Genomic DNA, 56969 nt, shown 5'->3' on the forward strand with positions numbered 1-56969 from the left:
TGGCCTCTGGGCGCGTCTCGCGCCGCACGCCACGCCCTTGCAGACCATGCGCATCATTGATGCCGGGGGGGTGGACGCCGCACCGCGCCTGTCGCGAAACTTTGACGCGTCTGAGCTGTCAGAGCTGCCCTTTGGCTGGAACCTGCCAAACTGGCTGCTGCGCCGCGAAATGCTGGCGCATATGGAGGGCCTGAAAAACGTGGAGTTTCGGCCCGGCATCGGCACCGATGGCCTGACGACGCGCGACGCGGAGGCACGCGTGCGACTGACCGACGGCAGCCATGTCCGCGCCCGGCTGGTGATTGCAGCAGATGGCCGCACCTCGCCTGTCAGGCGCAGCGCAGGCATCGACGTGCGCACGATCCGGTACGGGCAAAAGGCGCTCGCCTTTGCCGTCACACACCCGATCCCGCACAGCAATGTCTCGACCGAAATTCATCGCAGCGGCGGTCCATTCACGCTGGTTCCGCTGCCCGATCACGAGGGAATGCCATCCTCAGCCGTCGTCTGGATGGAGCGCGGGACCGAGGCGCAGCGTCTTGCCGCGCTGGATACCGCAGATTTCGAGACTGAGGCGAGCGTGCGCAGCTGTCATGTACTGGGCCCGCTGACATTGGCGACGCGGCGCAGTGTCTGGCCGATCATCAGCCAGATTGCAGATCGCTACAGTACGCAGCGCGTCGCGCTGATTGCAGAGGCCGCGCATGTCATGCCGCCCATCGGCGCGCAGGGGCTGAACACCAGTCTTGCCGATCTGCACGCGCTGCTAGAACTGGCCGAGAAATCACCTGACACGCTGGGCGACGCTTTGATGCTGGACGCATACCACCGCGCCCGCCACACCGAAGTTGCCCTGCGTATGAGGGGGATCGACCTGCTGAACCGCGCGTCGATGATGGACGCCCAGCCCTTGCGCGACGCGCGTGCATTTGGGCTGAACGCGCTTCATGCGCTGGCCCCGGTCCGGCGCGGGTTGATGCGGCTGGGGATGGGCCGGACGCGCTGACGCGCCCTACAGCACCTTGTCCAGAACGCTACGCAGGCGGCCCAGCGCACCATCAACATCATATAGCTTGTCCAGGCCAAAGAGGCCCAGCCGGAAGGTGCGGAACTCTGCGCCCTCGCCGACTTGCAACGGCACACCAGCTGCGATCTGCATCCCGGCGGCGGCGAACTTCTTGCCGTTCTGGATATCGGGATCGGACGTATAGCTGACCACCACGCCCGGCGCGCCAAACCCTTCGGCGGCGACCGACGCAACTCCACGCTCTTTCAGCATCTGGCGCGCACCATCGCCCAGCGCCCATTGCGCCTCGCGCAGCCGCTCAAAGCCGTACTCCTTGGTCTCGAGGATTGTATCACGAAAGGCGCGCAGGGCATCCGTGGGCATCGTCGCGTGATAGGCATGGCCGCCATTCTCATAGGCCTGCATGATCTGGTGCCACTTTTTCAGATCCATCGCAAAGCTACTCGAGGTTGTCGTCTCTAGCCGGTCCACTGCACGCTGCGACATCATTACGAGGCCAGTGGAGGGCGACGCAGACCACCCCTTTTGCGGGGCCGATATCAGGACATCGACGCCCGTCGCCTTCATGTCGATCCATGCGCAGCCCGATGCGATGCAATCCAGCACCAAAAGCGCGCCGACCTCGTGCGCCGCATCAGCCATGGCCGTGATGTAGTCGTCGGGCAGGATGATGCCGGCTGACGTTTCCACATGGGGCGCGAATACCACATCCGGCTTGACCTCGCGGATGCGCGCCGTCACCTCATCAATGGGTGCGGGCGCATATGGCGCGGTATCGCCATTGCCGGTCTGGCGGGCCATGCAGACCGTCTGCTCGGACGTAAATTTGCCCGCGTCGAAAATCTGGCTCCAGCGATAGGAAAACCACCCGTTGCGCACGATCAAGGCGTGGGCATCGGTGCCGAACTGGCGCGCGACCGCCTCCATCCCGTAGCTGCCACCACCGGGGATCAGGGCCACGGCGTCGGCGTGATACACCTCTTTCAGCAGACCTGAGATGTCGCGCATCACGGTCTGGAAACTGGCAGACATGTGGTTCAGCGAGCGGTCGGTGAACACCACCGAATATTCCAGCAGGCCATCGGGATCGATATTGTCGAGAAGGGCGGTCATGGGGCGTCTCCTTTGCTATGCGTCATGGCTACCGCGCCGCGCGGGGATATTCCAGTGCCGCGTTAGATAGGGCCGGGTCTGCGTTCCTCGCTAAGGACGACGTTAGCCTCGACATCGCCAACGCCGGGCAAAGTCATGATGCGGCGGCGCAGGACACGCTCAAAATCACTGATATCGCGTGCCACCACTCGCAGGCGGTAATCATAAACACCCAAAATATGCTCGACGCTTTGCACCTCCGGGATGGCGCTGACGGCCCGCTCGAAATCATCGAGGCTAACGCGGCCCTTTGTCGCCAGCTTGACCCCCAGAAAAACGCTTACGCCAAAGCCTAAAAGCTCTCGGTCCAGATCTAGCCGCTGGCCCTTGATCACGCCGGTATCGTGCAGGCGCCTCACCCGCCGCCATGTCGCGGGCTGCGACAGGCCCAGTTTGCGGCCCAGCGCGCTGGCGCTTTGGGTGGCGTCCTGTACCAGTTCGCGCAATATACGGCGGTCCGTCTCGTCCAGCTCGATCATATTGGCAGCCCCTCGTCCGCCTTGATCCGCGCCATATGCATCAGCGCCTCGATATCGGTGATATGCGGCAGCGGCAGGATCGCTGTGCGATAAATGTGCTGATAATGCGCCATATCGCGCGCGATGACATAAAGGCGCAGATCGACCCGGCCCAGAAAGGTCTGGATTTCGATCACCTCCGGCACCTCACGCGCTGCCGCAGTGAATTCGTCAAAGGCGCGCGGCTGGGTCTTATCCAGTTGCGCGCGCAGAGAGACTTCTACTTCGTACCCCAGCGCACGCCAGTCGATCACAGCGCGGTTGCCCAGGATCACGCCCTGAGCCTGCATCCGCTCTAACCGGCGGGCGCAGGTATTGGCCGTGACCCCCGCCAGTTCAGAAAGTTCTGCCTGCCCCAGCGCCGGATCATGCTGGTAGTGCCGTAGAATGCGCCGGTCTGTGTCGTCAAGCATGATTATCCCGCATATATCTTATTATTAGCATGAATACTCAAAATATCAGGCCAATCAACCTGCTTTTGCATTTCCTCTCGGCCGTTATCCGTTAATTTCAGCCTCAATATTTCAATGGAAGGGATCAAATCATGCGCGTTTATTATGATCGCGATTGCGACATCAACCTGATCAAAGACAAAAAGGTGGCCATTCTCGGATACGGAAGCCAAGGCCACGCTCATGCGTTGAACCTGCGCGATTCGGGTGCGAAGAACCTCGTCGTCGCCCTGCGCGAAGGCTCCAAATCGGCCAAGAAGGCCGAGGGCGAAGGCCTGAAGGTTATGGGCATCGCAGAGGCGGCCAAATGGGCCGACCTGATCATGTTCACCATGCCCGACGAGCTTCAGGCAGAGACGTACAAGAAATACGTTCACGACAATATCCGCGACGGCGCGGCTATCGCATTTGCCCACGGCCTAAACGTGCATTTCGGCCTGATTGAGCCGAAAGAAGGCATCGACGTCATCATGATGGCGCCCAAGGGCCCCGGCCACACCGTGCGCGGCGAATACGTCAAAGGCGGCGGCGTTCCTTGCCTCGTGGCTGTCGACACAGACGCATCCGGCAAGGCGCTGGAACTGGGTCTATCCTATTGCTCGGCCATCGGCGGTGGACGCTCGGGCATCATCGAGACGAACTTCCGCGAGGAATGCGAGACGGACCTCTTTGGCGAGCAAGCCGTCCTCTGCGGCGGTGTGGTCGAGCTGATCCGCATGGGATTTGAGACGCTGGTTGAGGCAGGTTATGCGCCCGAAATGGCGTATTTTGAGTGCCTGCACGAGGTCAAGCTGATCGTAGATCTGATCTATGAGGGCGGGATCGCCAACATGAACTACTCGATCTCGAACACGGCCGAATACGGCGAATATGTCAGCGGCCCGCGCGTCCTGCCCTACGAGCAGACGAAAAAAGAGATGAAGGCGATCCTGCACGACATCCAGTCGGGCAAGTTTGTGCGCGACTTCATGACCGAAAATGCAGTCGGCCAGCCCTTCTTTAAGGGGACGCGCCGCATGAACGACGCGCACCAGATCGAAGAAGTCGGTGCCAAGCTGCGCGGCATGATGCCGTGGATTTCCGCAGGCAAGATGGTTGACAAAGAGAAGAACTGATCGCCCACGATTAGGCATAAAATGGGGCATCCGGTCGCCGGGTGCCCCTTTTCACGTAGTCCCCCCCGGGAGCGCCGCGCATGACCACCACGCCCATTGCCCCGATCAATTGGCTGCGCCTTGCCGCGCTAGGCCTTATGTTCGGCGCGGCCTTCATGTTTACGAGGCTCGCGCTCGACGGTGTCGGGCCGCGTCTGGTGGTGGCCTCGCGGCTCAGCCTTGGGGCGCTGCTCTTGCTGGTGATCGCCTATGCGCGCGGGTCCGGGTTGCCGCCCATCCGAGGCAACGGGTCCGGCACGGTCTGGGCCTTCGCCCTTGGCATGGGGCTGTTCACCAATGCGGTGCCGTTCTTCTTGCTCAGTTGGAGCCAGCAATTCGTCGCCTCCGGCTTTGCTGGGGTGTGTATGGCGATCGTGCCGTTGATGATCCTGCCGCTAGCGCATTTTCTGGTGCCCGGCGACAGAATGAACCTGCGGCGGCTTATCGGATTTATCATTGGCACCTGCGGAGTCGTCGTGCTGATCGGCCCTGCCGCATTCTCAGCGTCGGGTGCCGAGTTTGAGCTGACAGCGCGCGTTGCCTGCATCATCGCTGCGCTATCCTATGCTATCGGGGCGATCCTGACGCGGCTCTGCCCGGCCGTGGATATGATCTCGCTCGCGGCGGCGGCGCTGACAATCGGCGCGGTGCTGTTCGTGCCCTACGCCCTGATGGTCGAAGGGATACCAGACAGCGTGCCAACCATCAGCCTCTTGGCGCTACTATACCTTGGCACATTTCCGACGGGTTTGGCCCAGTTGCTGCTCGTGCAGGTCATCCGCAGCGCCGGGCCAGTATTTATGTCCCTGCTGAATTATCAGGTACCGCTGTGGTCGATGCTACTGGGCATCGTGTTTCTGGGCGAGGAACTTCCGACGAACATCTACTGGGCGCTAACGCTGATTTTGATCGGCCTCGTCCTTAGTCAGGCGGGCGCATTACGGCGGCTATTTACGGGCCGCAAGGGGGCGTAGCCTGCCCGCCCGTCGAGGCCTGCCATAGCGCGATAGCTGCGCGCGTCGCGCCCACATCATGCACGCGGACAATCTGCATCCCCTGAGCGATCCCAGCCAGTGCAACAGCGACTGAGCCGGGCATCCGGTCTGCGGCGTCTGGTGTGCCGCCGATCGTGCCGATAAATTTCTTGCGAGAGGCGCCCAGAAGGACGGGGCAACCAAGCCCGTGGAAAATGCTCAGGCGGCTAAGAAGCGTCAGGTTATGCGCCTGCGTTTTGCCAAAGCCGATGCCGGGGTCGACCACGATTTGCGCGCGCGGAATGCCTTGCGCCACCAGCACATCAATGCGGGCGGCGAGGAAGTCATATACGTCCAGCGTCACGTCGGCATAGACGGGGCTATCCTGCATCGTCTGCGGATCGCCCTGTGCGTGCATCACGCAAACCGGCAGACCAGCCTCGGCACAATAGGGCGCCAGGGCGGGGTCATAGGTGAAGCCGGACACGTCATTGACCAGCGCCGCGCCTGCGTTTGCCGCCGCAACGGCGACACCAGCCTTGCGCGTGTCGATTGAGATAGGCACGTGCAGGCCCTCGCGGATAGCGCGGATGACAGGCGCTGTGCGCGCGATCTCGTCCGTCTCCGCCACGGGCAGTGCACCGGGGCGGGTCGATTCGCCGCCAACGTCGATGATATCTGCGCCCTGATCCGCCATCGTGCGGGCCTGCGCCAGTGCGGCGTCCGGCGCAATAAAGCGGCCCCCGTCCGAAAAGCTGTCAGGCGTCACGTTCAGGATGCCCATCAGGCGCGGTGTATCCCATGCGACGCCCGCGATAGGCGCGCGCGGGGTGGTCAGACGCTCCAGCGCATCACCGGGAATATCGCTTGCTGCGACCACTTCGCCTGCGCGTTCGCGCGTGATACGCTCGGCCCGGTCGAACCATGTCCAGCCGCCTGCGAGGGGTAGCGCACTTGCGGGGCGGACGGGATCGGTCTGCGCGATCGGGCGGTAGTAGACATAGCTCATGACTTCACAGCCCCGACTGCGCGATGTCCTGCACCAAAATAGGCACCCGCGCGCCGTTTTCCGGCGGCGCCGCGTCGATCAGCAGTAGGTCGGACGCCTCCATGTGCGCGGAGAACCAAGCGGCCAGCGCGACCGGGTTATCCGGCCCCACTGTTGGACCATCGACAGCGTCCAGCACGATTTTGGACGGCGCCCAGACACTGATGCGACCGTTGCGCATGGCCCAGTCCAGCTCGGTCCGCGTATCAACGACGACGCAGCGGTCATCGCGCCCTGCCAGCACCCACGCGTTCTGCTCAATGGCAAGTAGATCGACACGCCGCTGGGTCATTTTGTGGCCCGTTTGGGGCGGCATCGCCTCTGCACGGCCAACGCACAGAATCACAGGCTCGGCCCGCTTTTCCAACTGGTCCAGCCAGCGAATCAGGTTCGGTGATTTCACCGCCGCATTGCTAAGGAAAACGACGTGCGGATGTGGCGCGGTATCGGCATGCGTGCCCACCACCCGCGTCGCCAGATCATCGACCGAGCGGACGATTTCAACGCCCAGCGCGCCCGGCCCGCGATCCAGCTTTTCGATACGCACGAAGGTCCGCACGGCCTGCGGCTCGGCCAGAATACGCTCGGCCACGTTCTCGGCCAATGTCTCCAGCAGGTTCAGGCGCTCTTCGGCCAGTTCGGCAGCGATCGCTTGCGTTACACGGTCATAGCTGAGGATACGGTCGACATCGTCGTCCAGATTGTCCCCCACCGGGCGCACCTCAACAACAACGTTAAAACATATACGCTGGGTGATGCCGCGCTCGGCCTGAAAGGCGCCAATTTCGACCTCGACGATGTGATCGCGCAGTGAAATCCGGTCCAAAGGGGCACCAGGCGCCGTTGCCGCCGCACGAGCGTCGGGATGGCCGAAGGCCAAGGTCGTCTCGTTACTCATCGCATGGCCCCTGATCGATGCGCCGCGAACACCCGCGTCCGCCGCGCAGTAGCACGGCCACGCGCGGCGCACAAATCCGCAAAGCGGGCTAGCCTCAGTTCTGCGAGAGGCGTGTGGGCTGTTTGTAGAAGTAATGAACCCCGATTGATGCCGTGCGAGGAAAGGCGCGCGCCCAGTTCGGATTGACCGCACGGGTGTGATAATGCGTAGCGCCGTGGGTCAGAGGGCGATTGGCGCCCTGCGCCATGATGCTGGCGATCTTGCTTACACGCTCGAACGCGCGCGGCTCGGCGATGACTTCGGCGCGGCCATCGCAGGTATAGGTGAACTGGCAGCCATAGATCTGGCCGGTGCCCTGATTGATCACACCGCAGATCGAATTAGGATAGCGCGGGCTATCGACGCGGTTCAGGATCACCTCGGCGACGGCGAATTGGCCTTTGACCGTCTCGCCGCGTGCTTCGAAATACAGCGCCTCGGACAGGCAGCGCATATTGGCGTCGCCTTTTGCGGGGGCCTGCGCGTCCAGCCATTCGCGGGTATAGCCCGACGTGACGGCGGGATTCTTCAGATAGCTTGCGACGCGGGTTTGCGACATAGCCGTCAGGCCCCGCCGTTCCTGGCCCATTAGTTTGGCGATGGCGGTATCGGCACTTGCGGGTACGGCGGCAGCCAGCGACAAGACGAGAGAGATCAGACAAGATCTGCGAAACATACATAAACCTGCGAGCAACAAGGGGCGATGCCCCCCAAGATCACGGCGAGGTATAGTTTTTAGGCTCAAGGGTCCAGCCCACGCCGATTTCAGGCGGTTTTACGCCGCTTTTAGACTCTGGGCTAATGAGCAAAATCAATAGAAAAGCGTAGGATATCGCGGGCTTGCCGCATTATTTCACCCGATCTTGTCCCTGACCGCAAGTTGTGCGGCAGCCAGCCGTGCAACCGGCACGCGGAACGGCGAACAGGACACATAGTCGAATCCTACTGCCCGGCAGAAGGCAATCGATTCGGGGTTGCCGCCGTGTTCGCCGCAAATTGATAGGGTCAGGTCCGGATTTGCCGCGCGCGCGCGCTCGGCCCCAATGCTTAGCAGTTCGGCCACGCCGTCCAGATCGAGGGTGTGAAACGGGTCTTCGGGATAGACGCCGAGCTGGACGTATTCCGACATAAATCGACCGGCGTCGTCGCGGCTGAGGCCGTAGGTCATCTGCGTCAGATCGTTCGTACCGAAGCTGAGGAACGACACCTGCGGCGCAATATCGCCAGCGCGCAGCGCGGCGCGCGGCGTCTCGACCATGACGCCAAGGCGATAATCGAACTTTTGCCCCGTTTCGCGGCGCACGGCAGCAGCAACGCTGTCGACGCTGGATTTGACCAATTCGACTTCGCGGCTGGCCGACACCAGCGGGATCATGATCTCGGGGACAATCTCGACACCCTCGCCGGCGACCTTGATCGTCGCCTCAAAGATAGCGCGCACCTGCATCTCGTAGATTTCCGGCAACGTAATGCCCAGCCGGACACCGCGCATCCCAAGCATTGGGTTATATTCGCCCAAGGCCTCGACCCTGCTCGTGACTTGAGACAACGGCAAATCCAGCGCCTCGGCCAACTCGCGGTGGCCTGCGCGGTCGCTTGGCAGGAACTCGTGCAGTGGCGGGTCCAGCAGGCGGATGCAGACGGGCTGCCCCTGCATGATACGGAACAGATCAGCAAAATCATCGCGTTGCATCGGCAACAGCCGCTCTAGCGCGGCGGCGCGGTCTGGGCTGGTACCGGCAAAGATCATCTCGCGCATGACGCGCAGGCGTGCCTCCTCAAAGAACATATGCTCGGTCCGGCACAGACCGATGCCCTGCGCGGAAAAATTTCGCGCCATCTTTGCGTCCATCGGCGTGTCAGCATTGGCGCGCACAGCGATGTCGCGCACATCATCGGCCCATTCCATCAGCACCGCAAAGCTGTCGTCATGCCCTGCGTCCAGCAGCGGCGCCTGACCAAACAATACTTCGCCATTGGTGCCGTCAATGGTGATCTGGTCGCCCTCGCGCAGGATGCGGCCATCGGGCGCGGTCAGCTTGCGATTGACCGTCTGAAACCGGATTGAGGACGCTCCAACGACACAAGGCAGCCCGATACCGCGACCGATGACAGCGGCGTGGCTGGTCATTCCACCACGCTCGGTCAGGACGGCGACGGCGGCGTGCATGCCGCGAATATCCTCGGACGTCGTCTCGCGCCGGACCAGCACCGTCGCCTCGCCGCGGGCGGCGGCGGCCTGCGATGCCTCGGCGGTAAATACAATCTTGCCGGTCGCCGCGCCGGGGCTGGCGGCGATCCCGCGCGCCAGCACGTCGCGCTTGGCCTCGGGATCGACCTGCCGGTGCAGCAGCTCGTTCAGGGCGCGCGGCTCGATCCGCATTAGCGCTTCTTCACGAGTGATGATGCCCTCCTCGGCCAATGCCACGGCGATGCTGACGGCGGCGCGGGCGTTCCGCGCCACGCGCACGCCGTCCAGCAGGTGCAGCTTGCCATTTTCAATGGTAAATTCGGCCTGCATTTCCTCGCGGAGTTTCTCGCGCATTAGCGACAGGTGCGATTTCAGCTGGCCAAACGCCTCAGGCGCCAGTTCCTCCAGCGACGGACCACGCGGATCGCGCTCTAGGTAAAGTGTTCCGGTGCCCCCGCTTAGGGCATCGCGGCCTTGGCTTTGGCTGAGGTAGCGGCCCGTGATTTGGCGCGCGCCTGACTTGCTGTTGACCAGTTGCATAACGCCGCTGCCACATTCGCCGCGCCCCAGCCCGATGGCCATTTCCTGCACCACAAGGCCCAGGCCCGCATCAATCGGCGCGCCCTTGGCCTGCCGCAGGATGCGGGCGGTCGTGCCGTCCCACGCGCGCGCCATACTGCGCAGCACCTCGGCCAGTTGCACGGCGGGGTCTTGGGGAAAGGCCTCTTCTGTCTCTTCCTCATAGACACGTAAGGCAAAGGCCAGCGCGTCGCCCGGTGCATCCGGCATTTCGTCCAGCATGTCCGGGTCCAGCCGCGCGACCTCAATCGCGTAGTTTTCGACGAACCGCAGGTAGAGGCGTGTCGCCGCATCAGGGCCGATGCGGTCTGCCAGCACATCGCGCATGGCGTCCGACATACCGATGTTCAGCACCGCGCGCGGCCCGCCCCAATCGCTATCCTCCGACGAGGGGCGCACGCATAACAGCGCCTCACTATCCAACTGCGCGAGCAGCGCGTGCATATCGGGCATGTCGCCTACCGCAATGGCGTGGACGGTATCGAATGACAGCGCAACCGTCGGCGGCACAGGCAGATCGAGCCGCGCGAGGCGTTGCAGACATTTCGCCCGCCCGCCATGCGTATTGACGTGAATCGGCGCATCTGGCGCAATCAATGTGACGTCTGGATGAATTTGCTGCACTGCGGCACCTTTTCTTTGTCGGTGCAGCATAGGCCCGATGGCCCACATGGCAAGGGAAAGTCCGGATAGGCGCAAGGAGCGCGCGCCGGGCAGCCGCTGGGCCGTAGGATGGCGCTGCTACGGCCCTGCAAGGCGCTTCATTCTGGCTGGCCCGCTCTTTGTGGAAGGCGGCATGCCTACCCCTCGATCCGTGTCAGATCGGCTGCTGCCAGCCCGATCTTACGGATCTGGCCCAGCATATTCAGCCGGTTGCGCCGCACGATCTGGTTCTCGGAATTCACCTGAACCGCGTCAAAGAACGCATCTATAGGCGCCCGCAGACCTGCCAGCGCTGTCATGACGGCGGCGAAATCCTCAGACTTGACAGCTGCGGCCACCTTTGGCTCAGCGTTCGTCAGCGCGGCGAACAATGCACGCTCCTCATCCGTTTCGGCGAATTTGACGTCGGCACCGTAGGAGTATTCGACACCGTCGTTATCCTCGGCTTGACTGAGGATGTTGTTGGCCCGCTTGAAGCCTTGCAACAGGTTGCCGCCATCCTCGGTTTTCAGGAAATCGCTGAGTGCGGTGGCGCGCTTGACCAAGAGGGCGAGGTCGTCATTGCCGGGCATTTCGATGCAGGCGTCGATGACGTCGTGGCGGATGCCTTGGTCGCGGAGATAGACTTTGAGGCGGTCGTGGAAGAAGGAGAGGAGGTCAGCGCCAACTTCCGCGCATCGCAGTCCGATATCGCGTTCATAAGTAGCGATAGTCAATCGCTCTTGAATATCCATCGGGCTATCTTCCATCGTCTCATTGAGACGCTTTTGCGCTGCCTTGCTTGCCGTCAGCGCTTTCTGACAAGCACTGTCGTTGGCTCCTAACCACAACCCGGCCAGTTGTTTTAAGTGGATAGAGACTTCGTTCTCCAGCACCAACCGAATAAGCCCCAGCGCCGCCCGGCGTAGCGCGAACGGATCCTTGCTTCCGGTCGGCTTCTCATCAATCGCCCAGAACCCCGTCAGGATATCCAGCTTGTCCGCCAGTGCCACAGCCACAGATATCGGCGCAGTCGGCACATCATCGGACGGCCCCAGCGGGGAGTAATGCTCCTGCGCCGCCGCTGCGACTTCGGACGGGAACCCAGCGGCGTCCGCATAATACCGCCCCATCAGGCCCTGCAATTCGGGGAATTCATAGACCATTTCCGACGGCAGGTCGGACTTGGCCCAGCGGGCGGCTTGCTCGGCCAGATTGGCGTCGCAGCCAACGACCGGCGCGATCTCGCGCGCCAGTGCGGCGATGCGGTTTACCCGGTCGGCTTGTGAGCCCAGCTTGTTGTGGAACGTGACGTTCTCAAGCGCTTTCTGCCATTCCTGCCCGCCAGCCTTGGCGATGCGCAGGTCATTCTCCCAGAAAAACTTGGCGTCAGACAAACGCGCGAACAGCACCTTTTGGTTGCCGGCCAGAATGGTCACGCCCTGATCGGCCGTCTCGCGGTTGGCGACGGTGATAAAGCGTTCGATCCGGCCAGTCTTGGAACTGCGGACCGAGAAGAACTTTTGATGCTCGCGCATTGAGGTTTGTAGCACCTCGGGCGGCAGGCCCAAAAACGCGTCGTCAATGGTGCCCATCAAGACGACCGGCCATTCGACCAGCCCCGCCACCTCGGCCAAGAGGCTCGCGTCCTCGGCCACTTCCAGCCCGGCGGCAAACGCCTGATTGGTCGCGTCTTGCCAGATCGCCTCGGACCGCTCGCGCGCGTCGAGAACGACGTGGCGTTTCTTTAGCTTGGCGGTGTAGTCGTCAAAGCCTGTGACAGAAAACCGCCCCGGTGCCATAAATCGGTGGCCCTCGGTGGTGTTGCCAGCCACGATCCCGTCCACGTCCAGATCTACGACACGCGCCTCGCCCGCTTCATCCGTCAGGATGCAGAGGATCGAATGCAACGGCCGCACCCAGCGCAGCGTGCCATTGCCCCAGCGCATGGATTTCGGCCAGGGGAAGCCGCGAATGACGCCTTCCAGCACCTCGGCGATGATAGCATCTGCGTCGCGTCCCGGCTTGGTGATGGTGGCATAGTAGACCTGCCCTTTTTTCTCGTCCCGGACCTCCAGATCGTCGCGGCTAACACCCGCGCCGCGCAGGAACCCCTCTATCGCCTTGTCGGGCGCGTCGGTTCGCGGGCCCTTGCGCTCTTCGCGGGTCGTGGGCGAGGATGCGGTCAGCCCCTCCAGCGCCAGCGTCAGGCGGCGCGGGGTCGAGAAGGCGGCGGCGCCCGCGTAGGTCAGGCCGGCCTCGACAAGGCCATCCGTCACGCGCGATTTCAGGTCGTCCGCCGCGCGGGTCTGCATCCGGGCTGGGATTTCCTCAGAGAAAAGTTCGATCAGAAGATCGGGCATGGGTCAGTATCCTTCGGGCGGTGCGGGGCAATCGGCGGGGGCGGGATTTCCGTCAAAGACGATTTCGCCGCAGCGGTTGATCTGGTCCCACGCCCAGCCGCGACCGTCCTCGTGAATAGCAACCATGCGGTCGATGCCGTATTCGATATTTGCAGTCCCGAGGAACGCCAGCGCGCTGCCGTCCTCCATCGCGGCGCCGATATCCTTGGCGTCGAAGCAGTTGAACCAGCCGGGCGCGGTCAGCGGCACAGCCTCATCGTCCAGCACATAAGTCTCGGTCAGCATGGCCTGGCTGCTGGTGGTGTGAAAGCAGGCGCGATAGCGAATGGGCGAGCTATTGGCATCAATGGCGCGGAATTCATCGTACAAGATAGGCTCCGGCGCGCCGGTGATCAGCGACGTAATCTGTACGTCCGTCTTGCCATTCGGCGTGACCTCATCATAGTAGGCATAGACCTGCTGATAATACATCAAGGCGCCGCCACCGATGGCGCAGGTAAGCAATAGCACTGTCAGAAACTTTCCCATTATGCCGCCCGCCCCCCAGCGGTGGTTTGAACAAACGCATCAGCGCATTGCTTGGCCAGCGCGCGGACGCGGCCGATATAGGCCTGCCGCTCGGTCACGGAGATGACGCCGCGTGCGTCCAGCAAGTTAAAGATGTGGCTGGCCTTTATGCATTGGTCATAGGCCGGGTGGGCCATGACGATGCGCTTGCCAGTTTTCGGATCATCCTCAGGCGCATCCAGAATGGCGCGGCATTCGGCCTCAGCCTCCTCAAAGTGGCGCAAGAGGATGTCGGTATTGGCGATGTCGAAATTCCAGCGCGAATACTCCTCCTCGGTTTGGCGAAATACATCGCCATAGCTAAGCGGGATGGTCGCATCGGGATCGTTGTAAGACATGTCCATGACGTGATCGACGCCAAGGACATACATCGCCAAACGCTCCAGCCCGTAGGTCAATTCGCCCGATACGGGTGTGCAATCGTGGCCGCCGACCTGCTGGAAATATGTGAACTGGCTGACTTCCATACCGTCGCACCAGACCTCCCATCCCAGACCCCAAGCGCCAAGCGTCGGCGATTCCCAATCATCCTCGACAAAGCGGATGTCATGCAGTTGCATGTCGATGCCGATCGCCTCAAGCGATCCCAGATAGAGCGCCTGAAGATCGGGCGGGCTGGGTTTGATCAGCACCTGATACTGGTAATAATGCTGCAAGCGGTTGGGGTTTTCGCCATAGCGCCCGTCAGTCGGGCGGCGTGAGGGCTGCACATAGGCCGCGGCCCACGGGCGCGCCCCAAGGCTGCGTAGGGTGGTGGCGGGATGGAACGTGCCGGCCCCGACCTCCATATCGTAGGGCTGCATGATGGCGCAGCCTTTCATGGCCCAATAGCTCTGCAATCTCAGGATAATCTCCTGAAAGCTGCGCGGTTTCCCTGTCGTCGCGGTCATGCTGGGCCCCTCATCGATATCAAGGGCGGGTGCCCCAGAAATCACGCCTTCTACCTACGGCGGGGCGGTCATAGCGTCAATCAGGCCAGCAGGGGTATTTTGCGGCAAAGCGGTCTCTGCCATCAAAGGCGGTGTTGCGGCATATTTTAGATGCATATCAGCAGTTTTTTGTTAGAACGCCCTGAACGCGGCGGAATTTACGACTATTGCAAAGGTGACGGATAGAATGACACGGACATTTCTGGCGGCGACCTTCGCCTTGTTGGTCGGCGTCGCCATCGCCTTTGCACAGCAATCCACCGCGCAGGCGCCCACCGGGGCACAGGATCTGGTCTGGGTCCAGATTGAGGCGCAGCCAAACCTTGCCGCCATCAACGAGGCGCTGCGCAGACGCAGCGGGCAATTGCAGGACGTAAACGGCTTTGATCTGGGCGGGTCAGGTTGGTATGTCGTGGCGCTGGGGCCTTATACTGCTGAAAATGCGGATGAAATCCTGCGGCAGTTGCGCCGCGACGGACGCATACCGAACGACAGCTATATTGCCGCCAGCAGCGAATATGCCCGCCAGATATGGCCCGTTGGTGCGAATCTGCTGGCCAGCGGCGCGGCCGTGCCAGCAACGGGCGGCGCGGCGGCGCTGGCCTTGGACGAGACGGCAGAGCCGGTGCAAGAGCCAGAAGTCGCAGCCATAACCCCTGAGCCGGTACCCGAACCTGAGCCAGCGCCCGAAGCCGCGGACGAGACCCCACGCGAGGCTCGCACCAGCGAGCGTTTACTGACCGCAGACGAGCGGGCGCAATTGCAGATCGCGCTGGCATGGGCCGGGCATTATGATGGCCGCATCGACGCTGCATTTGGCGCCGGTACGCGCAATTCGATGGCCAGCTGGCAACGCGCGAATGGTCGCGAGCCGACGGGAATTCTGACGACGATGCAGCGCGCCGATCTGCTAGCGCAATACAATGCTGTATTGGACGGCATGGGCATGAAACTCGTCTCCGAGCCGAAAATGGGTATCGAAATGCAGGTCCCGCTGGGCGTCATGAAATTCGCGCGGTACGAGCCGCCCTTCGCGCATTTTGACAGCATCGGCGACATCCCGGCGCGCGTTCTGATGATCAGCCAGGAGGGCACGCAAGACACGCTCTTTGGTCTTTACGACATTATGCAGACGCTGGAAATCGTGCCAAAGGACGGCCCGCGCGAGCGTGGCAATGACAGCTTTACCCTCACTGGTCAGAATGCGCGCATGATCTCGCACACTGAGGCGCGCCTGGAGAATGACAAAATCAAGGGGTTTACGCTGATCTGGCCGACTGGCGACGAGGAGCGGCGCACGCGTATCTTGGGTGTGATGCAGGATAGCTTTGCCCGCACGGATGGCGTCTTGGACCCTGCTGCCGGCGCCAATGACGCCCAAAGCATCGATCTCGTGTCGGGGCTTGCGATCCGTAAACCGCTGTTTTCGCGGTCGGGTTTTTATGTCGATGGGCGCGGGACAGTCGTGACCACATCGGAAATTGTCGGGGCCTGCGGACGCATAACGATCGAGGATGATCGCGATGCAGATATCACCGCCTCAGACGCGGCCCTCGGCGTGGCCGTGCTGCGTCCGAAGGCCGCGATGGCCCCTATCGGAGTGGCCGCGCTGGCCGGTACCGCGCCCCGCCTGCAATCAGAGGTGACTGTCGCGGGCTATTCCTATGGCGGCGTGCTGGGCGCGCCGTCGCTGATCTTTGGCAAGGTGTCGGATGTTCGCGGGCTGGACGGGCAGGAAAACGTCGCGCGCCTGGCGCTAAGCGCGCTGGAGGGCGACGTTGGCGGCCCGGTGATGGATGCGAGCGGCGCCGTACTGGGAATGCTGCTGCCGCGTATGCAGGGCGGGCGCGTTTTGCCCGGTGACGTCGCGTTTGCCGCCGATGCCGCGGCGCTGTCACGCGTGCTGATTGAGGCAGGCGCAACACCTGTCACCGCAGCGTCCGGTGCCGCGCTTGCCCCGGCGCAGATGGCCGAGCGCGCGAACGGCATGACAGTCCTCGTCAGCTGCTGGGAGTGATCGAAAAGCGCCCGCTACAACGGGCATCGGTGTGGTGTGACCTAGGGGACTGAGACGTAGACCGGGCGGCTTTGGCCTGATTCGCGAATGCCTTGCAGACCAAGCCGCCCTTGCCCCCACCTGCACTGCGCCATACCTTCCCCCCAACATTTTCACGATAGGAGCCAGCCATGACCCAACGCCTTCACCTCGTTTTTGGCGGCGAGCTAATCGATCCGGCAAAGAACGTGTTCAAAGACCCGAGCGATTTGCACATCGTCGGCATATTCCCCGACTACAAAAGCGCCCATAACGCCTGGAAGGGCGAGGCGCAGCGGACAGTCGACAATGCGCATATGCGCTACTTCATCGCGCATCTGCACCGCCTGCGCGATGAGGAAACAGCCGCCTCGCCGACCGAAGAGCTGGGCTGAGGCCGCCTGCCGTGACGCGCTCTCTCAGCCTTGCGGCCTATATGGCACTGGCCCGGCGCGGCACGCCTGAGGATAGCTTTGTACCTACAGCGGCGCGGCCAGAGGGCGCGGTGATCTGGGGCCACGCGACGAGCCTTGAGCACGCCGATGCGCTGATTCAGATGGCTCAGCGGCTGGCGGCGCAGCGCGGCGGCGCGCCCGGTGTCACGGGCGGCGGGCTGCACCTGCTGCTGACCACAGGCGAGGGCATAAGGTGGCCCGTTCGCGCGCGCGCAATGACGTATCACCAGCCACTGGGCGCCGACAGCCCGTCGAACGCGGGCGCATTTCTGGCACATTGGCGGCCTGATATCTGCCTGTGGACGGGCGGCGGACTACGGCCGGCGCTGGTCACTTCGGCTGATGCGGCGGGCATTCCGATGATCCTGGTTGATGCAGAGGTGTCGCTGCTGGAGCGGCCCGGTTGGCACTGGCTGCCGGATGTGACGCCGGCGCTGCTGGGGCGGTTCCGCACAGTCATGGCGCGCTCTGAAAAAGCGGCGCAATATCTGCGGCGGCTGGGTGTCGAGGACGCAAAGATCACCGTCGCTGGCCTCTTTCAGGAGGGTGCGATTGCGCTGCCCTATGACGAGGGTCTGCGCGACGAGATGGCCACGTCCCTACGGGGGCGGCCCATCTGGCTGGCCGCGATGGTCCGCCACTCCGAGCTAGCTACGATCCTTGGTGCGCACCGGCAGGCCAGCCGCTTGGCGCATCGGCTGTTCCTGATCCTCGTGCCCGCCGATCTGTCAGAGACGGAGGCATTCCGCACGACTCTCAGGCAAGGCAACTGGCGCCATGCCGTCTGGTCGCATGGCGGGATGCCGGGGGAGGCGACGCAGGTATTGCTGGCCGACACGCGCGGCGAGATGGGCCTGTGGTACCGGCTTGCAACCATTGCGATGATGGGCAGTTCGCTGCTTCCTGGTATGGGCGGCAGTGATCCGAATGAGCCGGCGGCGCATGGGGCGGCCATCGTTTACGGCCCCAATGTCGCGCGATATATGCCCAGCTACAGGCGCTATGCCAGCGCAGGCGGCGCACGAATTGTGCGCGATGCCAGCACCTTGTCTGCGGCGCTGTCGCACCTGATCGCCGCCGATCAGAGTGCCGCCATGGCCCACGCCGCGTGGGAGGTTGCCACCGCCAGTGCAGAGTTGATGGACAAGATACTCGCACTGCTCCACGACATGCTCGACGATCTGGAATGGGCCTGATGCGCGCGCCCGCCTTCTGGTTGCGCCCTGCCTCTGCGCCGGGGCTGCGCGCGCGGCTGCTATCGCCTTTGGGCGCCCTCTATGCGCGGACGACTGCGCGCAGGCTGGCACAGGGCACGCCGACGCGTGCGCCGGTGCCGGTGATTTGCGTGGGCAACCTGAACGCAGGCGGCACGGGCAAGACGCCGACGGTGATTGCGCTGGTCCAGCATTTGATCGCACGAAACCGCGCCGTGCATGTCGTCAGCCGCGGCCATGGCGGGAAGCAGGCCGGACCTCTGCAGGTCGATCCCGCCCTCCATGATGCCGCCGATGTGGGGGACGAGCCGCTGCTCATTTCCGCCTTTGCCCCCACGTGGGTCGCCCTCGACCGCGCCGCTGGCGCACTCGCCGCCGCGCGGGCCGGTGCAGAGGTGATCGTACTGGATGATGGGTTTCAAAACCCATCGCTGCACAAGGATCTGTCCATCATTGTGGTTGATGCCGTGGCTGGCTTCGGCAATGGCCGCTGCCTGCCTGCCGGACCGCTGCGTGAGCCTGTTGACGTCGGCCTCGCCCGCGCCGACCTGCTATTATCCATCGGCAGCACGTCTGCACAGACTAAGTTTAAGGCAGCTTGGGGCGATGCGATACGATTGCCGCACCTCAAGGGCGTGCTGGCGCCTCTGGCCACTGGCATGGACTGGAACGGCACGCGCTGTTTTGCCTTTGCCGGGATAGGCCACCCCGAGAAGTTCTTTGCCACCCTGCGCGGAATGGGTGCTGTGCTGGCGGGGTTCGAGGCGCTGGATGATCACCAACCCTTTACGCCCGCACTACTGGCCCGGCTAGAGGCAGAGGCGCAAAAATTGGGCGCGCAACTGGTGACGACCGAAAAGGACGCCGTGCGGCTGCCGGCAGAATTTCGCGCTAAGGTGCTGACGCTGCCTGTGCGGCTAGAGCTTGGGGACTGGGCTGAACTGGATGCGCGATTGGAAGCGCTAGGCGTTTAGCCCGGCGCTCCAACATCAGTCCGTCCTGCCCAATTTTGGCGAGGCATTATCCAGCGACAAATCTGCATCCGAAAACCGGATAGGCGTCCGCACACCCGGCACGCCATCCGGCGCGATCTGCATGCCGCGCGCAATAACCTGCGGATCGGCATAAACCTCATCCAGCGTGTTGATTTGCCCGGCAGGCACGCCTGCGCCCTCGCACGCAGCCAGCAGCGCTTCCTTTGAGAAGGTTACAGTCCGCGCCGTCAAGAGCGCGCTTAGCTGATCGCGCAGCGCCACGCGGTCGGCGTTGGTCGCATATTCAGGCGCGGTTGCCAGTTCAGGCACGCCCAACGCGCCGCACAGACGCTGGTATTGCGTGTCGTTGCCGACGGCGATTATGATGTAGCCATCCGAGCAATCGAACACCTGATAGGGCGCGAGGTTGGGGTGGAAGTTCCCGATCCGGCCCGGCGCCTCGCCGGTTGACAGGTAGTTCATCGACTGGTTGGCCGTCACCGCCACGGCCACGTCCAAGAGGGCCATGTCGATCTGCTGGCCCTTGCCTGTTGAACTGCGCTGGTGAAGCGCGGCGAGGATCGCGGTGGTCGCATAAACGCCGGTAAAAATATCGGTGATCGCCACGCCTACGCGCTGGGGCTGACCCTCGGGCGCGCCGGTGATCGACATCAGGCCAGACATGCCCTGAATGATATAGTCATAGCCCGCACGGTGCGCATATGGGCCATCCTGCCCGAACCCGGTGATCGAGCAATAAATCAGCTGCGGGAAATCCTGCGACAGGCTGGCGTAGTCCAGCCCGTATTTCGCCAGCCCGCCGACCTTGAAATTCTCGATCACAATGTCGGCGCCGGACAGCAGATCGCGCACCTGCGCCTGCCCTTCGGGGGTGCGAAAATCAATGGCAACGCTGGATTTGCCCCGGTTGCAGCCGTGGAAATAGGCGGCGCTGCGATCCCCATCGCGCTCAATGAACGGTGGGCCCCAGCGGCGGGTATCGTCGCCTTCGGGGCTTTCGACCTTGATGACTTCAGCGCCCAGATCGGCCAGCGTCTGGCCGGCCCAAGGGCCAGCCAGAATGCGCGCCAACTCGACGACCTTGAGGCCTGCGAGGGGCGCCGCGCTCATTCGGCCAGCTTTTCGTCGATGATGGTCTTAAGCTCGGAATAGGCCATGTTGCTATATTGCTTGCCGTTGATCATCAGCGTCGGCGTAGAATTGATGTCGTCGGCATCCTTGTTCTGATTGAACCATGCCAGCAGCGTCTCGGCCTTTTCAGAATCCTCAAGGCAGGCGTTGATCTGATCCTCTTCCAGCCCGGCAACCTTGCCGATACGGCGCAGATTGTTCGAGATGGTCACGGCATCGTCAGCCGCCAGCCATTCCTTTTGCTGCGAATAGAGCATGTCGGAAATGCCGAAAAACCGCACAGGCCCGCCGCAACGCGCAACCATCGACGCCCATAGGCCAACCCGGTCAAAATAGACGTCGCGGTAAATGAAGTGCACCTTTCCGGTGTCGATGTAGTCGCGCTTCAGCTCCTTGAACGTGGTCTGGTGGAACGTCGCACAATGCGGGCAGGTAAATGAGGCGTATTCGGTGATCGTCACCTTCGCATCCTCAGGGCCCATCGTCATTTCGGTGATCGAGGAGGTGTCGACATCGGCGTATTCGGACGTCGAAGCTGTCGCGGCGCCGGTGGTTTCCTGACCGCCTAGCTGCCACCAGACGGCGCCAAGTGCGACGGCCGCAGCGGCGGCACCGATCATTACTCTGCGGTTCATATATGTATTCCTTTTCGGATCAGCGTTTGGATCTGGTTAATACGTTTTGCGCGAGGGCTTCAAGCGCTTCGCGCAGGCCAGCATCGGCCACGGGCGCGGCAATGCGGCGCGCCTCGGCCACCGCTTCGGGGTTTGGCGCGGGCGGCGCGGGTTTGGGCGCGCGGTGCTGAAAGCTGGCCTGCCCGTCGGCAAAACCTGTCGGTGCGGTCTGTGTGATCGTGATGCGGGAAATGGCGTTATAGCCATAAATGCCATTCACCTTGGCACGCAGTTGCTCCTTTTGCATCTCCAGCATAGGGGCCTGCGCACCGGTGGTCAGCAAGGTCAGCGTCGCGCCCATGCCGCCGCGACCGTAGCCCACCTTGACGGGCCGTGCGATGGCTGCAACTTCCTCGCCCACTGTCTCGCTCCATTGGGTCAGCAAACGCGATTCGGCAAAGCCCCGGCTCTCGGATGCCTTGCGGATCCGGTCCTGAAGCAGAGTGCTGGAGCGTGCAAAGCCCTTGGTCGTGGGGCGGCGGGGTGGCATGGATTGACCTCCTGTCGGTGCGGGCCATTCTAAGGCATGGTGCTGGTCTTGCCAGCAGATAAGCCAAAGTGGACATAAAGAATGCGTGAGACGGTAAATGCCGCGGGTCTGCCCCAGCCAACGGCGGTTGATCTGCTGAAATGGTATGACCGCCATGCGCGCGATATGCCGTGGCGCGTTAGCCCGGCAGCACAGGGCGCAGGCGCGCGGCCTGATCCCTATCGTATCTGGCTGTCCGAGGTGATGCTGCAACAGACGACAGTCGCCGCCGTCACCGCCTACTTTCAGCGCTTTATCGCCCGGTGGCCCGCCGTAATAGATCTGGCTAGCGCCGAGGATGCGGATGTGATGGGCGAATGGGCCGGCCTTGGCTACTACGCCCGTGCGCGCAATCTGCTGAAATGCGCCCGCGTGGTGGTGGCCGAACATGACGGCCAGTTCCCGCGCGAGCATGCGGCGCTGCTGAAACTACCCGGCATTGGCCCCTATACAGCCGCCGCAATTTCGGCCATCGCGTTTGACGCACCCGAGGTAGTCGTCGATGGAAATGTAGAGCGCGTGATGGCGCGCCTGCATGACATCCACACCCCCCTGCCCAGCGCCAAGCCCCAGCTGATCGCAGCCGCGACCGCGCTGACGCCCCTGCAGCGCCCCGGTGATTATGCACAGGCAGTCATGGATCTGGGCGCGACCATCTGTACCCCGCGCAACCCCGCATGCGGGATCTGTCCATGGCGCGAGCCGTGCGTGGCGCGGATGGCCGGGACAGCGGCGGAACTGCCGAAAAAGACCCCGAAAAAGGCCAAGCCGATCCGCTTGGGTATCGCATATGTCGTGCAGCGCAGTGACGGCGCGATCTTGTTGGAGCGGCGCGAGGACCGCGGCCTTTTGGGCGGTATGCTGGGCTGGCCCGGCAGTGACTGGGCCGAGGAGGCGCCAGCGCCTGCGCCCCCGCTGGAGGCCGATTGGCAGGGCCTCAGTGAGGAGGCGCGTCATACCTTCACGCATTTTCACCTGCGCCTTGGGATCGAGATTGCCCAGGTCGGCATGGACGCGGCCCCGTCGCGCGGCCAGTTCACGCCGCTAAGCGAATTTCAGCCGGGGCACCTGCCGACAGTCATGCGCAAGGTGTTCGATCTGTCGCGTGGCGTTTTGCGTGGAATGGGCTAGATTGCGCCCGAAACATCGCCGGAGCTGCCTCATGTCCACCGCCGCCAAGATCCGCCGCGCCTTGCCGTTCTGGATGTCGCTGCTGCTGGTCCCGATCGCTATACTGGGCGCGCTGCATGGCGGCTGGACGGTGGTGCTGTTGCCGATCTTTACGTGGTATTTCTTCTCCCTGCTGGATGCGTTCCTTGGCCTGAACCTCGATAATCTGGACCCCGATGGCGCGGGCGACATGACGTGGTATCGCAGCATCACGCTGGTCTGGGCGCCAATACAATTCGCGCTGCTTTTCTGGATGATCTGGTACGTGCCACAGGCCGCGCATCTGGGCGCGGCGGAAAAGATCATGCTGTTCTTTGGTGTGGGCGTCATCACTGGCACTATCGGCATAAATTACGCGCATGAGCTGATGCACCAAAAGCCCAAGGTTGAGCGCTGGATGGGCGATTTGCTGCTGGCGATGGTGCTGTATTCGCATTTCCGGTCCGAGCATTTGCAAGTGCATCACCGCCACGTCGCCACCCCGCGCGACACGGTCACGGCGCGCTATAACGAGGGGTTTCACCGCTTCTTTTTTCGCGTGCTACCGATGTCGCTAAAGTCTGCCTTTCGCGCCGAGGCCGCACAGCAGGCGCGCCGGGGCCATGCGTGGACGCATCTAAGTAATCCCTTTTTTCGCTACTGGGCGCTACAGGCCGCAATGCTGGCGTTGGCGCTGATCCTTGGCGGCTGGTTGGGCCTCGCGCTGTTTTTGTGGCAGGCATTGGTCGCCGTCTGGCAGCTGGAGCTGACCAACTACGTGGAGCATTACGGCCTGACGCGCGAGCATTTGGGCGATGGCAAATACGAGCATGTCAGACCGCGCCACAGCTGGAACGCGGCGCACAAGGCAACCAACTGGCTACTGATCAATCTGCAACGCCATTCGGACCATCACCACAAACCTGACCGCCGGTTTCCCTTGCTGCAAAACTACACCGAAGGCGACGCGCCACAACTGCCCTACGGCTATCCGATCATGACGATAGCTGCGATGGTCCCGCCCCTCTGGCGGCGCGTTATGAACCCGCGTGTGCGCGCGTGGCGCAAGGCGCATTACCCCCAGATCACCGACTGGCAGCCCTATAACAAGGCGCGCAATCCGCCGCCCGCTTGAAGGCTAATGAACAGCGGGCTAGCGTGGCTGAAAATCCTAGCCGGGACCGCCCCTCATGCCAAAAACATCGCAGCTATTCCCGACCCTCTTTTCGCCGCTGAAAATCGGCGGTGTAACGATACAAAACCGCATCCTGTCGACCGGGCATGACACCTCGATGGCGCATGATGGCCATGTGACCGATGCGATGATCGCCTACCACGAGGCGCGTGCGCGCGGCGGTGCGGGCCTGATCGTCAGCCAAGTCGTCGGCGTGCACGAGACGGCGCGCTACACCTCGCATGTTTTGATGGGGACGGACGATAGCTGCTTGCCGGGTCTCAAACGGCTGGCAAGTACCGTCCACGCCCACGGCACCCGCATATTCGCCCAGCTGTTCCATCCGGGCCGCGAGATTATGGAGGTTGCGGACGGCACGGCGCCCGTCGCCTACTCCGCGTCGGCCACCCCCTCCGGCAGGTTCCATGTGATCCCCCGCGCGATGCCCGTTCGCATGATCCACGAAGTTGTCGCGGGCTACGCCGCCGCTGCTGCCCGTATGCAAACGGCAGGGCTAGACGGGGTCGAGATTGTCGCCAGCCATGGCTACTTGCCCGCGCAATTCCTCAGCCCGCAAGTGAACATGCGTGAGGATGATTATGGCGGCAGCGCCGAGAACCGAATGCGGTTCTTGCGCGAGATTTTGGAGGCGGTGCGCGCAGCAACCGGCGATGGCTTTGTCATCGGCCTGCGTATTTCGGGCGATGAGCATACCGAAGGCGGTATGGATGAGGCTGGCAGTCTTGCGGTGATACGCGCACTGGCGCCCAAGCTGGACTACGTGAGCGTTATTGCAGGCACATCCGCCACTTTGAGCGGCGCGATCCATATCGTGCCGCCAATGTTTGAGCAGACCGCATATCTGGCGCCCTTTGCCCATGTAGTGAAGCGCGCGGTCGATATCCCCGTCATGGTCGCAGGCCGCATCAATCAACCGCAGGAGGCCGAAGGCATCGTTGCCTCGGGCCAGGCCGACATGTGCGGTATGACGCGCGCGCTGATCTGCGACCCGATGATGCCGGGCAAGGCAAAGGCGGACAAACCCGACGATATCCGCGCCTGCATCGGCTGCAATCAGGCCTGCATCGGGCATTTCCACAAAGGTGTGCCGATTTCCTGCATCCAGTTCCCCGAATCGGGGCGAGAGCTGCGTTATAGCGCGCTGCGTATGGCAAAGACGCCTAAGTCAGTCATGGTTATCGGTGGTGGCCCGGCGGGCATGAAGGCGGCCGCAACCGCCGCCGCAATGGGCCATCATGTTACCCTCCATGAGGCCGCAGCCCAGTTAGGCGGTCAGGCGCTGCTGGCACAGATGCTGCCGGGGCGCAGCGAATTTGGCGGCATTGTCACGAACCTTTCGGCCGAGATGCGGCGCGCGGGCGTGACAGTGCATCTCAATAGCGCAGTGACTGCGGAGGACGTGGCACAGGTCACCCCTGATGCCGTTATCGTCGCCACTGGCGGCACCGCGCGGATACCGCAAGAGATGGAGTTCAGTGAGGACGCGCATATCGTTACCGCTTGGGATGTGCTGCGCAGCCATGCGAATGTCGGCGGCTCTGTCACCATTGCCGACTGGCGCGCAGATTGGACCGGCCTTGGCGTCGCTGAACTGCTGGCAAGCGCCGGCCGGCGTGTGCGTCTGTGCGTCAATGGCACTCATGCGGGCGAAATGTTGCAAAGCTATGTGCGCGACACAATGGTGGGCCGCGTGCAGAAGCTGGGCGTCGAGATCATTCCTTACGCGCAGCTATATGGCGCCGACGGCGACACCGCTTATTTCATCAACGCCGCCAATGGCGAGGCGATGTTGGTCGAGCAGACCGACACGCTGGTGCTGGCGCAGGGGACCGAGGTGTCGGACGCGCTGCTGTTGGCGCTGGACGGCTATGATGGGCAGGTAATTGGTATAGGTGACTGCATGGCTCCCAGAACGGCAGAAGAGGCAGTGCTGGACGGGCTAAAGGCAGCTTGGGCCTTGTAACCCCAAGCGCGGGCATCACAAAAAGGCGCCCCGCCGATAAATCGACAGGGCGCAGTTAAGGTGGTGCCTAGCGTCAGACCACAGGCACCGGCGGTGTTCATTAACCTTGGAGGAAACTTAGTTAGGGCGGTCTGCCATCTCGGCGCGGATCTGCTGGCGCAGAAGGTCGATCGGCACACGCTTGCCGTCTTTCTTGAAGTGCCAGTAGGTCCAGCCATTGCAGCTGGGCGCGCCTTCCAGATGGGCGCCCACCTGATGGATCGAGCCTTTGATGTCATCGCCGATGAGCGTGCCATCAGCGCGCACCTTGGCCTTGTGGCGCTGGTTCAGAGAATACAGCTCCTCGCCCGGTCGCAGCATGCCGCGCTCGACTAGCTGGCCGAATGGCACGCGCGGCTCGGCACGCTTGGACGTCGACACCTGCAGCGCCTCACGGTCAAATTTGCGCACGCCCTTCAGGCGCTTTTCTGCGACGGTGCGATACGCCTCCTCGCGCTCGATCCCGATATAGTCGCGGCCCAGCATCTTGGCCACGGCGCCAGTGGTGCCGGTGCCAAAGAAGGGGTCCAGAACAACATCGCCGGGATTTGTACTGCCGACGATGACGCGGTGCAGCAGGCTTTGGGGTTTTTGTGTCGGGTGGGCCTTGTTGCCGTCGTCGTTTTTGAGCCGTTCATGCCCCGTACAGATCGGCAGTACCCAATCGCTACGCATCTGAACTCCGTCATTCAGTGCCTTTAACGCCTCGTAATTGAACGTGTATTTCGCACCCTCGGATTTCGACGCCCAGATCATCGTCTCATGCGCATTGGTCAGGCGTTTGCCACGGAAGTTCGGCATCGGGTTCGACTTGCGCCAGACGACGTCGTTGAGGATCCAGTAACCGGCATCCTGAAGCGATGCGCCGACACGGAAAATGTTGTGGTAAGAGCCGATGACCCAGATGGCGCCATTGGGTTTCAGCAGGCGGCGCGCGGCGGCCAGCCATTCCCGCGTGAATTTGTCATAGACGGCAAAACTGTCGAACTGGTCCCACGCGTCATCGACCGCGTCGACCTGGCTGTTATCGGGCCGGTGCAGATCACCCTTGAGCTGCAGGTTATAGGGCGGATCAGCAAAGATCAGATCGACCGAGTTTTCGGGAAGCGAGTTCATCACATCGATGCAATCGCCGCTCAGGATCTGGTTCAAAGGGAGAGTCGGAGCCCCCTCAATCTTTGTCATCTTTGTCATATCATGCCTCTGTCCCGGCGCGTTTTTGCGCTCTGTCTGCTTGTGGACAAAGTTGGGCTAAAGGCGATTCGTGGTCAATTTCTTTTTTGAATCAGCATGTTAGTTATTTATCTTGATACAAGATGTTGTGGACGGGTTTGAACGAACGTCTATGGTGAGGGGTCACGCCCAGATTTTGGAGCGCCTCTTTGTGGCTTTTAGACGGATAGCCTGCGTTCGTCTCCCAGCCATACCCGGGATAGTGTTGCGCCAAATCCCGCATGACACAGTCTCGACATATTTTGGCCATGATTGAGGCCGCCGAAATCGACACTGATAGCGCGTCTCCCTTGATGATCGTGCGGGCCGGAATGGTCAGGCCGCGCGGAATCATATTGCCGTCGATCAGCGCCATGTCTGGGGTGCGGGCCAGACCGGCAACTGCCCGCTCCATCGCCAGATGCGAGGCGCGCAGGATGTTCAAGTCGTCGATCTCCTCCACGCTGGCATGGGCGATGCTGACCTCGGCTACGGCTGCGATAAGGTCATAAAGCAGCGCACGCTTTACCCCGCTCAACTTTTTGGAATCGTTCAATCCTTCGGGAATTCTCGCTGGGTCCAGCACGACGGCGGCGGCAGTTACCGGCCCGGCCAAAGGGCCGCGCCCTACCTCGTCGACACCTGCGATGATGTATGCGCCCGCAACGCGCGCTGCGTTCTCGTATGAATAGTCAGGTCCAGTCATGCCGGGCATGAAGCACGGCTGGCAGGCAAAGAAAAGGGGGCCCACTGATGGGCCCCCTTTCCTTGATGTCGTGCAACGAGGGCCTTAGTACCCAAAAGGCCGCGCGCTATAACCGCGCTGTTGCCCATGGCCATGGCGGCGCTCGACTCGCCGCTGATCGCGAACACCTTGGCGATAGGCGCGCTCTACCGCCGGGCGGCGCTGCTGATACGCGTAGGGCTGCTGGTACGCACGGCGCGGCGCAGCGCGATAGCTCTTTTTGGACCGATATCTGCTTGGGGCGGCGTGGCGTTTGTCTTTGCGGCTGTCGTGGACTGCGGCGCCAATAATCGCGACTCCGGCGATTGCAGCCAGCGCGCGTGCTAGATCACGATCACTTGCCTGCGCCGGGGCGGCGGTCATGCCAGTTACGGCGATTGACGCCGCGACGATGAATGAGATGAATTTGCCAGACATTTTATTGTTTCCTTTCGGGTGTGGCTCCTTGGTGGGTTTAAGATGGCCCCACGCGGCGCAGGCAAACAATATCACCTGAGTGTTATCCGATAACCAAGCCGCTGCGCGACAATGGATATTGAATAGCGGCGCGCGCTTCTCCATCGTGACGCTATGATGAAAATAATCACCCCACTGGCCTTAGTCGCCCTGCTTGCAACGCCCGCGAACGCGGCATGCATCGTTGAATACAAGGCCAAGCGGGACAACCCGCTGGAGCTATTCTATGCCACCGCCATGATCGACGGCGCTTGCACGGTTGCCGCGGCGCGCGCGCAACTACGGCGGCAGCTTGGCGCACAGGGCCTGACCCTGCTCAAGGTACTATCGGTGTCCGAGCAATGAACGGCGACATCATACTTGCCGCCGATGCCCGCCGCTCGGGCAGCCGCGTGGTAGCGCTGGGCGTCGCCTCAATCGTCGCCATATTGGCGCTGGCGGCGGTGCTGCTTTTTGTGACACTTCCCGATGCGGGCGCATTTAACGCAAGGGTCGAGCAGATCTTTGTAGAGAACGACGCGTTGACCAGCGACGGAGACATCAAGCTACTTGAAATCCTCGCCCTGTCTGGCACCGCCTTTAGTGAGACGCTGGTCAGCTACCGGATGGTGATCTTTGTGCTGCTGATTTTTAGTACAGCGCTACTGATCGCCGCGCTCGTCTTTCTTGTGATGCTGACGCTTCTCAATCGACGCATGGCTCAGATAGAGCGGTCCGGCATTCAGGTCAGCTCCCTGTTGATCAGCCGGGCCGAAAAATCGGTCTATCTAAACAATATGGGGTTCAAGCTGACCGATGCAGCGATCGAAACACTCTCGGTGCTGGCCGAGGCGCGAATGGATGGCGACATCCTGACCGGCGCCGAGATAGAGGGTATCGTGTCTGGCCGCGCCGCCGTCGATTGCGATGAAGCGGCCGGCGCCACGCGGATTAAGCGGCTGCGCGATACGCTGGGTAACCAGATGATTAGCGAACTGCTGGTCAAAAACATCGCGCGCCAAGGCTATGTGTTAGCCATCGACAAAGATGTTATCCGCGTGATTTGACTTACCGGTCAAAGGAAGGATTTCGCCTTCGGCGAGGATATTGGAAGCAAGAAGAAAAGCGGGGCCCCCATTCTTTTTGCTGAAAATATCCTGGGGGAGGCGCCCGAAGGGCGGCGGGGGCAAAGCCCCAGTGAATGACACTGATTAGCCTGCCGTCAGCGCTTGATCGCGAAACGCGCGCGTTGTTAGGATGAGGCCAGCTAGATTTTGCATTTTGCTCAGGGCGGCGTCCATATCAGCGGACGCAATACGATGCGCGGCTAACAGGTGACGCGCAGCGAAATCTACCTCGGCCACGCCTTCGGCCCCAGTCATTGCCGCGATTTGGAAGCTGGCGCGCAGCCAGATGCCGTCCATCACCGTGCGGAGTTGGAAGGCGATGCGAGGCGCGTCCGCGCCCGCAAGCGGATGTAGCGCACTCATCAAGTTGCTGCGCATGCGGGCATGCACAACCGTCTGAATACGCTGGCTTTGCCGGTTGTGCGGCACGTCCGAGCAGAGCGAAATCCACGCGTGGCAGATTTCCTGCTGGAACACTGGCGCCGCGAAATTACCGACGACGATGGCATAGAGCCGCTCAAGCGGGGTGTCTGCGTGGCGCAAAAGTTCAGTCACGCAGATGCGCAGGACGCTGTTTGCCTTGCGTTGAACTCCCTCGAAGAGGGCATCTTTGTCCTTGAAATGATGCAGAACAACGCCCTTGGACACGCCGGCGATCTTTGCCACGCGGTCCAGTGTAGTGCCACGGATGCCGTGGCGCACCAGTGCGTCGAACGCCGCCTGCGATAGCTCCGCACGCCTGATATCTCCGATGGATTGCCGTGCCATATGCCTGCCGTGTTGCTGCGCCGCCAGCTTAGCGCGGCAGCGGAGGGGTCACAATATTTACCTTTTGACTATAAAACTGACCGTTGGTAAGTATTTGTCTAACGCGCTCAGGAAAGGGATCATCATGCAGGCCGATTTTGTCATCATCGGATCGGGATCAGCCGGGTCAGCAATGGCGTACCGTCTGTCCGAGGACGGCAAGCACACTGTGCTGGTGCTGGAATATGGCGGTACCGATGCGGGGCCGTTTATTCAGATGCCTGCCGCGCTCAGCTATCCGATGAACATGAAGCGCTATGACTGGGGCTATACCTCTCAGCCTGAGCCGCACCTGAACAACCGCCGCCTTGCCGCGCCGCGCGGCAAGGTGCTGGGCGGGTCGTCGTCAATTAATGGGATGGTCTATGTGCGCGGCCATGCCCGCGATTTCGACCATTGGGAACAGGCGGGCGCTGCTGGCTGGGGCTATGCCGACGTGCTGCCTTACTTCAAGCGGCTGGAGAATTGGACCGATGGTGGCCATGGCGGCGATCCAACCTGGCGCGGCACCGACGGCCCGCTGCATGTGACGCGCGGGCCACGCGTCAATCCGTTGTTCGATGCATTTGTGCAGGCTGGCCGCCAAGCAGGATACGAGACGACAGACGACTACAATGGCGAGAAACAAGAGGGCTTTGGCCCGATGGAGCAGACCGTCCATCGCGGGCGTCGCTGGTCGGCCGCTAACGCCTATCTGCGGCCCGCGCTGAAACGCCCCAACTGCGACATACTGCGCTGTTTTGTCCGGCGCATCATCATCGAGGACGGGCGCGCGACAGGGGTCGAGATTACACGGGGCGGCAAGACCCAGATCGTCCACGCCAATCGCGAGGTGGTGTTGGCCGCGTCCGCTTTCAACTCGCCCAAGATACTGATGCTGTCGGGTGTTGGCCCTGCCGCGCACCTGGCCGAACATAGCATTGACGTAATCGCTGACCGCCCCGGCGTAGGTGGCAATCTACAGGACCATCTGGAGCTATATATACAGCAGGCCTGCACCCAGCCTATCACCCTCTTCAAGCATTGGAACCTGTGGTCCAAGGGCATGATCGGCGCGCAATGGCTGTTTGGCAAATCCGGTCTGGGCGCGTCGAACCAATTCGAGAGCGCTGCGTTCCTGCGCTCGCGGCCCGGCGTGGAATACCCCGACATTCAGTATCATTTCCTGCCAATGGCCGTCCGCTATGACGGACAGGCCGCCGCCGAAGGGCATGGTTTTCAGGCGCATGTCGGTCCGATGCGGTCCGCCTCGCGCGGACGGGTCAGTCTGGCATCCGGCGATCCGATGGCCGCCCCCAAAATCGTATTCAACTACATGTCGCAAGATGCCGATTGGGAGGATTTCCGCCGCTGCATCCGCCTTACGCGCGAAATATTCAGCCAAGCTGCGTTCGACGCCTATCGCGGCAAGGAAATCCAGCCGGGCAAAGACGTGCAGACTTACGACGAACTCGACGCCTTTATCGCAGAGCATGCAGAGAGCGCGTATCACCCCTGCGGCACCTGCAAGATGGGTGCGGCGGATGACCCGGACGCAGTGGTCGACCCGGAGTGCCGGGTGATCGGCGTGGACGGGCTGCGCGTTGCCGACAGCTCAATCTTTCCGCGGATCACGAACGGCAACCTGAACGGGCCAAGTATCATGACGGGCGAAAAGGCAGCGGATATGATCTTGGGCAAGCCACCTCTGCCCGCCTCGAACCAGCGCCCATGGATGCATCCGGGCTGGCGCGAGACGGTAAAGGCCGCAGAGCTAGCTTAGCTGGCGCCGCCTTTGGGCGGGCCAGTGCGGGGCTTACCGGCAGGCTTTGCGCCGGACTTGGCGGCGGGTTTGCCTCCCGGCTTACCAAACGGCTTCCCGCCGGGCTTGCCGAAAGGTTTCGCGCCGGGCTTTCCGGCAGGCTTGCTGCCCGGTTTGCTCGTGTATCCCTCGGCAGCCTTGGCAGCGGTGCGGGCGCGGTTTTTCTTGCTGGACGCCTTGCCGGTAGTCGGCGCACCGCCTTTGGTATAGCTATCGGGCTTGCCCTTGTATTTCGGCTTGGCCGCTGCGTCCGTTACGGCGCCATCACGGGTAAAATCAGGCTTCGGTCCCTTGCGGTGAGGGCTGCCGGCGGTACCTTCCTTGGGCTTCTTATGACGTGGCGCGGGGGCATCGTCATATTGGACCTTGGCGGTGCTTTTGGGTGCGGGCTTGGATGGCTTGGGCGCGCGGTCTTCTGGCGGCAAAATGGCGGGCAAATCGTCCAGCTGGCTGGCGGGCGGCGGGCCTTTCGGCGCGGGCTTCTTCCACTCCGGCTTGGGGCCGGTGCGGGGCTTACCATCGGGTTTGCCGCCCGGTTTGCCGCCGGGGCGCTGGGCCATGGCGGGCGGGGAGGACAGCTCCGCGACCTCTGCGCCATCCTCGACGCGCATTTTATCGCCGATGGACGCCTTGAAGCCTGCGGCGGCGGGCTTGCGCAATTCCACATAGCTCTCAGTATCGCCGATGCGGATCGCACCGATATCGTCGCGCGTGATGCCGCCCGCCTTGCAGAGCATGGGCAGCAGGCGGCGCGGCTCTGCGCCCTTGGCGCGGCCGCCTGATACAGAGAACCACACTGACGGGCCGAACGCGACTCGCGGCGCTGGTTTTTCGCCCGGATCGCCCAGATCCTCGGGCGCGGAGTGTTTGGCGTGGAACATGCGCAAGTAAGCGGCGGCGATCTGCTCGGGCTTGAAATGCTCTAGCAGCTTGGCGACGGGACCGGCCTCGGCGTCGGTGATCGCCTCTGACCATGCCTCGTCGTTCAGCATCCGCTCTTCGTCCTTGGCGGTGACCTCATCGGCCGAGGGGGCCGGGCCCCATTCGGCGCGCAGCTTGGCCCAGTTGAGGATGCGCTCGGCCTTTTTGCGGGCGACAGGCGGTACAACCAACACTGACACACCCTTGCGCCCTGCGCGGCCGGTGCGGCCCGAGCGGTGTAGCAGTGTCTCGTGGCTGCCGGGCAGTTCGGCGTGAACGACCAGATCCAGATTCGGCAGGTCAATGCCGCGCGCGGCGACATCCGTGGCGACGCAGACGCGGGCACGGCCATCGCGCATGGCCTGCAGCGCGTGTGTACGCTCGGACTGCGACAATTCGCCGGATAGGGCCACGACGGCAAAGCCGCGATTTGACAGGCGCGTAGTCAAGCGTGCGACCATTGCGCGCGTATTGCAAAACACGAGTGCGTTGGGCGATTCGTAGTAACGCAGCACATTGATGATGGCGTTCTCGCCGTCGCGGGGCGACACATTCAAGGCGCGGTATTCGATATCAGCGTGCTGGCCCGCCTCGGCGGCCGCGGTGCTGATGCGCACGGCGTCCTTTTGATAGCCCTCAGCAAGTTTGGCGATCGCCGCAGGGACCGTGGCCGAAAAGAGCAGCGTCTGGCGCTCATCCGGTGCCTCGCCGAGAATGAATTCGAGGTCTTCGCGAAAGCCAAGATCAAGCATCTCGTCGGCCTCGTCCAGAACCACGGCCCGAAGGGAGCCAAGGTCGATAGAGCCGCGCATGATGTGATCGCGCAAACGGCCCGGCGTGGCGACGACGATATGTGCGCCGCGCCCCAGCGCCTGACGCTCTGTTCGCATGTCCATGCCCCCAACGCAGGACGCAAGCACAGCGCCCGCGCCGGCGTAGAGCCACGACAGCTCGCGCTTGACCTGCAACGCCAGTTCGCGCGTGGGCGCTATGACCAGGGCCAGCGGTGCGCTTGCATTGCTAAACTTTTCGGCATCGCCCAGCAGCGTCGGCGCAATGGCAAGGCCAAAGCCCAGCGTCTTGCCCGATCCCGTCTGGGCCGACACCAGCATATCGGCGCCGGTCAGGTCAGGGTTCGTCACCGCTTGCTGAACAGGGGTGAGCGTGGTGTATCCACGGGCGGCAATTGCATCGGCGAGAGCTGTTTTCACGGGAGAGTTTTTCTGCTGTGTCAGGGGTGGGCGCACATGGCGGCGCCCCAAGGTGCGCCCTCTATACCCTTGGGGAACAGATGTATAGCGCCGCAGTCCTGCACGGACAGACCAAAGGGCACTGCGCGCGATATTGATCTGTTTTCTTAACGATATATTAGCAACGATCACTTTACTGTTAAAAAATGGGGCGGAACCGATGGCGCCCGGCACCTGTTGGATGCGCAATACGACCATTTTTGCGCCCGGTACTACCCGACCGCGGTCACCGCGCTCATAGACCGGATGAATGAGGTTAGATGATATGGATCCAGTGACAAAAAATCTGAAACGCGCTTATCGCGAGGTTGAGCCGCGCAATTTGCCCGACAAAATGGCAGACCTGCTGCGCAAGTTGCAAGAACAGGATGCTCAGGAGCGTGTTGGCGCAGCTAGCTGACGGCTAATGGGCCGCACATGCTTCCAAGATTTTTGCTGTTTTTACTCCATGCGAGTAGACAGCCAAAGCCTTGGATCAAGGAACTTCTGCAGAACCCCCCGCGTTGCGCTTGATTAGCGATGTATGAGGGACGCAATGGCCGGTACGGCAGTTTCTGGCGATGCGGATGAGGTGGACGGCACGTCTGAAATAACGGTGCTACTGACCGCGTCCGAAGTGTATCCCGTGATGGAGCGCGCCTTTCTGAACGCTAAGAAAGAGATTTCAGCCGGATACCGCGTGTTCGACCTAACGACGAAACTGCGCAGTGATGAAGGGCGTGCGATCGGGGACGACTGGTTCGACTTGATCACATACGTCTTGGCCAAAGGGGTCAAAATTACCTTTGTTCTGGCAGATTTCGACGCGGTTCTGGCACCGGAACTGCACACAGCTTCGTGGACATCCAGGCGCGCATTCGTTGCGGCGCGCGAGGCGGCAGGGCCAATTGCGGATCTGACCGTGACCAATGCTGCCCATTCGGCGCGGACGGGCCTGCTACCCCGCGTGTTTCTCTGGCCCCGCCTGATCAAGGAAATAAATAAGACGGCACGCAAACTGAATGAGATGTCCAGTTCAGCCCGGGCGCGCGCATTGGAATGCAGTCCAATGCTGCGCCCCCTTTTGCGCCGCACGGACGCGGACATTCTCAAAGCGCGCAGGTGGCCAGTACCTCCGCTGATCCCCGGCACGCATCATCAGAAGGTCTGCGTGGTCGACCAGCACACCGCCTTCATAGGGGGGCTGGATCTGGACGAGCGACGCTATGACGACAAACGCCATCAGCGCGTTCGAAACGAGACGTGGCAAGACGTGCAATTGAAGTGTACCGGCCCGATTGCTGGTGATTTGCACAGCCATCTGCAGGAATTTTTGGGTGTCGTTTCAGGAGCGCACCCGCCCGTCGCCGAGGGCCGCCTGCTGCGCACACTTTCGCGCAGACGCAAGCGGGACTGGCCATTTCTGGGGCCAAAACCGCTGGTTCATACAATTGCCGACGATCATCACCGCCTTATCGCGCGTGCACGCGGTCTGATATATTTTGAAACGCAGTATCTGCGCGACACCGATCTGTGCGGGCATCTGGCGCGGGCAGCCCGCGACAATCCGTCTTTGTCGTTGATTATCGTGCTGCCTGCCGCCCCAGAGGAGGTCGCGTTCTTTGGCGCCACCGGATCAGACGTACGCTATGGTGAGTTTTTGCAGGCAAAGTGTGTCGGTATGCTGCGCGATGCGTATGGCGACAGATTTACGATATGTTCGCCCGTGCGGCCCAAGTCGCTAGAGACGAAAGACCGTGACACGCTGTGCGGATCGCCTATCATTTACGTCCATTCAAAGGTGTCCATTTTCGATCGCGACCGTGCCATTGTATCGTCGGCCAACCTAAACGGACGCTCGATGCGCTGGGATACCGAGGCGGGCGTCATGCTGAACATTGAAGCGCAAGTTGACGAATTGCGCGAGCGCATCTTCCACCATTGGCTGGGTGACGATGCGGGGCCGGAATTCTTTGCCGCCGAGAGTGCTGCCGCCGTCTGGGCGGAGCGCGCGCGGCACAATGCCGAAATTGCGCCAGAGGATCGTAAGGGATTTTTGGTGCCCTACGACGTGCGACCCGCCAAGGCCTTTGGCCGCCGCCTGCCTGGCATTCCAGAGGCGATGGTTTGAAACCGGATTGAGAAACGCAACAACGCGGACATGACCGAACCTTTAGCTTGCGGTGGCGAACAACGGACGGACATAGTAGGTGGTCACTGCGGATCGCCTGTAGTCCCGCACAAATCGGGCGGTGGCATTGTTCATTGCTGATTGCGGATCGCCAGCGGTGTGGCCGGAATGATCGTTATCGCCATCCGCGCAGCGCGGGATATGTCTGTCAGAGCCAGGCAAGATCGCGATGCGGAACGGATTGCCCCGGCGGCGCGTTTGATAGGTGCGGCGCATTCTGCCTCGCTAAGTAATGGAAAAAGGGGCCCGACATCGACATTATCCGCATCATAGCCGCGATCTTATTGCCGCCTTTAGGCGTCTTTCTTCAGGTCGGACTAGGCAAGCATTTCTGGATCAACATCCTGCTAACAATCTTGGGCTACATTCCTGGCATCATACATGCCGTATACATTATCGGATCAAAGGGCCCAGGACGTGCGGCGTCCTGACGAGCTTGCGGGCGACACCAGCCCGGACGGGCCGCAACGGCGATCCGGCACCAAGATCTCGCAGGACTTGGACCGTATCGACCGGATGGCTCAGCTTATGGACGCCCAATTCAGACTGCCTGTCGTCGGCACGCGCATCGGGTTGGATGGGATAGTTGGGCTGGTTCCCGGCATTGGCGATCTATTGATGTTTGGTCCAGCCGTATGGATGATCACCAAAGGCTGGCAGCATGGCGCACGCAAGCGGACGATCCTGCGAATGATGGCCAACAGCGGCACGGACTTTGTTCTAGGGGCCGTTCCGCTGGTTGGCGATCTATTCGATATCGGGTTCAAGGCAAATATTCGAAACGCGCGTCTGCTGCGCCGCGACTTGGGCACCAGAGACCGCAGTTAGAGCTGCGTCATCCCATATACAACGGCGATGCAGATCAGAGCCGCGATCACCCATGCAATCCATGCGGTTCCTCCCACGCTGTCATTCGCGCTATCGCGGCGAGGCGTTTCTGCGCTGTTGATATAGCGCTGCGCTGGGTCCTCCGGCGCTTTGTCGGCTGGCAAATCTGAGACGGCGGACGCTCCACCACTTTCAGCGTCCGTCTCCATCGGTGCGGCGGCAGGTTCATCCTCGCGGCGTTCGTGATATGCCTCCAACATCTCGTCGCGCGCGCGGGGGGCAATATCGGGTCCGGCTTCGGTGTGCTTCGGGCCTCGATCTTGGGATTTTTCGTCGGACATATGCGGCTTCCTCTTGCGGTTAGGTTTGCACGACGTCCTGCACGAACGCGTTGAATAGCCAACCCTTTGCCAGCGTTAGTCGTTCCATGGCGCGTCGCCGTGCCGCAGCGCTCACGCGAATGAGATGCAGTTGTGACCAGCGCGCACCTTGCGAGGGCGAAAACCCCCTCCCAATTGACGCACATCCCTCTAACCAAGGAAATTTTAAATCATGAACGCCTATCCCAAACAGACCCGCCATCTGATCGGCGCTGCGACTGCCATCGGTCTTGCGTTGGCGATCCCGATGACTGGCATCGCGCAGCAAGAGCCAGCCGTCGCCGCCGCACCTTCTTCCTTTTCCGAGATTGTGCGTCAGAAGCTGCCGGCCGTTGTCGGCATCATCACCACAATGCCCGCGCAGAACGCGCCGCAGGGCGCAGTGCCGCAACTGCCACCCGGTATGGGCGATCTGTTCGGTGCACCGCGCGGCGCGCCAGTGCTCCAAGGTCCGGTGCAAGCGCTGGGATCGGGATTCATTATCACTGACGACGGCTATGTCGTGACAAACAACCACGTGATTGAGCAGGCCGCCAGTATCGAAGTCGTGCTAGAGGACGAGCGCCGTTTTGACGCCACCCTTATCGGCACCGACCCCGCGACTGATATCGCACTGCTCAAGATCGAGAGCGACGAGGCCCTGCCGCATGTCCAGTGGGGCTCGTCAGACGATCTGGAAATCGGCGACTGGACCATCGCCATCGGCAATCCCTTTGGCCTTGGCGGAACTGTCACGGCTGGCATCCTGTCTGCGCGCTCGCGTAACATCAACGCGGGACCCTATGACGACTTTCTGCAAACGGATGCGGCGATCAACCGGGGCAATTCGGGCGGGCCGCTCTTTAACGTTGCGGGCGATGTTGTGGGCGTAAACACCGCTATCGTATCACCTTCGGGCGGTAGCGTCGGTATCGGCTTTGCCGTGCCTTCGGCTGTGGCGCAGCGCATCGTAGCAGACCTGCGCGAGGATGGCGCGGTGGAGCGTGGCTGGCTGGGCGTCAGCATCCAGCCTGTAACAGATGACATCGCCAGCGCGCTGGGGATGGAGACTGCCGAAGGCACGCTGGTGTCGTCGGTGACACGGGGCAGCCCGGCCGAGAAAGCGGGGCTGGTACCCGGTGACGTGATCATATCGCTGGGCGGCGAGACGGTAGAGGACCCGCGCGATTTGTCGCTGGCGGTTGCTGATCTGGAGGTCGGATCGCCCACGCAACTAACCATCTTGCGCGATGATGCCCAGCAGGTGCTGGACGTGACCATCGGCCTGCATCCAAGCCAGAGCATCACCGAGGCCGAGGATACCGGCGCTGATGACGGCACGCCGCGTCTGGGCGTCTCTATCGCGCCGCTGGACGCCGCACTGCGCGCCCGTCTGGGCCTGCCCGAAGAGCTGAGCGGTATTGCGATCACAGGCGTGGAGCCCGGTAGCGCGGCCAGCACAGCGGGGATGCAACCCGGCGACGTTATCACCGCTGCTGCCGGCGACGAGGTCAGCGATCTGGACGGATTGCGCAGCGCCGTGAAAAGCGCGGCCGATGCGGACGAGCCATTGCTACTGCGGGTCTATCGCGGCGGTAACTATACCTTTGTCGCGGTTAAGCTCGCCGGCGAAGACGAGTAATCCAGCAGCACCGTCCGGCCCCCTATGTGGGCCGGGCGGCATCAATGACGATGTGTGCGCTGCGCACCGCTCGCAGTGATCGCGTCTAGGGCCAGCGTCTGGTCCATATGCCGCATTCGGTGCCGCAGCATCACACGTGCCATACGCGCCAGATCGGCGGCAAACTCGGGCCTGCCCGCTACATCCGTTGCCAGCCCGTCCTGCATCTTCAGCAACATCGGCGGCAGATCGGCGGCAAATTCGACCAGCGTCAGGCCTACTTCGCGCAGAATGGCGAGGTTCGATGCGCAAATATCGGTGCCCAACGCTACCTGCCACGGTGACGGCGCAAGCGGGTTGCCAAAATCCAATTCCGAAAACGAATGAGTGCGCCAATCTGCCGGAACCTCGCCGCGTAGCAGTGGCAAAAGGGAGCGTCCGTCCATCGAATTGGGCGGCACTGCCCCGGCCCATTCCAGGATCGTCGGTGCGATGTCGATGGACTCGGTCCATTGATTAATCTGCACGCCTCGCTGCGCATTGCCGGGGGCCCGCACGATCAAAGGCGTATGAAACGCCGCGTCATGCACATTCATCTTGCCCCACGCGTGGCGATCACCCAGCATCTCGCCATGATCGGCGGTCAGCACAATCAGCGTATCGTCATACTGGTCGCTAGATTTTAGCCAGTCGACCACGCGGCCAACGTGGTGATCGACCTCGGTGGCCAGCCCCAGGTAGACCGCGCGCAGCGCTTGCACAGTGGCGTCGGTGGTAGGCAGCTCGCCAAGGCCGTGCACCATGCTGGCAGGGGTGGCAGCTGCCAGCGACGGGATGAAAAATGGATGCTGTGCCATCTCATCTTCGGGCGTTGCTAACCGTCGCGGAAGGGGCAACGTGGCGGGATCGACCAAGCGGTTATACGGCGCAGGCGCGACCAGCGGGGGGTGCGGGCGGATATAAGTCAGATGCGCGCACCAGCCCTCATGCGTCCGGTCCGCCATGTGGCCAAGAAAGCTATCCGTCAGAAACGCCGTGTCGCTATCAGCAGCGGTATAGATCGCCGGATCGTCGATGCGCGGCGCGCAGCCCGGCTGGGCATTCGGCACGTACAGATCGGCATAGCTCGCAAAATCATAGCCCTTACCGCGCAGGTAACCGCGCCACGGCATCGACCGCTCTAGCCGCATTTCTACCACCTCGTCAAAGCCGGGCATCGGCATCTCGTAGCTGGTCAGCGCCGGATCACCGGACGGGTAGTTGCGCGGGTCGGGCGACGTATCGGTGTAACCAAACAGCAGCGGTAGGTGGCCCGTGCGGCGCAGTTCGGTGGCAAGGTTCGGCGTATCATGCCTGAGAGGCGTGCCATTGCGAACCGACCGATGGTTCATCGCATACTGCCCCGTCAGGATCGACGCCCGCGAAGGCCCGCACGGATTGGCGACAGAAAAGTGCCGCGTGAATGTCACAGCATCATCCATCAGCGCGCGCATGTTCGGCAAGCTGACATGCGCGGCCAGATCACCTATCAGGCAATCGGCGCGCAGCTGATCTATGACTATAAAGAGGATGTTCTGCCGCGCGCCCATAGCCTTATTCGCCTGTGCCTAGATTGGTCGGATCGAAAACACCGCCAAAGCCTGTCTTCGCCTTAGGTGGCGCGGGTTTGGGTGCAGTCCCGCCGCCCAAGTTGTTAGGATTGAAAACGCCGCCAAAGCTGGAATTTCCATTCTCCCCTTGCGGAGCTTGAGCGGGCGCCTCTGGCACCGGTTCGCGCGCTTCTCGGGCGGCGCGCAGGGCCTCAATGGCCTCTCGCGCTTTTAGTTGCTTGGCCGCACGGACGTCTGCCACACATTGCTGCGGGCTATAGGTCATCGCGGTCCCGACAACCGTAATGACGGTGATCGCAACCAGCACCAGCAAGATCGCGGCAGGATTGCCCGACAGGAACCGCGGCAGGTGCAGGCCGGATTTCGGTGTACTGACGGCTGCGAACCCTCCGCCAGCCAGCTGATTGCGTCTGATATTGGCCTCATTCGCTAACGCGGCAAACACAGTCAGCGCCACGATGATGAACGCCAGTGCCGAAATGGCGGGCGTGATGCCATAGCGCACCTTCTGGGCCAGCTCGATTGTCAGGGTTGGATATTCGCCAAATGTAAATGTGGTCGTGTTGTAATTCTCAAACGAGGCGAGGAAGGCCAGCACAGCCGCCGACGCGATTGCGGGCCGCATAAACGGCAACATGATCTTGCGAAACGCCTGCGCGTGGGTCGCGCCCAGATCAAGCGCCGCCTCGGTCAGGGACACGTCGTAGCGTTGCAGCCGCGCGACAAGGACCAGCATACAGTAGGAGGCGATGAACGTAGACTGGCCGATGATCGTGAGGAAAATGCCGTTGGACAAAAAGCCGCCCGGCTCCATTCCCAGCATTCGCGCGACGCGGTCCCAGAACACGAGGGTCGATATGCCCAGCACAACGCCGGGGATCAGGATGGGCGCAATGATGAGCGTATAGAAACTGGTGCGCATCTTGGGCCATATTTGCGTCAGCATCAGCGCCGCAGCGAGTCCCATAGCGACCGATAAGGCCACGGTGCCGACGCCCACAATCAGGCTGTTTTTGATACCGTTTAGGATACGCTCATCGCGGAACAGTGCGCCGAACCACTGAAAGGTCAGACACTCCCATGGGGTCATGCGCGGGAAGGAAGGCGAGTTGAACGCCGTGATCGACATGATGACAAGCGGGCCAAGGAGGTAGGCAAAAAAGAGTGCAAGGTAGAGCCAGAGGGAAATGCGTAGGAAGGACAGCTTCATTTGCCGATGTCCCCCATATTCACCTTAAAGAGGCGCATCGCGGCCATGACCAGAAGGATACAGGTGACCAGAAGGACCACGGCATAGGCCGCGCCTTGCGGCCAGTTACTGTTATCGTTGAACCACTGATAGATGATCTGCGTGAACCACAAACTGCTGGGCCCGCCCAGAATTTGCGGCGCAGCCAGCGCGCCGGCCGACAGCATAAAGACCATGGTGCAGCCGCTGCTGATGCCGGGTTTCGCGTAGGGGATGACAACGCGGCGGTGAATGCGCAGCCATGACGCGCCCATGTCGCGGGCGGCCTCGATCTGGTTTCGATCCAAGCTTTCGATCACGTTGTAGATGGGGAAAATCATCAGCAGGATGTAGGCATAGCCAAGGCCCGCATAGAGCGCGATGTCATTGCGAATGAAATCGTAGGGCGTATCAAAGATGCCAAGACCGACGAGCAGCGTGTTAAGCACCCCAGTCTGACCAAAGATGATGCGCAGGGCGAAGGCGCGCAAAATCTCGTTGATCCAGTAGGGGATGATCAGCATCAGTGCGAAGATCCGAACGTGGTTGCCCCGGCTTTGGCCCAGATAGTAGGCGATGGGATAACACAGGATCAGGTTGAATATCGTGATGCAGATGGCAGCCACGATCGTCCGGAAAAATACGCCTAGATCGACGTAGTTGTAGGCCGCGCTGGCACCCTCAGGGCCAAAAACGAGGTGGCGATAATTCTCCAGCGTATAGACATCGCGCGGACCGCCCATTTCGGGCGGCGGCAAATTGGGCCGGAACGAGAAATCCAGCATCGACAGCTGCGGCAGGATGATCAGTCCGATGGTCCAGAACAGGACAAGGCCCAACATCAGGCCGCCCATCAGGATCCCATTGCGCTTGAAAAATTCGGTCAGGAAGCGTGGCATGCGCGCCCCCTCATTCGGTCGCCATCGGCCCGGCGGGCATGGCGACGGCGTTGCGCATGTCATATTCCAGCGCGATGGTGCGGCCCTGCCGCGACTCGAATGACTGCCCCAGATTTGGGATCGCCACCTTGATTTGCTTGCCGAGGTCGCCCTCCATAAAGATGTTGAAGGCGCTGCCCTCAAACTCCTCGTTCGTGACGCGGGCAGTCACTTGCGTATTGCCGCCAGTCTGGGATTCGGCCAGTGAAAATGCCTCGGGGCGGATGAACAGCATAGCGTCATCTCCGGGCTTTAGCAGGCCCTGATTGGAAGGCGAGACACGCGCGACCAACTCGCCGCTGCGGTTGGTCGCGATCAGCGCCGTGTCGCCCGAGACAGTTTTGACCTTGCCGCGAAAGACGTTGTTCTCCCCAACAAACGACGCGACGAAGGGTGTGGCAGGATCGTTATAGACATCCTTGCCGGTGCCGATCTGGTCGATCACGCCGGCCTTCATGACGGCGATATGATCGGACATGGTCAGCGCCTCGCCCTGATCGTGGGTGATGTAGATAAATGTGATGCCGACGCGCTGCTGGATCTCGCGCAGTTCGGTGCGCATATGCTGGCGCAGCTTCAGGTCCAGCGCCGACAGCGGCTCGTCCAGTAGCAGGACGTCCGGCTCGGCGCATAGCGCGCGGGCGATGGCGACGCGCTGGCGCTGGCCGCCAGATAGCTCAGAGGGCAGTTTGTCGGCCTGATCGGACAGCGCGATCATGTCCAGCAACTCGTCCGCACGCTTGCGGCGGGCCTTGGCACTGGCGCCGGTGATTTCCATCGAAAAGGCGATGTTTTCCCAAACCTTCATCAGCGGAAACAGCGCGAGGTTTTGAAATATCAGCGCTGTCGGCCGCTTGTTCGGGCCGATGCCGCGCATCGAATTGCCCCCGATCAGAATGTCGCCCTCACTGGGGTCCAGAAAGCCGGATACCGCGCGCAATATAGTTGTTTTGCCGCAGCCTGATGGGCCAAGAAAGCTAAAGAATTTGCCCCCCTCGACCGCGACATTGGCATTCCTGACGGCAACGAAATCGTCAAACCGGATCCACAGATCCTTCAGCTCGACGCCAATCCCTCGGCTCATGCAAATTCCCCCTGCCGCGTGTGCCGCGGTCTGATAATTTGGATAGTTAGCGCAAAACGCCCCCCGGCACTGCCGAGGGGCGCCGCAGATTAAGCGCTGACGAAGCGGTTGACGAACTCGGTCCGCACGTCGGCGTACCAAGGTGCCTCGGCTGGCCATGGGTTCAGTTCGGCCAGACTGTTGCCGGGATATGCCTCGGCAAAGTTCTTCTTGTAGGCGTCGCCGGCAAATTCGTCCGCACCCAGAACAGGCGAGTTATAGCCATGATCGTCGATCGCCTTACCTGCCGGTTCCTTGCGGTAGGCGTAGTCAATAAAGGCATAGATCTGATCAACGTTTTCGGCACCAATGGGCAACGACATGCCGTCGACCCATGCCATTGCGCCCTCTTTCGGCGCTTGGTAGGTCACCGGCTCGCCCGCTGTTTTCAGCGCGAGGGGCGGTCCGTCCCATGTCTGGCCGACGATGACGCCCTCGTTTAGCAGGCCGTTTTTCTGGGTATCGGCGTCGTTCCACAGCAGCTTGATGCGACCCTTACGCTCGATGCACCAGTCCGAGATCTGGCTCCAGATCTTGCGCATCGTTTCCTCGTCCTCGTAGGCGGCCCAGACTGATCCCGGCTCCATCTCGCCCGACGCCTCCATATAGAGGCCGGCGCCCAGCATCATGGAGTGGGGGCGGCCCATCGTTTTGCCTGCGTTCGCCTCGGCCCAGATATCGCCATAGCTGGGTGCATCGCCTTCGGGCAGGAACTTGTCGGTGCGGTACGCGACACCTTCGGTGCCCCAGATATGCGGCAGCCAGTGAGAGCCAGTGTCATCAAAGTTCCACGCCGTTTCGCCGATCTGCGACATGGCGGGATTGACCGCGTCCATGTTCACACGGGTCAGATCAAAAGGCTGAAGCAGCTCAAGCGGCCCCCATTGCAGCGAGCGGTTGTTGGTGGGCGACACGATGTCAAAACCCTGACCCTTGGAGGCTTTCATCTTGTTGATGATCTCCTCGTTGGAGCCGATGCCAGTGTAATTCAGCTTGATCCCACTCTCTGCCTCAAAGCCTTCGATGAAGGCTGGCGGCAGGTAGTCGGACCACATCAGGATGTTCAACTCGCCCGACGAGGCGAGCGCAGATTTGCTGTATAGAGGCGCGGCGAGGGCGGCACCGCCCAGCGCGGCACCCCCGCGTAGAACGGAGCGGCGGCTAAGGCCATTGGTGATTTTCATAATTGTCTCCCTGTTTGGTTTTTTAATTCCGCGCAGTCTGCGCGCCATCGGATTCAAAAGCAAATCTTTGCGACACCAGTCACAAAACCTTTAACAAGCAGCTGGCATTGGGGCCGATGAAGGCTGGCGGCGTACGGACCTATTCTAGGCCGCGCGGCGTTGTTTACCAAGCGGTCCTAAAGCGATAGAATTAGGACCTGCGCCACCAGCCAGCCGCAGATGCAGCGCGGCACGCCACGAGGAGATTGACGATGACCGCGCATCCGGTACCGTCCCGCACACCCGGCCGCCCCCGCAAATTTGACGAGAGCGAAGCACTTGCCGCGATTATGAAACTGTTTTGGGAAAAGGGGTACGAGGCAACGGGGCTAAGCGATATTATCGCCGCGACGGGACTGGGAAAAGCCAGCCTTTATGCCACATTCGGAAATAAGCAGGCGATGTATCTGCGGGCGCTGGCAGCATTTGAGGTGCAGATGATCGACGCGGGCGCGCGCACTCTCGGCGATGGTGCTGCACCCGCAATGGACCGGATTGCTGCGTTTCTGGATGCGCCCATCGCGGCACGGCGCGACGCCAATGACTCGGCGGGCTGTTTTTTGTGCAACGCATCGGTCGACCGCGCCACGCTAGACCCCGACACCGCAAAAATTGTACAGCGCTGCTATGCGAAACTGGGCGACGCGCTGGAGCGGGCACTGGCCCAGATCATGCCCCAGGATGAGGCGCAGCGCCGCGCGAAGATGGTGCTGGCAGTTTATGCAGGCCTGCGTGTGATGGCCCGGTCCGGCATGGACATCGCTGCACTGGAGCAGGCGCGCGACGACGCGCTGCGCAGCCTTGGCGCAACCTAAAGGCGCTATTTCTCAAATAAACGCGCGGCGTCGAAAATCGCATCTAGCCGCTCGTACCTGTTCCGCGTCTGGGGCCAGTCGGCCTCTTGGACGGCGGCAATCAGCGCCTCCAGCAGCATCATGGTCGAGGTGTTGCTGTCCCATGCCGAGGGGATTTGCGTCCAGCAGTGAAAGGTATGCACCGCGTGCGCTGCCACCGGGCTGGCCCATTGATCGGTGATCAGAATGACGCGCACACCGCGATCCGTCGCCAGTTGCGCGAGGCGGAGCAGGTTCGTCTCGTACCGGCGCATGTCAAACAGCAGCAGGACGTCGCCCTCCTCCATGTCCAGCACGTAATGCGGCCATGTGGCCGAGCTGGAGGTCATGTGCGTAATGCGGCGGCGCACCGCCTGAAAATGGGTAAATGCATAGTCGGCCAGCGCGCGGCTAATCCGCCCGCCGACGACATAGAGGCGATGGTCGGTCCCCGCCAACATCTGCACCGCGCTATCGAATTGCGCACTGTCCACATTTGCCAGCGTCTGCTGGATATTGTCGCCAATGGCAGTAGCAAATCGATTCAGTAGGTGCGATTCCGGCACCTCGCTGGCCCATTGATCGCGCCGCTGTGTGGGGCCAGACGCCTTCGCCTCCAGCTCGGCCAATAGGGCCTGCTGGAATTGCGGATACCCTTTATAGCCCAGCTTTTGCACCAGCCGTGCCAGCGTGGGTGTCGACACGCCCGCATTTGCCGCGGCAATAGTGATCGAGGCAAGGCCGGCCGCGGGGTAATTATCCAGCAGCGCCTGCGCGAACTTACGCTCTGATATGGTCAGCGCGGCGTAGTGCGCGCGGATCGCCTCGCGGACTGTCGTGGCCGGTTTGGTCATGGGCCAGTCCCTTTGAAATATAAGCTGGAAAGATATTGACAGAAATTCCCCGGCGTGAAAACAATTTTTCAGAAGCGTGGGAGATGTCATGCCGGAAAAATCGCAGGATGAGGATGTAGTCGAAGTGATCGGCAAAGGCGCGCCCGGCGCCGCGCTAATCGTGTGCGAACACGCCTCGCACCGCATCCCTGCGCGCTATGACGGTTTGGGCCTAACCCCTGAGGCGGCTGTCAGCCATGCTGCTTGGGACCCCGGCGCGCGCGATCTGGCGCTGCATCTGGCGCAATCGCTAGAGGCGACGCTGATCGCCAGCACCGTCTCGCGGCTGGTTTATGACTGCAATCGCCCGCCCGAGGCCGCCTCCGCCATGCCCGAAAAATCCGAACTGGTTGATGTGCCCGGCAATGCCGGTCTAAGCGCCGCCCAGCGCGATGAGCGCGCAAGCACGATCTACCGTCCGTTTTGCAATACCGTCACCGCGCAGATTGCGGCGCGGAAGGATTGCGGCCAGCCGACAGCGCTCGTCACCATCCACAGCTTTACCCCCGTCTATTACGGCGATCCGCGCGAGACAGAGATCGGCATATTGCATGATACCGATACCGCGCTGGCAGATGCCATGCTCAAGGCTGCGGACAAGCTGCCGCGCCGCGCTGTTCACCGCAATCGCCCCTACGGGCCTGAGGACGGCGTCACCCATTCGCTGCAAATTCACGGGCTGGCAAACGGGCTGCCAAATGTGATGATTGAGGTACGAAATGACCTGCTGCAAACGCCCGAACAGATTGCCGCAATCGGCGACGAGTTGGCGCAGATGATTATTCCAGCGCTGATCCATCTAGGCCTGCAAACCCAAGGGAGCGCACATGCCTAAAATCATTCGCGGCTATGTGCACGGCGTCGACGCGATGAACCGCTTTGTCGGACGGATCGCGATGTATCTGATCTTTGTCCTCATCGGCGTGCTGATGTGGTCGTCCGTGTCCAAGACGTTTTTCGACCCTACTCTCTGGACGCTGGAGACGGCGCAGTTTGTCATGGTCGCCTATTACGTCCTTGGCGGGCCGTACTCGATTCAGATGGGATCGAACGTGCGGATGGATTTGTTTTACGGTGATTGGAGCGTCAAGCAAAAGGCGTGGATGGATGCCATCACAGTGCTATTCCTGATGTTTTATCTGGGCGTTCTGCTGTACGGCGCGATCAATTCCATCGCCTATTCGCTGGGCCACTTTGAGGGCGACCCGTACCATTTCTTTTGGACGTTGCTGACCACATTCGTCACCGAAGGGCCGAATGCGGCCAAGGATCTGATGGGCTTCATGGAGCGTAGCCCGACGTCGTGGCGGCCCTATATCTGGCCAGTAAAGGCCATCATGATCCTCGGCGTCACGCTGATGCTGCTTCAAGTTCTCGCAGAATTTTTCCGCGATATTGGCCGCATTCGCGGGGAAGAAATCTGATGCCATACGAGATGATTGCCATCCTGATGTTCAGCTCGATGATGCTGATGCTGCTGACCGGCCAGCGTGTGTTCGGCGCCATCGGCTTTGTGGCTGCGGTGGGCGGCATCCTGCTGTGGGGCACGGGCGGGGCTGACATGCCGTTTTCCGCCGCGATGAAACTCATGAAGTGGTACCCGTTGCTGACGCTGCCAATGTTCATCTTTATGGGCTACGTCCTAAGCGAGAGCCGGATTGCCGACGACCTCTACAAGATGTTCCACGTCTGGATGGGGCCTGTGCGCGGGGGGCTGGCGATCGGTACGATCCTTTTGATGGTGCTGATATCGGCGATGAACGGTTTGTCGGTGGCGGGCATGGCAATCGGCGCGACCATCGCCCTGCCCGAACTGCTAAAGCGCGGCTATGACAAGATCATGGTGACGGGCGTCATTCAGGCCGGATCGTCGTTGGGCATCCTCGTCCCGCCATCTGTCGTGCTGGTGCTCTACGCGATGATCGCGCGTCAACCGGTCGGCCAGTTGTGGCTGGCGGGCGTGATTCCCGGCCTGATGATGGCGACGATGTTCATCATTTACATCTATGTGCGTTGCCGGATGCAGCCCGAACTGGGCCCGCCCCTGGCACCGGAAGAGCGTAACGTATCGACCCGCGAGAAAATGCGCCTGCTGTCCGCTGGTCTGCTGCCGCTGATGATATTCGCCGTTATGATGGTGCCCTTCGTCAAGGGCTGGACCTCGCTGGTGGAAAGCAGCGCAATTGGCGCCATGGCGGCCTTCCTTGCTGCTGTAGTCAAAGGGCGCATGACGCGCGAAGTGTTCGAGAATTCGGTGCGCAACACGCTGGGTATTTCTTGCATGTTCATGTGGATCATCCTCGCCGCCCTCGGCTTTGGCGCGATCTTCGATGGGCTGGGCGCGGTCAAGGCGATCTCGGATCTGTTCACAACGCAATGGGGCCTCGATCCGTGGGTCATCCTGATCATGATGCAGCTAAGTTTTATCGTGATGGGCACGTTTCTGGACGATACCGCGATGCTGGTCATCGTCGCGCCGCTATACGTGCCGCTGGTCGGTGATCTGGGCTTTGATCTGATATGGTATGGCGTGCTTTATACGATCACCTGCCAGATCGCCTATATGACGCCGCCCTTCGGCTATAACCTGTTCCTGATGCGCGCCATGGCCCCGCCCGAGATTTCGATACGCGATATCTATCGCTCGATCATACCGTTCGTGGCCGTCATGATAGGTGCGTTGATCGCCGTCATGGCGTTTCCGCAAATTGCGCTGTGGCTGCCCAATCTCGTGTATAACTGACGCCAACCAGAACTCCGGCAAGCGGAGCGTAGATTTGACCATAACAAGGAGAGAAAAGATGACGACACGCAGAAAGTTTTTGGCCGCAGCCGGTATCGGTACCGCAGCCACCGCACTGGGCGCGCCCGCGATTGTGCGCGCGCAGGCCCCGATCAAGTGGCGTTTTCAGACCTATGCCGGCGCCGCACTGGGCGAGCATGTGACAAAGCCTGCCATCGACTACATCAATGCCGCCGCTAACGGCGAGATGGAGATCGAACTGTTCTACGCAGACCAGATCGTGCCCACCGGCGAGATGTTTCAGGCGCTGCAACGCGGCACCATTGACGGCGTTCATTCGGACGACGACTCTATGGCCTCGCCCACGCCGCTGCAGCAATTTGGCGGATATTTCCCGCTGGCGACCAAGCATATTCTGGATGTGCCTGTCCTCTTTGACCAATACGGGCTGGCCGATATCTGGACCGAAGAATACGACAAGGTCGGCGTCAAATGGCTGTCGGCTGCGGGCCAAGACCCCTGCAACTTCAACACCACCAAAGAGATCACGTCGTTGGCCGATCTGGATGGTCTGAAGCTATACACCTTCCCCACGGCGGGACGGTTCCTGTCGCAGTTCGGCGTCGTGCCTGTCAGCATACCCTACGAGGATGCCGAGGTCGCGGTTCAGACCGGCGAGCTGGACGGTATGGCATGGTCGGGCATCACCGAGGATTACACCGTTGGCTGGGCGAACGTCACCGACTACTTCCTGACCAACAATATCTCGGGCGCGTGGATTGGATCGTTCTTTGTCAATCCCAAGCAATGGTCGGACCTGCCCGATCACCTCAAGCAGATCGTCATGGCCGGGATCGAGGCCAGCCATACCTACCGCAATCAGTGGTACTGGGGCGGCGAGGCACGCCTGCGCGCGCAGGGCGACAAGCTAAAGCTGCGCACAATTCCGCAGGCCGAGTGGAAGACGGTCGAAGACGCCGCGGTCACCTTCTGGGACGAGATCGCTCAGGAGGGCGAAGTGCACCAGAAGATCGTCAACATCTTCCGTGACTATAACGACGTGATCGGCAAAGCGGGTCCGCCCTACACCAACGGCTGATCTGTTACTAACTGGCGGTCCCGGCATCCTGCCGGGGCCTGCCGCCTTATCCCGCCGCATGCAAATTTCGAGGTTTCCTATGCCCGTCAAAACTTCTGCCCAGACCCCCGCGCTGACATTCGATAACCTGAAGAAACAGGTAGAAGACGGCAGCGTCGACACTGTCCTCGTCTGCCTCGTCGACATGCAGGGCCGCCTGATGGGCAAGCGTTTTCACGCCGGGCATTTCATCAATGGCGCCTACAAGGAAACGCATTGCTGTAACTACCTGCTAGCCACCGATCTGGAAATGTCGACGCCCGAGGGATTTGCCAGCACCTCGTGGGAGAAGGGCTATGGCGATTACGTCATGCAGCCCGATCTGAACACGCTGCGACCGATGCCGTGGCTGGAGGGCACCGTTATGGTGCTGTGCGACGTCTTGGATCACCATAATGAGCCTGTGCCCCACTCGCCCCGCGCGATGCTGAAAAAGCAGCTGGCGCGGCTGGAGGAAATGGGCCTGAGCGCAATGATGGCGACCGAGCTGGAGTTTTTCCTGTTCGAGAAAAGCTATGATGAGATCCGCAAAGGTGGCTACCGCGACCTCGTGCCGATCTCGGGCTATAATGAGGATTACAACATCTTCCAGACCACAAAGGAAGAGCATGTCATGCGCCCCTTGCGCAATCATCTGTGGGACGCCGGCCTGCCCATCGAGTGCACCAAGGGCGAGGCCGAGGCGGGCCAGGAAGAGCTGAATATCAAATACGCCGCCGCCCTCGACACGGCCGATTTCCACACCATCGCCAAGCACGCAACCAAGGAAATCGCATGGCAGCAGGGCCACGCCGTCTCCTTCTTGCCCAAGTGGCACCCGGACCGCGTCGGCAGCTCGTCGCATGTGCATCAGTCCCTGTGGAAGGACGGCGAGAACGTCTTTTTCGACAAATCCGATGATCTGGGTATGTCGGATCTGATGAAGAGTTACATGGCCGGCATGTTGAAATATGCCCCCGATTATACCTACTTCCTCGCGCCTTACATCAACAGCTACAAGCGGTTCGTGAAAGGCACGTTTGCCCCCACGCGCACCATTTGGTCGGTTGATAATCGCACTGCCGGATTTCGTCTGTGCGGTGCATCGAGCCGCGCCGTGCGCGTGGAATGCCGCGTTGGCGGGTCGGATTTAAACCCCTACCTTGCTATGGCCGTACAGCTGGCTGCTGGAATCGCGGGTATCGAAGAAAAGCTGGAATTGGCGCCACCCTTCAAGGGCGATGCCTATTCGGGCAAAGAGGGCATGATTCCGACCAATCTGCGCGATGCGTATGTGTCGCTGAAGGGATCGGCGATGCTGCGCAAGACGCTGGGCGACGATGTGGTTGATCACTACGCCCGCGCCGCCGAGGTTGAGATTGAGGATTTCGATTCTGCCGTGACGGACTACGAAATCGCCCGCGGATTTGAGCGGTGCTAAACGCCGGCCACTGCGCGGGTTGAGACCGCCGGAGCGCTCCGCACGGGGATATTTGGGGCAAGAAGAATGAGCCGCCCCTTCGATTAACTGGATAGGTTTGGATATGAGCGAGACACTGACCTGCATTTCGCCGATTGATGGATCGGTTTTTGCCACGCGCGAGGCGCTGGATATCGGCGGCGCCAAGGCAGCGGCGGCCCGCGCGCGTAAGGCGCAAGTGAACTGGGCGGCACGATCGCTGGACGAACGTATCCGGCTGGTGATGGCTGGGGTCGCTGCCGTGGGCGCGATGAACGACGACGTGGTACCGGAGCTGGCGCGCATGATGGGCCGCCCTGTGCGGTACGGCGGCGAATTCGGCGGCTTTGAAGAGCGCGCATCGTATATGGCAAAAATCGCCCAAGAGGCGCTGGCCGATATCATCGTGGGCGAGGATGACACATTCACCCGCTACATCAGGCGGCTGCCGCATGGCGTCGTGCTGGTCGTGGCGCCGTGGAACTACCCTTACATGACGGCAATCAACACGGTTGCGCCTGCATTGATCGCCGGGAACACCGTGCTGCTGAAACATGCCACACAGACCTTGCTGGTAGGCGAACGGATGGCGCAGGCGTTTCACGCGGCGGGCGTGCCGGAGGATGTGTTTCAGAACGTATTTCTGGGCCACGACACAACATCACAGCTGATCGCGGATCGCGCAGTCGATTTCGTGAACTTCACCGGGTCTGTTGGCGGCGGGCGCGCGATGGAGCGGGCTGCGGCTGGCACGTTTATGCCCGTGGCGACCGAACTGGGCGGCAAGGATCCGGGCTATGTCATGGACGACGCCGATCTGCACGCCGCCGTCGATACGCTGATTGATGGCGCAATGTTCAACTCGGGCCAGTGCTGCTGCGGGATCGAGCGCATTTATGTACACGAGAGCCTTTTTGACGCGTTCGTCGAAAAGGCAGTGAAGATCGTCGAGGGCTACACGCTGGGCGATCCACTGGACGCAAGCACGAGCATAGGCCCGATGGCGAATGTACGCTTTGCTAGGGAAGTCCGCGACCAGATCGCCGAGGCCGTGGCCGCGGGCGCGACGGCCCATATCGCGCAGATGGCCGCCGATGATGGCGGCGCCTATCTGACGCCGCAGATCCTGACCGAGGTTACCCACGACATGCGCGTGATGCGCGATGAGAGCTTTGGCCCTGTCGTGGGCATCATGAAGGTATCGTCGGATGAGGAGGCAATTGAGTTGATGAATGACAGCAATTTCGGCCTGACTGCCAGCCTCTGGACCGCCGACCTTAACCGTGCGCAAGCCGTCGGCGACCGGATAGAGACGGGCACCGTCTTTATGAACCGGGCCGATTATCTGGACCCCGGCTTGTGTTGGACAGGCTGCAAGGATACGGGCCGCGGCGGCGGGCTGTCGGTCATCGGGTACCACAATTTGACGCGTCCCAAATCCTACCATCTCAAGAAGGTGACAAAATGAACCTCACTGGTAACTGGTCCTACCCAACGTCTGTAAAATTCGGCGCTGGCCGCATTAAAGAACTACCCGCAGCCTGCGCGCAGGCTGGCATCACGCGCCCCCTACTGGTCACCGACAAGGGGCTGGCAAACCTTCCGATCACTGCGCAAGTCTTGGACATCATGGAGGGCGCGGGGCTGGGCCGCGGGATATTCTCGGAGGTCGATCCGAACCCGAATGAGAAGAACCTCGACGCCGGTGTCGCCGCCTACAAATCCGGCGGCCATGATGGCGTGATTGCGTTCGGCGGCGGCTCGGGGCTGGACTTGGGCAAAATGGTCGCCTTCATGGCGGGTCAGTCGCGCCTCGTATGGGATTATGAGGACGTGGATGACTGGTGGACGCGCGCCGATGCGGACGCCATCGCGCCGATCATCGCGGTGCCGACGACGGCAGGGACAGGGTCCGAAGTGGGCCGCGCCAGCGTCATCACCAATTCCGCGACCCATGTAAAAAAGATCATCTTTCACCCCAAGGTCATGCCAGAGGTCGTTATCTGCGATCCCGAACTGACGACCGGAATGCCGAAATTCATCACCGCGGGCACCGGCCTTGATGCCTTTGCTCATTGCGTCGAAGCGTTCAGCAGTCCGAACTACCACCCAATGAGCCAAGGCATGGCGCTGGAGGGGATGCGTCTGGTCAAGGACTACCTGCCCCGCGCCTATGCGGACGGTACTGATCTGGAGGCGCGAGCGCATATGATGAGCGCCGCGATGATGGGCGCGACCGCATTTCAAAAGGGCCTCGGCGCGATCCACGCGATGAGCCATCCGGTCGGTGCCGTCTTTGGCACGCATCACGGCACGACCAATGCCGTCTGCATGCCGGCCGTGCTGCAACTGAATGCGCCCGAGATTCGGGACCGTTTCCGTACGGCGGCCGCCTACTTGGATATTGACGGCGGCTTTGACGGGTTCTGCGCGTTCGTTCAGGAATTTAACGACGCCTTGGGCATCCCGCGCAAGCTGTCCGAGATGGGTGTCGAGGCGGAGCGCATCGACGATCTGGTGGCCGAGGCGATCCAAGATCCCAGCTGCGGCGGCAACCCCGTCAAGCTGACCAAGGAAAATTTGCGCGCGCTATACGAGGCCAGCATCTAAGGCTGTCGCTGCTGCTGAAATACTCGAAAACCCCGGACACCTTTCGCGCTGTCCGGGGTTTTTTTATTGCCGCGCCTATTCCGCAGGCATCGCCAGGTCCTGATCACTCAGCGGATGAGGCAGCTTGTCCAGCATTTCGAGTGGGCAGATTTGCAGGAAATGCGCACGCTCAATGTCCCAGTGTTGTAGGATGTCCAGTGCCTTACGGCTGCCCGTCTCGTCTGCGTGGCGCTGGATGAGGGCGAGCAACTCGCCTTGCCAATGGGGATGCTGAACGGGGCTGGTGACAATCGTCTCGCGGTTCATCAGGGGTGCTGCCTGCCCGGCCGGATCATAGAGATAGGCCATCCCGCCCGTCATGCCTGCCCCAAAGTTCGCACCAATGCGGCCCAAGATCACGGCGACGCCGCCTGTCATGTATTCGCATCCGTTGCTGCCACAGCCTTCGATCACCACATGCGCGCCAGAGTTACGCACGGCAAAACGTTCGCCCGCGCGGCCTGCCGCAAAGAGGTATCCAGCCGTCGCGCCATAGAGCACTGTGTTGCCGATAATGGTGTTTTCACTGGCGTCCAGCGGGCTGTTCATGGGCGGGCGCACCACTATGATGCCGCCCGAAAGGCCCTTGCCGACATAGTCGTTGGCGTCGCCCGACACTTCCAGTTTCAGGCCCGGTGCGGCAAACGCGCCCAGCGATTGCCCTGCGCTTCCCGCCAGCTTGACCGTCAGGTGGTCGGGCTGCAGGCTGTTCTTCATCCCGAATTTGCGAACGATATGACTGCTTAGCCTAGTGCCAACGGTGCGGTGCGTGTTCTGCACGGCGTAATGCAACTGCATCTTTTCCCCGTCGTTCAGAAAACGGGCTGCATCGCGCACGATCTCGGCGTCCAAGGTATCTGGCACCGCGTTGCGCGGGCGCGTGCGGTCATAGACCGCGCCGCGGTTGCCGACGGTGATCAACATCGGGTTCAGATCCAGATCGTCCAGATGCGCCGATCCGCGAGAGACCTGCGTCAGAAGATCGGCCCGTCCGATCACCTCGTTAAGTGACCGCGCACCGATGCCTGCCAGAACATCGCGCACTTCCTGCGCGTAGAAGGTGATGAGGTTCACGACTTTTTCGGCGCTTCCGGTGAATTTATCGCGCAGCGCCTCGTCTTGCGTGCAGACGCCAACGGGGCAAGTGTTTGACTGGCATTGGCGCACCATGATGCAGCCCATAGCGATCAGGGCCGCTGTTCCGATGCCGTATTCCTCGGCCCCCATCATTGCCGCCATGACGATGTCGCGGCCAGTGCGCAGGCCGCCATCGGTGCGCAGCGTCACCCTCTCGCGCAGGTTGTTCATCGACAAGACTTGGTGCGCCTCGGTCAGCCCCATTTCCCACGGCAGACCGGCGTATTTGATCGACGTGGCCGGGCTGGCGCCGGTGCCGCCATTGTGGCCGGAAATCAAAATTACGTCTGCCTTGGCCTTGGCCACGCCTGCCGCGATGGTGCCGACGCCCGATTGGGCGACCAGCTTGACCGTGACCTTGGCAATCGGGTTGATCTGCTTGAGATCGTAGATCAGCTGGGCAAGATCCTCGATGGAATAAATATCGTGATGCGGCGGGGGCGAGATCAGTGTGACGCCCTTGGTCGAGTGGCGCAGGCGCGCGATCAGTTCGGTCACCTTCATACCGGGCAATTGGCCGCCCTCGCCGGGCTTTGCGCCTTGGGCGATCTTGATCTCCAGCTCTTCGCACTGGTTCAAGTATTCAGCGGTCACGCCAAAACGGCCGGAGGCGACTTGCTTGATCTTGGCGCTGGGATTATCGCCGTTCGGCTCGGGCAGGAAGTGGGCGGGATCTTCGCCGCCCTCGCCTGAATCGCTGCGCGCACCGATGCGGTTCATGGCGACATTCAGTGTCTTATGCGCCTCAGGGCTAAGCGCGCCCAGCGACATGCCGGGCGTGACGAACCGCTTGCGGATTGCGGTGACCGACTCGACCTCGTCCACGGG

53 protein-coding genes (2 of these 53 cut by a window edge) are annotated in these 56969 nt (G+C 61.6%); 26 read left to right on the plus strand and 27 right to left on the minus strand.

The genetic code is table 11. The annotated features are described in order from the left end of the window. A protein-coding gene (locus MK6180000_RS16075) for a UbiH/UbiF family hydroxylase (RefSeq protein WP_138935648.1) crosses the window boundary here: on the plus strand, window positions 1–1006 show its 3' portion. 191 nt of this gene lie to the left of the window's left edge; 1006 of the gene's 1197 nt are visible here — the last part of the coding sequence; its start codon lies beyond the left edge, outside the window; it ends in the stop codon at window positions 1004–1006. A 6-nt stretch (window positions 1007–1012) separates the two neighbouring features. On the opposite strand, the gene MK6180000_RS16080 is transcribed toward MK6180000_RS16075, so the two are convergent. From MK6180000_RS16080 to MK6180000_RS16090, 3 genes are all read right to left on the minus strand, one after another. Then, complete coding sequence (locus tag MK6180000_RS16080; RefSeq protein ID WP_138935649.1) at window positions 1013–2140, minus strand: aminotransferase class V-fold PLP-dependent enzyme; 1128 nt, start codon at window positions 2138–2140, stop codon at window positions 1013–1015. 62 nt (window positions 2141–2202) lie between these two features. Beyond that, a complete protein-coding gene (locus MK6180000_RS16085) occupies window positions 2203–2658 on the minus strand; it encodes an Lrp/AsnC family transcriptional regulator (RefSeq protein ID WP_138935650.1) in 456 nt (151 codons plus the stop codon). Then, window positions 2655–3110, minus strand: coding sequence for an Lrp/AsnC family transcriptional regulator (locus MK6180000_RS16090; RefSeq protein ID WP_138935651.1), 456 nt, complete (start codon window positions 3108–3110; stop codon window positions 2655–2657). The genes MK6180000_RS16085 and MK6180000_RS16090 overlap by 4 nt, the downstream gene beginning before the upstream one ends. Before the next feature lie 131 nt (window positions 3111–3241). Between MK6180000_RS16090 and ilvC the strand changes: the two genes are divergently transcribed. Both ilvC and MK6180000_RS16100 read left to right on the plus strand, forming a co-directional pair. Then, complete coding sequence (gene ilvC / locus MK6180000_RS16095; RefSeq protein ID WP_138935652.1) at window positions 3242–4264, plus strand: ketol-acid reductoisomerase; 1023 nt, start codon at window positions 3242–3244, stop codon at window positions 4262–4264. An 80-nt stretch (window positions 4265–4344) separates the two neighbouring features. Then, a complete protein-coding gene (locus MK6180000_RS16100; protein WP_138935653.1) occupies window positions 4345–5277 on the plus strand; it encodes a DMT family transporter in 933 nt (310 codons plus the stop codon). On the opposite strand, the gene folP is transcribed toward MK6180000_RS16100, so the two are convergent. From folP to MK6180000_RS16135, 7 genes are all read right to left on the minus strand, one after another. Beyond that, window positions 5255–6286, minus strand: a complete 1032-nt coding sequence (gene folP / locus MK6180000_RS16105; protein WP_138935654.1) for a dihydropteroate synthase — start codon at window positions 6284–6286, stop codon at window positions 5255–5257. The two genes, MK6180000_RS16100 and folP, sit on opposite strands and share 23 nt — an antisense overlap. A 4-nt stretch (window positions 6287–6290) precedes the next feature. Then, a complete protein-coding gene (locus MK6180000_RS16110; protein ID WP_138935655.1) occupies window positions 6291–7223 on the minus strand; it encodes a dihydroneopterin aldolase in 933 nt (310 codons plus the stop codon). A gap of 94 nt (window positions 7224–7317) precedes the next feature. Beyond that, window positions 7318–7938 carry a cell wall hydrolase gene (locus MK6180000_RS16115; RefSeq protein ID WP_138935656.1) on the minus strand — a complete coding sequence of 207 codons (621 nt, stop codon included), beginning with the start codon at window positions 7936–7938 and terminating at the stop codon, window positions 7318–7320. Window positions 7939–8115: 177 nt separating this feature from the next. Further along, on the minus strand, window positions 8116–10686 hold the full coding sequence (locus MK6180000_RS16120) for a putative PEP-binding protein (RefSeq protein ID WP_138935657.1): 2571 nt from the start codon (window positions 10684–10686) through the stop codon (window positions 8116–8118). Between the two features lie 146 nt (window positions 10687–10832). Further along, entirely contained in the window at window positions 10833–13037 is a 2205-nt protein-coding gene (gene glyS, locus MK6180000_RS16125; protein WP_138935658.1) for a glycine--tRNA ligase subunit beta, read from the minus strand. Between the two features lie 3 nt (window positions 13038–13040). Beyond that, window positions 13041–13565 (minus strand): DUF6446 family protein, encoded by a 525-nt coding sequence (locus MK6180000_RS16130; protein WP_138935659.1) that lies wholly within the window; start codon window positions 13563–13565, stop codon window positions 13041–13043. Further along, window positions 13565–14494 (minus strand): glycine--tRNA ligase subunit alpha, encoded by a 930-nt coding sequence (locus tag MK6180000_RS16135; protein WP_138935660.1) that lies wholly within the window; start codon window positions 14492–14494, stop codon window positions 13565–13567. Before MK6180000_RS16135 ends, MK6180000_RS16130 begins: the two co-directional genes overlap by 1 nt. A 226-nt stretch (window positions 14495–14720) precedes the next feature. Between MK6180000_RS16135 and MK6180000_RS16140 the strand changes: the two genes are divergently transcribed. The 4 genes from MK6180000_RS16140 (at window position 14721) to lpxK (ending at window position 19211) form a co-directional block, all read left to right on the plus strand. Beyond that, on the plus strand, window positions 14721–16550 hold the full coding sequence (locus MK6180000_RS16140; RefSeq protein ID WP_138935661.1) for a trypsin-like peptidase domain-containing protein: 1830 nt from the start codon (window positions 14721–14723) through the stop codon (window positions 16548–16550). 170 nt (window positions 16551–16720) lie between these two features. Beyond that, window positions 16721–16963 carry a DUF4170 domain-containing protein gene (locus tag MK6180000_RS16145; RefSeq protein ID WP_138935662.1) on the plus strand — a complete coding sequence of 81 codons (243 nt, stop codon included), beginning with the start codon at window positions 16721–16723 and terminating at the stop codon, window positions 16961–16963. Window positions 16964–16974: 11 nt separating this feature from the next. After that, window positions 16975–18219, plus strand: coding sequence for a 3-deoxy-D-manno-octulosonic acid transferase (locus MK6180000_RS16150; RefSeq protein ID WP_138935663.1), 1245 nt, complete (start codon window positions 16975–16977; stop codon window positions 18217–18219). Beyond that, entirely contained in the window at window positions 18219–19211 is a 993-nt protein-coding gene (gene lpxK / locus MK6180000_RS16155; RefSeq protein WP_171054727.1) for a tetraacyldisaccharide 4'-kinase, read from the plus strand. The genes MK6180000_RS16150 and lpxK overlap by 1 nt, the downstream gene beginning before the upstream one ends. A 15-nt stretch (window positions 19212–19226) precedes the next feature. Here lpxK and MK6180000_RS16160 read toward each other — a convergent pair whose 3' ends face one another. From MK6180000_RS16160 to MK6180000_RS16170, 3 genes are read right to left on the minus strand one after another with little or no spacing between them, the layout of a single operon-like run. Next, complete coding sequence (locus tag MK6180000_RS16160; RefSeq protein WP_138935664.1) at window positions 19227–20342, minus strand: CaiB/BaiF CoA transferase family protein; 1116 nt, start codon at window positions 20340–20342, stop codon at window positions 19227–19229. After that, window positions 20339–20998, minus strand: a complete 660-nt coding sequence (locus MK6180000_RS16165; RefSeq protein ID WP_138935665.1) for a DsbA family protein — start codon at window positions 20996–20998, stop codon at window positions 20339–20341. Before MK6180000_RS16165 ends, MK6180000_RS16160 begins: the two co-directional genes overlap by 4 nt. A gap of 19 nt (window positions 20999–21017) precedes the next feature. Continuing rightward, complete coding sequence (locus tag MK6180000_RS16170) at window positions 21018–21527, minus strand: DUF721 domain-containing protein (protein ID WP_138935666.1); 510 nt, start codon at window positions 21525–21527, stop codon at window positions 21018–21020. A gap of 81 nt (window positions 21528–21608) precedes the next feature. On the opposite strand from MK6180000_RS16170, the gene mutY reads away from it, so the two are divergent. From mutY to MK6180000_RS16185, 3 genes are read left to right on the plus strand one after another with little or no spacing between them, the layout of a single operon-like run. Further along, entirely contained in the window at window positions 21609–22697 is a 1089-nt protein-coding gene (gene mutY, locus MK6180000_RS16175; RefSeq protein ID WP_138935667.1) for an A/G-specific adenine glycosylase, read from the plus strand. 31 nt (window positions 22698–22728) lie between these two features. Continuing rightward, a complete protein-coding gene (locus tag MK6180000_RS16180; protein WP_138935668.1) occupies window positions 22729–23850 on the plus strand; it encodes an alkane 1-monooxygenase in 1122 nt (373 codons plus the stop codon). A 55-nt stretch (window positions 23851–23905) separates the two neighbouring features. Beyond that, complete coding sequence (locus MK6180000_RS16185) at window positions 23906–25873, plus strand: oxidoreductase (protein WP_138935669.1); 1968 nt, start codon at window positions 23906–23908, stop codon at window positions 25871–25873. Window positions 25874–25990: 117 nt separating this feature from the next. Here the strand turns inward: MK6180000_RS16185 and MK6180000_RS16190 are convergent, their stop codons facing one another. The 3 genes from MK6180000_RS16190 to MK6180000_RS16200 all read right to left on the minus strand — a co-directional run bounded on the left by MK6180000_RS16190 (window position 25991) and on the right by MK6180000_RS16200 (window position 28286). Then, entirely contained in the window at window positions 25991–27106 is a 1116-nt protein-coding gene (locus MK6180000_RS16190) for a site-specific DNA-methyltransferase (protein ID WP_138935670.1), read from the minus strand. A 103-nt stretch (window positions 27107–27209) separates the two neighbouring features. Beyond that, window positions 27210–27830: a ribonuclease HII gene (locus MK6180000_RS16195; protein ID WP_138936552.1), complete on the minus strand. Its 621-nt coding sequence runs from the start codon at window positions 27828–27830 to the stop codon at window positions 27210–27212. A gap of 84 nt (window positions 27831–27914) precedes the next feature. Beyond that, window positions 27915–28286 (minus strand): hypothetical protein, encoded by a 372-nt coding sequence (locus tag MK6180000_RS16200; protein ID WP_138935671.1) that lies wholly within the window; start codon window positions 28284–28286, stop codon window positions 27915–27917. 156 nt (window positions 28287–28442) lie between these two features. Between MK6180000_RS16200 and MK6180000_RS16205 the strand changes: the two genes are divergently transcribed. Together MK6180000_RS16205 and MK6180000_RS16210 are read left to right on the plus strand one after the other, a co-directional pair. Next, window positions 28443–28670 (plus strand): hypothetical protein, encoded by a 228-nt coding sequence (locus MK6180000_RS16205; RefSeq protein ID WP_138935672.1) that lies wholly within the window; start codon window positions 28443–28445, stop codon window positions 28668–28670. Further along, window positions 28667–29371 carry a winged helix-turn-helix domain-containing protein gene (locus tag MK6180000_RS16210; protein WP_138935673.1) on the plus strand — a complete coding sequence of 235 codons (705 nt, stop codon included), beginning with the start codon at window positions 28667–28669 and terminating at the stop codon, window positions 29369–29371. Before MK6180000_RS16205 ends, MK6180000_RS16210 begins: the two co-directional genes overlap by 4 nt. Window positions 29372–29515: 144 nt before the next feature. On the opposite strand, the gene betI is transcribed toward MK6180000_RS16210, so the two are convergent. Then, the gene (gene betI, locus MK6180000_RS16215) at window positions 29516–30199 is read right to left on the minus strand and encodes a transcriptional regulator BetI (RefSeq protein ID WP_138935674.1); all 684 of its coding nucleotides are present in this window, start codon (window positions 30197–30199) and stop codon (window positions 29516–29518) included. Window positions 30200–30323: 124 nt separating this feature from the next. Between betI and betA the strand changes: the two genes are divergently transcribed. Further along, a complete protein-coding gene (betA, locus tag MK6180000_RS16220) occupies window positions 30324–32000 on the plus strand; it encodes a choline dehydrogenase (RefSeq protein ID WP_138935675.1) in 1677 nt (558 codons plus the stop codon). Here the strand turns inward: betA and MK6180000_RS16225 are convergent. Further along, the gene (locus tag MK6180000_RS16225; protein WP_138935676.1) at window positions 31997–34171 is read right to left on the minus strand and encodes a DEAD/DEAH box helicase; all 2175 of its coding nucleotides are present in this window, start codon (window positions 34169–34171) and stop codon (window positions 31997–31999) included. The genes betA and MK6180000_RS16225 overlap by 4 nt on opposite strands. A gap of 304 nt (window positions 34172–34475) precedes the next feature. On the opposite strand from MK6180000_RS16225, the gene MK6180000_RS20415 reads away from it, so the two are divergent. Both MK6180000_RS20415 and MK6180000_RS16230 read left to right on the plus strand, forming a co-directional pair. Further along, window positions 34476–34610: a NepR family anti-sigma factor gene (locus MK6180000_RS20415; protein WP_171054665.1), complete on the plus strand. Its 135-nt coding sequence runs from the start codon at window positions 34476–34478 to the stop codon at window positions 34608–34610. A gap of 135 nt (window positions 34611–34745) precedes the next feature. Continuing rightward, the gene (locus MK6180000_RS16230; protein WP_138935677.1) at window positions 34746–36320 is read left to right on the plus strand and encodes a phospholipase D-like domain-containing protein; all 1575 of its coding nucleotides are present in this window, start codon (window positions 34746–34748) and stop codon (window positions 36318–36320) included. A 42-nt stretch (window positions 36321–36362) separates the two neighbouring features. On the opposite strand, the gene MK6180000_RS16235 is transcribed toward MK6180000_RS16230, so the two are convergent. Further along, window positions 36363–36596, minus strand: a complete 234-nt coding sequence (locus MK6180000_RS16235; protein ID WP_138935678.1) for a hypothetical protein — start codon at window positions 36594–36596, stop codon at window positions 36363–36365. A gap of 35 nt (window positions 36597–36631) precedes the next feature. Between MK6180000_RS16235 and MK6180000_RS16240 the strand changes: the two genes are divergently transcribed. After that, complete coding sequence (locus tag MK6180000_RS16240; protein WP_138936553.1) at window positions 36632–36811, plus strand: YqaE/Pmp3 family membrane protein; 180 nt, start codon at window positions 36632–36634, stop codon at window positions 36809–36811. Further along, window positions 36798–37208 (plus strand): DUF4112 domain-containing protein, encoded by a 411-nt coding sequence (locus MK6180000_RS16245; RefSeq protein WP_246040555.1) that lies wholly within the window; start codon window positions 36798–36800, stop codon window positions 37206–37208. The genes MK6180000_RS16240 and MK6180000_RS16245 overlap by 14 nt, the downstream gene beginning before the upstream one ends. Here the strand turns inward: MK6180000_RS16245 and MK6180000_RS16250 are convergent. Next, entirely contained in the window at window positions 37205–37549 is a 345-nt protein-coding gene (locus tag MK6180000_RS16250; protein WP_138935680.1) for a hypothetical protein, read from the minus strand. The genes MK6180000_RS16245 and MK6180000_RS16250 overlap by 4 nt on opposite strands. A gap of 211 nt (window positions 37550–37760) precedes the next feature. On the opposite strand from MK6180000_RS16250, the gene MK6180000_RS16255 reads away from it, so the two are divergent. After that, complete coding sequence (locus tag MK6180000_RS16255; RefSeq protein WP_138935681.1) at window positions 37761–39209, plus strand: Do family serine endopeptidase; 1449 nt, start codon at window positions 37761–37763, stop codon at window positions 39207–39209. Between the two features lie 41 nt (window positions 39210–39250). Here MK6180000_RS16255 and MK6180000_RS16260 read toward each other — a convergent pair whose 3' ends face one another. From MK6180000_RS16260 to MK6180000_RS16280, 5 genes are all read right to left on the minus strand, one after another. After that, window positions 39251–40777 (minus strand): sulfatase-like hydrolase/transferase, encoded by a 1527-nt coding sequence (locus MK6180000_RS16260; protein WP_138935682.1) that lies wholly within the window; start codon window positions 40775–40777, stop codon window positions 39251–39253. A gap of 4 nt (window positions 40778–40781) precedes the next feature. Next, window positions 40782–42008, minus strand: a complete 1227-nt coding sequence (locus MK6180000_RS16265; protein WP_138935683.1) for an ABC transporter permease — start codon at window positions 42006–42008, stop codon at window positions 40782–40784. Further along, window positions 42005–42925, minus strand: coding sequence for an ABC transporter permease (locus tag MK6180000_RS16270; RefSeq protein ID WP_138935684.1), 921 nt, complete (start codon window positions 42923–42925; stop codon window positions 42005–42007). Before MK6180000_RS16270 ends, MK6180000_RS16265 begins: the two co-directional genes overlap by 4 nt. Window positions 42926–42935: 10 nt before the next feature. Continuing rightward, window positions 42936–44048 (minus strand): ABC transporter ATP-binding protein, encoded by a 1113-nt coding sequence (locus MK6180000_RS16275; RefSeq protein ID WP_138935685.1) that lies wholly within the window; start codon window positions 44046–44048, stop codon window positions 42936–42938. 89 nt (window positions 44049–44137) lie between these two features. Then, complete coding sequence (locus MK6180000_RS16280; RefSeq protein ID WP_138935686.1) at window positions 44138–45271, minus strand: extracellular solute-binding protein; 1134 nt, start codon at window positions 45269–45271, stop codon at window positions 44138–44140. A gap of 251 nt (window positions 45272–45522) precedes the next feature. On the opposite strand from MK6180000_RS16280, the gene MK6180000_RS16285 reads away from it, so the two are divergent. Next, entirely contained in the window at window positions 45523–46125 is a 603-nt protein-coding gene (locus tag MK6180000_RS16285; protein ID WP_138935687.1) for a TetR/AcrR family transcriptional regulator, read from the plus strand. Between the two features lie 5 nt (window positions 46126–46130). On the opposite strand, the gene MK6180000_RS16290 is transcribed toward MK6180000_RS16285, so the two are convergent. Beyond that, window positions 46131–46997: a MurR/RpiR family transcriptional regulator gene (locus MK6180000_RS16290; protein ID WP_138935688.1), complete on the minus strand. Its 867-nt coding sequence runs from the start codon at window positions 46995–46997 to the stop codon at window positions 46131–46133. 88 nt (window positions 46998–47085) lie between these two features. On the opposite strand from MK6180000_RS16290, the gene MK6180000_RS16295 reads away from it, so the two are divergent. The 7 genes from MK6180000_RS16295 (at window position 47086) to MK6180000_RS16325 (ending at window position 54965) form a co-directional block, all read left to right on the plus strand. Further along, entirely contained in the window at window positions 47086–47871 is a 786-nt protein-coding gene (locus MK6180000_RS16295) for an N-formylglutamate amidohydrolase (protein ID WP_138935689.1), read from the plus strand. Further along, window positions 47864–48460: a TRAP transporter small permease subunit gene (locus MK6180000_RS16300; RefSeq protein ID WP_138935690.1), complete on the plus strand. Its 597-nt coding sequence runs from the start codon at window positions 47864–47866 to the stop codon at window positions 48458–48460. Before MK6180000_RS16295 ends, MK6180000_RS16300 begins: the two co-directional genes overlap by 8 nt. Then, entirely contained in the window at window positions 48460–49779 is a 1320-nt protein-coding gene (locus tag MK6180000_RS16305; protein WP_138935691.1) for a TRAP transporter large permease, read from the plus strand. The genes MK6180000_RS16300 and MK6180000_RS16305 overlap by 1 nt, the downstream gene beginning before the upstream one ends. 58 nt (window positions 49780–49837) lie before the next feature. Then, entirely contained in the window at window positions 49838–50878 is a 1041-nt protein-coding gene (locus tag MK6180000_RS16310; RefSeq protein ID WP_138935692.1) for a TRAP transporter substrate-binding protein, read from the plus strand. Between the two features lie 79 nt (window positions 50879–50957). Continuing rightward, complete coding sequence (locus MK6180000_RS16315) at window positions 50958–52337, plus strand: glutamine synthetase family protein (protein WP_138935693.1); 1380 nt, start codon at window positions 50958–50960, stop codon at window positions 52335–52337. Window positions 52338–52440: 103 nt separating this feature from the next. Further along, complete coding sequence (locus tag MK6180000_RS16320; protein ID WP_138935694.1) at window positions 52441–53823, plus strand: aldehyde dehydrogenase family protein; 1383 nt, start codon at window positions 52441–52443, stop codon at window positions 53821–53823. Beyond that, window positions 53820–54965, plus strand: coding sequence for an iron-containing alcohol dehydrogenase (locus tag MK6180000_RS16325; protein ID WP_138935695.1), 1146 nt, complete (start codon window positions 53820–53822; stop codon window positions 54963–54965). The genes MK6180000_RS16320 and MK6180000_RS16325 overlap by 4 nt, the downstream gene beginning before the upstream one ends. A 75-nt stretch (window positions 54966–55040) precedes the next feature. Here MK6180000_RS16325 and gltB read toward each other — a convergent pair whose 3' ends face one another. Next, a protein-coding gene (gene gltB / locus MK6180000_RS16330) for a glutamate synthase large subunit (RefSeq protein WP_138935696.1) crosses the window boundary here: on the minus strand, window positions 55041–56969 show its end. Its footprint extends 2601 nt past the window's final position; 1929 of the gene's 4530 nt are visible here — the last part of the coding sequence; its start codon lies beyond the right edge, outside the window — the gene reads right to left on this strand; its stop codon occupies window positions 55041–55043.

The organism is Roseovarius arcticus, from assembly GCF_006125015.1.
In the GTDB taxonomy this organism is placed as follows: Bacteria; Pseudomonadota; Alphaproteobacteria; order Rhodobacterales; family Rhodobacteraceae; genus Roseovarius; species Roseovarius arcticus.

Coding starts and splice junctions, on each gene's coding strand:
- MK6180000_RS16130 (WP_138935659.1), bottom strand. CDS start 13,565: ATGGGAAAGTTTCTGACAGTGCTATTGCTTACCTGCGCCATCGGTGGC.
- MK6180000_RS16085 (WP_138935650.1), bottom strand. CDS start 2,658: ATGATCGAGCTGGACGAGACGGACCGCCGTATATTGCGCGAACTGGTA.
- MK6180000_RS16205 (WP_138935672.1), top strand. CDS start 28,443: ATGAAAATAATCACCCCACTGGCCTTAGTCGCCCTGCTTGCAACGCCC.
- MK6180000_RS16315 (WP_138935693.1), top strand. CDS start 50,958: ATGCCCGTCAAAACTTCTGCCCAGACCCCCGCGCTGACATTCGATAAC.
- MK6180000_RS20415 (WP_171054665.1), top strand. CDS start 34,476: ATGGATCCAGTGACAAAAAATCTGAAACGCGCTTATCGCGAGGTTGAG.
- MK6180000_RS16120 (WP_138935657.1), bottom strand. CDS start 10,686: ATGCTGCACCGACAAAGAAAAGGTGCCGCAGTGCAGCAAATTCATCCA.
- lpxK (WP_171054727.1), top strand. CDS start 18,219: ATGCGCGCGCCCGCCTTCTGGTTGCGCCCTGCCTCTGCGCCGGGGCTG.
- MK6180000_RS16270 (WP_138935684.1), bottom strand. CDS start 42,925: ATGCCACGCTTCCTGACCGAATTTTTCAAGCGCAATGGGATCCTGATG.
- MK6180000_RS16170 (WP_138935666.1), bottom strand. CDS start 21,527: ATGCCACCCCGCCGCCCCACGACCAAGGGCTTTGCACGCTCCAGCACT.
- MK6180000_RS16320 (WP_138935694.1), top strand. CDS start 52,441: ATGAGCGAGACACTGACCTGCATTTCGCCGATTGATGGATCGGTTTTT.
- MK6180000_RS16255 (WP_138935681.1), top strand. CDS start 37,761: ATGAACGCCTATCCCAAACAGACCCGCCATCTGATCGGCGCTGCGACT.
- MK6180000_RS16145 (WP_138935662.1), top strand. CDS start 16,721: ATGACCCAACGCCTTCACCTCGTTTTTGGCGGCGAGCTAATCGATCCG.
- MK6180000_RS16250 (WP_138935680.1), bottom strand. CDS start 37,549: ATGTCCGACGAAAAATCCCAAGATCGAGGCCCGAAGCACACCGAAGCC.
- ilvC (WP_138935652.1), top strand. CDS start 3,242: ATGCGCGTTTATTATGATCGCGATTGCGACATCAACCTGATCAAAGAC.
- MK6180000_RS16305 (WP_138935691.1), top strand. CDS start 48,460: ATGCCATACGAGATGATTGCCATCCTGATGTTCAGCTCGATGATGCTG.
- MK6180000_RS16195 (WP_138936552.1), bottom strand. CDS start 27,830: ATGACTGGACCTGACTATTCATACGAGAACGCAGCGCGCGTTGCGGGC.
- MK6180000_RS16280 (WP_138935686.1), bottom strand. CDS start 45,271: ATGAAAATCACCAATGGCCTTAGCCGCCGCTCCGTTCTACGCGGGGGT.
- MK6180000_RS16100 (WP_138935653.1), top strand. CDS start 4,345: ATGACCACCACGCCCATTGCCCCGATCAATTGGCTGCGCCTTGCCGCG.
- MK6180000_RS16200 (WP_138935671.1), bottom strand. CDS start 28,286: ATGTCTGGCAAATTCATCTCATTCATCGTCGCGGCGTCAATCGCCGTA.
- MK6180000_RS16310 (WP_138935692.1), top strand. CDS start 49,838: ATGACGACACGCAGAAAGTTTTTGGCCGCAGCCGGTATCGGTACCGCA.
- MK6180000_RS16265 (WP_138935683.1), bottom strand. CDS start 42,008: ATGAAGCTGTCCTTCCTACGCATTTCCCTCTGGCTCTACCTTGCACTC.
- MK6180000_RS16110 (WP_138935655.1), bottom strand. CDS start 7,223: ATGAGTAACGAGACGACCTTGGCCTTCGGCCATCCCGACGCTCGTGCG.
- MK6180000_RS16185 (WP_138935669.1), top strand. CDS start 23,906: ATGCCAAAAACATCGCAGCTATTCCCGACCCTCTTTTCGCCGCTGAAA.
- MK6180000_RS16160 (WP_138935664.1), bottom strand. CDS start 20,342: ATGAGCGCGGCGCCCCTCGCAGGCCTCAAGGTCGTCGAGTTGGCGCGC.
- folP (WP_138935654.1), bottom strand. CDS start 6,286: ATGAGCTATGTCTACTACCGCCCGATCGCGCAGACCGATCCCGTCCGC.
- MK6180000_RS16210 (WP_138935673.1), top strand. CDS start 28,667: ATGAACGGCGACATCATACTTGCCGCCGATGCCCGCCGCTCGGGCAGC.
- MK6180000_RS16290 (WP_138935688.1), bottom strand. CDS start 46,997: ATGACCAAACCGGCCACGACAGTCCGCGAGGCGATCCGCGCGCACTAC.
- glyS (WP_138935658.1), bottom strand. CDS start 13,037: ATGCCCGATCTTCTGATCGAACTTTTCTCTGAGGAAATCCCAGCCCGG.
- MK6180000_RS16135 (WP_138935660.1), bottom strand. CDS start 14,494: ATGACCGCGACGACAGGGAAACCGCGCAGCTTTCAGGAGATTATCCTG.
- MK6180000_RS16190 (WP_138935670.1), bottom strand. CDS start 27,106: ATGACAAAGATGACAAAGATTGAGGGGGCTCCGACTCTCCCTTTGAAC.
- MK6180000_RS16230 (WP_138935677.1), top strand. CDS start 34,746: ATGGCCGGTACGGCAGTTTCTGGCGATGCGGATGAGGTGGACGGCACG.
- MK6180000_RS16090 (WP_138935651.1), bottom strand. CDS start 3,110: ATGCTTGACGACACAGACCGGCGCATTCTACGGCACTACCAGCATGAT.
- MK6180000_RS16325 (WP_138935695.1), top strand. CDS start 53,820: ATGAACCTCACTGGTAACTGGTCCTACCCAACGTCTGTAAAATTCGGC.
- MK6180000_RS16260 (WP_138935682.1), bottom strand. CDS start 40,777: ATGGGCGCGCGGCAGAACATCCTCTTTATAGTCATAGATCAGCTGCGC.
- betI (WP_138935674.1), bottom strand. CDS start 30,199: ATGGCACGGCAATCCATCGGAGATATCAGGCGTGCGGAGCTATCGCAG.
- MK6180000_RS16080 (WP_138935649.1), bottom strand. CDS start 2,140: ATGACCGCCCTTCTCGACAATATCGATCCCGATGGCCTGCTGGAATAT.
- MK6180000_RS16140 (WP_138935661.1), top strand. CDS start 14,721: ATGACACGGACATTTCTGGCGGCGACCTTCGCCTTGTTGGTCGGCGTC.
- MK6180000_RS16115 (WP_138935656.1), bottom strand. CDS start 7,938: ATGTTTCGCAGATCTTGTCTGATCTCTCTCGTCTTGTCGCTGGCTGCC.
- MK6180000_RS16235 (WP_138935678.1), bottom strand. CDS start 36,596: ATGCGCCGCACCTATCAAACGCGCCGCCGGGGCAATCCGTTCCGCATC.
- MK6180000_RS16180 (WP_138935668.1), top strand. CDS start 22,729: ATGTCCACCGCCGCCAAGATCCGCCGCGCCTTGCCGTTCTGGATGTCG.
- MK6180000_RS16285 (WP_138935687.1), top strand. CDS start 45,523: ATGACCGCGCATCCGGTACCGTCCCGCACACCCGGCCGCCCCCGCAAA.
- mutY (WP_138935667.1), top strand. CDS start 21,609: ATGCGTGAGACGGTAAATGCCGCGGGTCTGCCCCAGCCAACGGCGGTT.
- MK6180000_RS16295 (WP_138935689.1), top strand. CDS start 47,086: ATGCCGGAAAAATCGCAGGATGAGGATGTAGTCGAAGTGATCGGCAAA.
- MK6180000_RS16300 (WP_138935690.1), top strand. CDS start 47,864: ATGCCTAAAATCATTCGCGGCTATGTGCACGGCGTCGACGCGATGAAC.
- MK6180000_RS16275 (WP_138935685.1), bottom strand. CDS start 44,048: ATGAGCCGAGGGATTGGCGTCGAGCTGAAGGATCTGTGGATCCGGTTT.
- betA (WP_138935675.1), top strand. CDS start 30,324: ATGCAGGCCGATTTTGTCATCATCGGATCGGGATCAGCCGGGTCAGCA.
- MK6180000_RS16165 (WP_138935665.1), bottom strand. CDS start 20,998: ATGAACCGCAGAGTAATGATCGGTGCCGCCGCTGCGGCCGTCGCACTT.